The 56572-nt window shown below is 59.6% G+C and carries 53 protein-coding genes, 1 tRNA gene and 3 pseudogenes (1 of these 57 cut by a window edge); 35 read left to right on the top strand and 22 right to left on the bottom strand.

Features of this window, described 5'->3' with window-relative positions; all coding sequences use genetic code 11:
- The first annotated feature begins 106 nt into the window (after positions 1-106).
- The 4 genes from aroC to FBY10_RS12835 all read left to right on the top strand — a co-directional run bounded on the left by aroC (position 107) and on the right by FBY10_RS12835 (position 3376).
- Positions 107-1198 carry a chorismate synthase gene (gene aroC, locus FBY10_RS12850; RefSeq protein ID WP_027603936.1) on the top strand — a complete coding sequence of 364 codons (1092 nt, stop codon included), beginning with the start codon at positions 107-109 and terminating at the stop codon, positions 1196-1198.
- A 10-nt stretch (positions 1199-1208) separates the two neighbouring features.
- Positions 1209-2369 carry an MFS transporter gene (locus tag FBY10_RS12845; RefSeq protein ID WP_145336483.1) on the top strand — a complete coding sequence of 387 codons (1161 nt, stop codon included), beginning with the start codon at positions 1209-1211 and terminating at the stop codon, positions 2367-2369.
- Positions 2366-2896: an acireductone dioxygenase gene (locus FBY10_RS12840; protein WP_131700377.1), complete on the top strand. Its 531-nt coding sequence runs from the start codon at positions 2366-2368 to the stop codon at positions 2894-2896. The genes FBY10_RS12845 and FBY10_RS12840 overlap by 4 nt, the downstream gene beginning before the upstream one ends.
- Positions 2897-3106: 210 nt before the next feature.
- Complete coding sequence (locus FBY10_RS12835) at positions 3107-3376, top strand: response regulator transcription factor (protein WP_131700378.1); 270 nt, start codon at positions 3107-3109, stop codon at positions 3374-3376.
- 328 nt (positions 3377-3704) lie between these two features.
- Here FBY10_RS12835 and FBY10_RS31740 read toward each other — a convergent pair whose 3' ends face one another.
- From FBY10_RS31740 to FBY10_RS12825, 3 genes are all read right to left on the bottom strand, one after another.
- Entirely contained in the window at positions 3705-3917 is a 213-nt protein-coding gene (locus FBY10_RS31740; protein WP_256663909.1) for a hypothetical protein, read from the bottom strand.
- A 39-nt stretch (positions 3918-3956) separates the two neighbouring features.
- Positions 3957-4376: a glutathione S-transferase family protein gene (locus tag FBY10_RS31735; protein ID WP_256663448.1), complete on the bottom strand. Its 420-nt coding sequence runs from the start codon at positions 4374-4376 to the stop codon at positions 3957-3959.
- Between the two features lie 178 nt (positions 4377-4554).
- A complete protein-coding gene (locus FBY10_RS12825) occupies positions 4555-5307 on the bottom strand; it encodes an SDR family oxidoreductase (protein ID WP_145336481.1) in 753 nt (250 codons plus the stop codon).
- A 127-nt stretch (positions 5308-5434) separates the two neighbouring features.
- Here FBY10_RS12825 and FBY10_RS12820 point away from each other — a divergent pair, with 127 nt between their 5' ends.
- Entirely contained in the window at positions 5435-6343 is a 909-nt protein-coding gene (locus FBY10_RS12820; protein ID WP_145336479.1) for a LysR family transcriptional regulator, read from the top strand.
- 160 nt (positions 6344-6503) lie between these two features.
- On the opposite strand, the gene FBY10_RS12815 is transcribed toward FBY10_RS12820, so the two are convergent.
- A complete protein-coding gene (locus FBY10_RS12815) occupies positions 6504-6782 on the bottom strand; it encodes a DUF3509 domain-containing protein (protein ID WP_131700382.1) in 279 nt (92 codons plus the stop codon).
- Positions 6783-7176: 394 nt separating this feature from the next.
- Between FBY10_RS12815 and FBY10_RS12810 the strand changes: the two genes are divergently transcribed.
- From FBY10_RS12810 to FBY10_RS12790, 5 genes are all read left to right on the top strand, one after another.
- Positions 7177-9003, top strand: coding sequence for a long-chain-acyl-CoA synthetase (locus FBY10_RS12810; protein WP_145336477.1), 1827 nt, complete (start codon positions 7177-7179; stop codon positions 9001-9003).
- A gap of 97 nt (positions 9004-9100) precedes the next feature.
- Entirely contained in the window at positions 9101-9616 is a 516-nt protein-coding gene (locus FBY10_RS12805) for an ankyrin repeat domain-containing protein (RefSeq protein WP_131700384.1), read from the top strand.
- A 41-nt stretch (positions 9617-9657) separates the two neighbouring features.
- Positions 9658-10188: a hypothetical protein gene (locus FBY10_RS12800; RefSeq protein ID WP_145336475.1), complete on the top strand. Its 531-nt coding sequence runs from the start codon at positions 9658-9660 to the stop codon at positions 10186-10188.
- Positions 10189-10255: 67 nt separating this feature from the next.
- Positions 10256-10447: a PLDc N-terminal domain-containing protein gene (locus FBY10_RS12795; protein WP_003172956.1), complete on the top strand. Its 192-nt coding sequence runs from the start codon at positions 10256-10258 to the stop codon at positions 10445-10447.
- A 317-nt stretch (positions 10448-10764) separates the two neighbouring features.
- Complete coding sequence (locus FBY10_RS12790) at positions 10765-12852, top strand: LTA synthase family protein (RefSeq protein WP_131700386.1); 2088 nt, start codon at positions 10765-10767, stop codon at positions 12850-12852.
- Between the two features lie 53 nt (positions 12853-12905).
- Here FBY10_RS12790 and FBY10_RS12785 read toward each other — a convergent pair whose 3' ends face one another.
- The gene (locus tag FBY10_RS12785; protein ID WP_015885095.1) at positions 12906-13058 is read right to left on the bottom strand and encodes a DUF3309 family protein; all 153 of its coding nucleotides are present in this window, start codon (positions 13056-13058) and stop codon (positions 12906-12908) included.
- Between the two features lie 329 nt (positions 13059-13387).
- Between FBY10_RS12785 and FBY10_RS12780 the strand changes: the two genes are divergently transcribed.
- Together FBY10_RS12780 and csrA are read left to right on the top strand one after the other, a co-directional pair.
- A complete protein-coding gene (locus tag FBY10_RS12780) occupies positions 13388-14203 on the top strand; it encodes an SDR family oxidoreductase (protein WP_090406965.1) in 816 nt (271 codons plus the stop codon).
- Positions 14204-14330: 127 nt separating this feature from the next.
- Positions 14331-14525 (top strand): annotated as a pseudogene (gene csrA / locus FBY10_RS12775) (carbon storage regulator CsrA); the annotation flags it as partial.
- Positions 14526-14528: 3 nt separating this feature from the next.
- Here csrA and FBY10_RS12770 read toward each other — a convergent pair.
- From FBY10_RS12770 to FBY10_RS12755, 4 genes are all read right to left on the bottom strand, one after another.
- Positions 14529-14756, bottom strand: a complete 228-nt coding sequence (locus tag FBY10_RS12770; RefSeq protein ID WP_003236706.1) for a YheU family protein — start codon at positions 14754-14756, stop codon at positions 14529-14531.
- Between the two features lie 59 nt (positions 14757-14815).
- Positions 14816-16000, bottom strand: a complete 1185-nt coding sequence (locus tag FBY10_RS12765; protein ID WP_131700389.1) for an osmoprotectant NAGGN system M42 family peptidase — start codon at positions 15998-16000, stop codon at positions 14816-14818.
- A gap of 205 nt (positions 16001-16205) precedes the next feature.
- Positions 16206-17954 (bottom strand): N-acetylglutaminylglutamine synthetase, encoded by a 1749-nt coding sequence (ngg, locus tag FBY10_RS12760; protein WP_131700390.1) that lies wholly within the window; start codon positions 17952-17954, stop codon positions 16206-16208.
- Between the two features lie 3 nt (positions 17955-17957).
- Positions 17958-19730 carry an N-acetylglutaminylglutamine amidotransferase gene (locus FBY10_RS12755; protein WP_131700391.1) on the bottom strand — a complete coding sequence of 591 codons (1773 nt, stop codon included), beginning with the start codon at positions 19728-19730 and terminating at the stop codon, positions 17958-17960.
- Positions 19731-20039: 309 nt separating this feature from the next.
- Here FBY10_RS12755 and FBY10_RS12750 point away from each other — a divergent pair, with 309 nt between their 5' ends.
- Positions 20040-24860 (top strand): NEL-type E3 ubiquitin ligase domain-containing protein, encoded by a 4821-nt coding sequence (locus tag FBY10_RS12750; protein WP_145336473.1) that lies wholly within the window; start codon positions 20040-20042, stop codon positions 24858-24860.
- A gap of 8 nt (positions 24861-24868) precedes the next feature.
- Here the strand turns inward: FBY10_RS12750 and mnmC are convergent, their stop codons facing one another.
- Entirely contained in the window at positions 24869-26863 is a 1995-nt protein-coding gene (gene mnmC, locus FBY10_RS12745; RefSeq protein WP_145336471.1) for a bifunctional tRNA (5-methylaminomethyl-2-thiouridine)(34)-methyltransferase MnmD/FAD-dependent 5-carboxymethylaminomethyl-2-thiouridine(34) oxidoreductase MnmC, read from the bottom strand.
- A 141-nt stretch (positions 26864-27004) separates the two neighbouring features.
- On the opposite strand from mnmC, the gene pap reads away from it, so the two are divergent.
- From pap to FBY10_RS12730, 3 genes are all read left to right on the top strand, one after another.
- Positions 27005-28519 carry a polyphosphate:AMP phosphotransferase gene (gene pap / locus FBY10_RS12740; protein WP_145336469.1) on the top strand — a complete coding sequence of 505 codons (1515 nt, stop codon included), beginning with the start codon at positions 27005-27007 and terminating at the stop codon, positions 28517-28519.
- A 282-nt stretch (positions 28520-28801) separates the two neighbouring features.
- Entirely contained in the window at positions 28802-29986 is a 1185-nt protein-coding gene (locus tag FBY10_RS12735; RefSeq protein WP_145336467.1) for a thiolase family protein, read from the top strand.
- A gap of 115 nt (positions 29987-30101) precedes the next feature.
- On the top strand, positions 30102-31058 hold the full coding sequence (locus FBY10_RS12730) for a DMT family transporter (RefSeq protein ID WP_131700396.1): 957 nt from the start codon (positions 30102-30104) through the stop codon (positions 31056-31058).
- On the opposite strand, the gene FBY10_RS12725 is transcribed toward FBY10_RS12730, so the two are convergent.
- The gene (locus tag FBY10_RS12725) at positions 31055-32437 is read right to left on the bottom strand and encodes a class II fumarate hydratase (RefSeq protein ID WP_145336465.1); all 1383 of its coding nucleotides are present in this window, start codon (positions 32435-32437) and stop codon (positions 31055-31057) included. The two genes, FBY10_RS12730 and FBY10_RS12725, sit on opposite strands and share 4 nt — an antisense overlap.
- A gap of 191 nt (positions 32438-32628) precedes the next feature.
- Here FBY10_RS12725 and FBY10_RS12720 point away from each other — a divergent pair, with 191 nt between their 5' ends.
- From FBY10_RS12720 to FBY10_RS12690, 7 genes are all read left to right on the top strand, one after another.
- Positions 32629-33147, top strand: coding sequence for a DUF2059 domain-containing protein (locus tag FBY10_RS12720; RefSeq protein ID WP_003236690.1), 519 nt, complete (start codon positions 32629-32631; stop codon positions 33145-33147).
- A gap of 6 nt (positions 33148-33153) precedes the next feature.
- A complete protein-coding gene (locus tag FBY10_RS12715) occupies positions 33154-33450 on the top strand; it encodes a BolA family transcriptional regulator (RefSeq protein ID WP_131700398.1) in 297 nt (98 codons plus the stop codon).
- 118 nt (positions 33451-33568) lie between these two features.
- On the top strand, positions 33569-34510 hold the full coding sequence (locus FBY10_RS12710) for a rhodanese-related sulfurtransferase (protein WP_131700399.1): 942 nt from the start codon (positions 33569-33571) through the stop codon (positions 34508-34510).
- Between the two features lie 36 nt (positions 34511-34546).
- The gene (locus FBY10_RS12705; protein WP_178116745.1) at positions 34547-35149 is read left to right on the top strand and encodes a DsbA family protein; all 603 of its coding nucleotides are present in this window, start codon (positions 34547-34549) and stop codon (positions 35147-35149) included.
- Positions 35142-36944, top strand: a complete 1803-nt coding sequence (locus FBY10_RS12700; protein ID WP_131700401.1) for an ABC transporter ATP-binding protein — start codon at positions 35142-35144, stop codon at positions 36942-36944. Before FBY10_RS12705 ends, FBY10_RS12700 begins: the two co-directional genes overlap by 8 nt.
- A 71-nt stretch (positions 36945-37015) precedes the next feature.
- Positions 37016-39475 carry an EAL domain-containing protein gene (locus FBY10_RS12695; protein WP_131700402.1) on the top strand — a complete coding sequence of 820 codons (2460 nt, stop codon included), beginning with the start codon at positions 37016-37018 and terminating at the stop codon, positions 39473-39475.
- Between the two features lie 79 nt (positions 39476-39554).
- Positions 39555-40325: a TenA family transcriptional regulator gene (locus FBY10_RS12690; RefSeq protein WP_205885841.1), complete on the top strand. Its 771-nt coding sequence runs from the start codon at positions 39555-39557 to the stop codon at positions 40323-40325.
- 21 nt (positions 40326-40346) lie between these two features.
- On the opposite strand, the gene FBY10_RS12685 is transcribed toward FBY10_RS12690, so the two are convergent.
- Together FBY10_RS12685 and lldD are read right to left on the bottom strand one after the other, a co-directional pair.
- Positions 40347-41273 (bottom strand): GGDEF domain-containing protein, encoded by a 927-nt coding sequence (locus FBY10_RS12685; RefSeq protein WP_145336463.1) that lies wholly within the window; start codon positions 41271-41273, stop codon positions 40347-40349.
- A gap of 281 nt (positions 41274-41554) precedes the next feature.
- Positions 41555-42697 carry an FMN-dependent L-lactate dehydrogenase LldD gene (gene lldD, locus FBY10_RS12680; RefSeq protein ID WP_145336461.1) on the bottom strand — a complete coding sequence of 381 codons (1143 nt, stop codon included), beginning with the start codon at positions 42695-42697 and terminating at the stop codon, positions 41555-41557.
- Between the two features lie 100 nt (positions 42698-42797).
- Here lldD and FBY10_RS12675 point away from each other — a divergent pair, with 100 nt between their 5' ends.
- The 3 genes and pseudogenes from FBY10_RS12675 to FBY10_RS12665 form a co-directional block, all read left to right on the top strand.
- Positions 42798-43721: a LysR family transcriptional regulator gene (locus FBY10_RS12675; protein WP_145336459.1), complete on the top strand. Its 924-nt coding sequence runs from the start codon at positions 42798-42800 to the stop codon at positions 43719-43721.
- Positions 43722-43754: 33 nt separating this feature from the next.
- Positions 43755-43830, top strand: a tRNA-Asn gene (locus FBY10_RS12670).
- A 123-nt stretch (positions 43831-43953) separates the two neighbouring features.
- Positions 43954-44124 (top strand): annotated as a pseudogene (locus FBY10_RS12665) (ParA family protein); the annotation flags it as partial.
- Between the two features lie 243 nt (positions 44125-44367).
- On the opposite strand, the gene FBY10_RS12660 reads toward FBY10_RS12665, so the two are convergent.
- The 9 genes from FBY10_RS12660 to FBY10_RS12625 form a co-directional block, all read right to left on the bottom strand.
- The gene (locus FBY10_RS12660; RefSeq protein WP_145336529.1) at positions 44368-44748 is read right to left on the bottom strand and encodes a rhodanese-like domain-containing protein; all 381 of its coding nucleotides are present in this window, start codon (positions 44746-44748) and stop codon (positions 44368-44370) included.
- A gap of 137 nt (positions 44749-44885) precedes the next feature.
- Complete coding sequence (locus FBY10_RS32155) at positions 44886-45035, bottom strand: hypothetical protein (RefSeq protein WP_145336457.1); 150 nt, start codon at positions 45033-45035, stop codon at positions 44886-44888.
- A 42-nt stretch (positions 45036-45077) separates the two neighbouring features.
- On the bottom strand, positions 45078-45518 hold the full coding sequence (locus tag FBY10_RS12650) for a group II truncated hemoglobin (RefSeq protein ID WP_145336455.1): 441 nt from the start codon (positions 45516-45518) through the stop codon (positions 45078-45080).
- Positions 45519-45529: 11 nt separating this feature from the next.
- Positions 45530-45817, bottom strand: coding sequence for a cyd operon YbgE family protein (locus FBY10_RS12645; protein WP_145336453.1), 288 nt, complete (start codon positions 45815-45817; stop codon positions 45530-45532).
- On the bottom strand, positions 45814-45936 hold the full coding sequence (cydX, locus tag FBY10_RS12640) for a cytochrome bd-I oxidase subunit CydX (RefSeq protein WP_081044185.1): 123 nt from the start codon (positions 45934-45936) through the stop codon (positions 45814-45816). The genes FBY10_RS12645 and cydX overlap by 4 nt, the downstream gene beginning before the upstream one ends.
- Before the next feature lie 22 nt (positions 45937-45958).
- Positions 45959-47095 carry a cytochrome d ubiquinol oxidase subunit II gene (cydB, locus tag FBY10_RS12635; protein WP_145336451.1) on the bottom strand — a complete coding sequence of 379 codons (1137 nt, stop codon included), beginning with the start codon at positions 47093-47095 and terminating at the stop codon, positions 45959-45961.
- Entirely contained in the window at positions 47088-48659 is a 1572-nt protein-coding gene (locus tag FBY10_RS12630) for a cytochrome ubiquinol oxidase subunit I (protein WP_145336449.1), read from the bottom strand. Before FBY10_RS12630 ends, cydB begins: the two co-directional genes overlap by 8 nt.
- The gene (gene cydP / locus FBY10_RS31485; protein ID WP_167656415.1) at positions 48656-48832 is read right to left on the bottom strand and encodes a cytochrome oxidase putative small subunit CydP; all 177 of its coding nucleotides are present in this window, start codon (positions 48830-48832) and stop codon (positions 48656-48658) included. The genes FBY10_RS12630 and cydP overlap by 4 nt, the downstream gene beginning before the upstream one ends.
- Positions 48833-49003: 171 nt before the next feature.
- A complete protein-coding gene (locus FBY10_RS12625; RefSeq protein WP_145336447.1) occupies positions 49004-50329 on the bottom strand; it encodes a sigma-54-dependent Fis family transcriptional regulator in 1326 nt (441 codons plus the stop codon).
- A gap of 235 nt (positions 50330-50564) precedes the next feature.
- On the opposite strand from FBY10_RS12625, the gene FBY10_RS12620 reads away from it, so the two are divergent.
- The 9 genes and pseudogenes from FBY10_RS12620 to FBY10_RS12575 all read left to right on the top strand — a co-directional run.
- Positions 50565-51443, top strand: coding sequence for an MBL fold metallo-hydrolase (locus tag FBY10_RS12620; protein WP_145336445.1), 879 nt, complete (start codon positions 50565-50567; stop codon positions 51441-51443).
- 52 nt (positions 51444-51495) lie between these two features.
- The gene (locus FBY10_RS12615) at positions 51496-53166 is read left to right on the top strand and encodes a bifunctional protein tyrosine phosphatase family protein/NAD(P)/FAD-dependent oxidoreductase (protein ID WP_145336443.1); all 1671 of its coding nucleotides are present in this window, start codon (positions 51496-51498) and stop codon (positions 53164-53166) included.
- A gap of 28 nt (positions 53167-53194) precedes the next feature.
- Positions 53195-53998, top strand: a complete 804-nt coding sequence (locus FBY10_RS12610; RefSeq protein WP_145336441.1) for a sulfite exporter TauE/SafE family protein — start codon at positions 53195-53197, stop codon at positions 53996-53998.
- Between the two features lie 187 nt (positions 53999-54185).
- Positions 54186-54341: a hypothetical protein gene (locus tag FBY10_RS31480; RefSeq protein WP_178116744.1), complete on the top strand. Its 156-nt coding sequence runs from the start codon at positions 54186-54188 to the stop codon at positions 54339-54341.
- A gap of 99 nt (positions 54342-54440) precedes the next feature.
- On the top strand, positions 54441-54629 hold the full coding sequence (locus FBY10_RS12595) for a DUF2892 domain-containing protein (RefSeq protein WP_145336439.1): 189 nt from the start codon (positions 54441-54443) through the stop codon (positions 54627-54629).
- Between the two features lie 136 nt (positions 54630-54765).
- Positions 54766-55408: pseudogene (locus FBY10_RS12590) on the top strand (MBL fold metallo-hydrolase); the annotation flags it as partial.
- A gap of 197 nt (positions 55409-55605) precedes the next feature.
- Positions 55606-55767, top strand: coding sequence for a cysteine peptidase family C39 domain-containing protein (locus tag FBY10_RS12585; protein WP_218571036.1), 162 nt, complete (start codon positions 55606-55608; stop codon positions 55765-55767).
- Positions 55742-56032, top strand: a complete 291-nt coding sequence (locus tag FBY10_RS31475) for a hypothetical protein (protein WP_178116743.1) — start codon at positions 55742-55744, stop codon at positions 56030-56032. Before FBY10_RS12585 ends, FBY10_RS31475 begins: the two co-directional genes overlap by 26 nt.
- A 455-nt stretch (positions 56033-56487) precedes the next feature.
- Positions 56488-56572, top strand: partial view of a hypothetical protein gene (locus FBY10_RS12575; RefSeq protein WP_256663447.1) — the 5' portion only. It continues 443 nt past the right edge of the window; the window shows 85 of its 528 coding nt (coding positions 1-85); it begins with the start codon at positions 56488-56490; the stop codon falls past the right edge of the window.

The following is a 56572-nucleotide window of genomic DNA, read 5'->3' as shown; positions in this document are numbered from 1 at the left end:
CTACCGGTAAGGTTTCGAGGATGAACTAGTCGGTTAGCCTGCGTATACTGGCCGCCTTAAGTTATTACGGTTGACTTGATTCAACTGATTTCACGGAGCGCCCTGCATGTCCGGCAATACCTTCGGCAAGCTGTTCACTGTCACCACCGCGGGCGAAAGCCATGGCCCGGCGTTGGTCGCCATTGTCGACGGCTGCCCGCCCGGCCTCGAGCTGTCCCTGGAAGACCTGCAGCGTGACCTCGACCGCCGCAAGCCCGGCACCAGCCGCCACACCACCCAGCGCCAGGAGCCCGACGAAGTCGAGATCCTCTCCGGGGTGTTCGAAGGCCGCACCACCGGGTGCGCCATCGGCCTGCTGATTCGCAACACCGACCAGAAGTCCAAGGACTACTCGGCGATCAAGGATCTGTTCCGCCCGGCTCACGCCGACTACACCTACCACCATAAATACGGCGAACGTGACTACCGTGGCGGCGGCCGCAGCTCGGCGCGCGAAACCGCGATGCGTGTGGCTGCCGGCGCCATCGCCAAGAAATACCTGGCGACCCAGGGCATCGTCATCCGTGGCTACATGAGCCAGTTGGGCCCGATTGAAATCCCGTTCAAGACCTGGGACAGCGTGGAAGACAACGCCTTTTTCTGCCCTGACCCGGACAAAGTGCCGGAACTGGAAGCCTACATGGACCAGCTGCGCCGCGACCAGGATTCGGTCGGCGCCAAGATCACCGTGGTCGCCGAAGGCGTCAAGCCGGGCCTGGGCGAGCCGATCTTCGACCGCCTCGACGCCGAGCTGGCCCATGCGCTGATGAGCATCAATGCGGTGAAAGGTGTGGAAATCGGCGCCGGTTTCGCCTGCGTCTCCCAGCGCGGTACCGAGCACCGCGATGAACTGACCCCGGAAGGCTTCCTCAGCAACAACGCGGGCGGCATCCTCGGCGGTATTTCCTCCGGCCAGCCGATTGTTGCGCACCTGGCACTCAAGGCCACCTCGAGCATCACTACCCCCGGCCGTTCCATCGATGTGCACGGCAACCCGGTGGACGTGATCACCAAGGGCCGTCACGACCCGTGCGTGGGCATCCGTGCCACGCCGATTGCCGAAGCGATGATGGCCATCGTGTTGATGGACCACCTGTTGCGCAATCGCGGGCAAAACGCCGATGTGCGCGTGAGTACCCCGGTGCTGGGCCAACTGTGACGGCGCGGCGGTGACAGCCCTCCCATACTGGCGTCTCTCCAGCTTCTACCTGTTCTACTTCGCCCTGCTCGGGGCGACGGCGCCGTTCCTGGCGCTGTACTTCGACCACCTGGGGTTCTCCAGCGCGCGTATCGGCGAGCTGGTGGCCATCCCCATGCTGATGCGCTGCGTGGCCCCCAACCTGTGGGGCTGGCTGGGCGACTACACCGGCCGACGTCTGGCCATCGTGCGCTTCGGCGCGGTGTGCACCCTGTTGAGTTTTTCCCTGATCTTCATCAGCCACACCTACGCCTGGCTGGCCCTGGTGATGGCCCTGCATGCGTTCTTCTGGCACGCGGTGCTGCCGCAGTTCGAAGTGATCACCCTGGCCCACCTGCAAAAACAGACCTCGCGCTATAGCCAGGTACGCCTGTGGGGCTCCATCGGTTTTATCCTCACCGTGGTGATCATGGGTCGCCTGTTCGACTGGCTGAGCCTGGACATCTACCCGGTGGTGGTCGTGGTGATCATGGCTGGCATCATCGGCGCCAGCCTGTGGGTGCCGATTGCGCAGCCCGCCAGCCACGGCAATCGCCTGGCGGCTGATGGATTCCTCAAGCAATTGCGCAGCCCCGGCGTACTGGCGTTTTACGCCTGTGTGGCGCTGATGCAAATGAGCCATGGCCCGTATTACACCTTCCTGACCCTGCACCTCGAACACCTCGGCTACAGCCGTGGCGTGATCGGCACGCTGTGGGCCCTGGGGGTGGTGGCGGAAGTGCTGATGTTCCTGGGCATGAGCCGCATCCTTGCGCGTTTTTCGGTACGCCGGGTGCTGCTGGCCAGCTTCCTGCTTGCGGCGCTGCGCTGGTTGCTGCTGGGCTCGTTTGCCGAACTCCCATGGGTGCTGTTGCTGGCGCAGGTCATGCACGCTGCCACGTTCGGCAGTTTTCACGCGGCGGCGATTGCCTTTGTGCAGCGCAGCTTTGGCGATAAGCAACAAGGCCAGGGCCAGGCGCTGTACGCCGCCCTGGCCGGCACCGGCGGTGCGCTGGGTGCGCTGTATTCCGGCTACAGCTGGAACCTGCTGGGGCCGACCGTCACCTTTAGTATTGCCAGCGTCGCAGCCCTGGCCGCGGCCGTTATCATCGGTTTTCGATTGCAAGAGCAGAACCAAGGAACCCTTCAATGAGTTATGTCGCCGTCTACCCCGTTGCTTCACCGGATACCCCGAACAAGGTCCTGACCCATGTCGACGACATCGCTGCCACCCTGGCCGAGCACGGTGTGCGGTTCGAGCGCTGGCAGCCAGGCCTGATCGAGAGGGACGCCAGCGACGCTGAAATGATTGCCGCCTATCAGCCGCAGATCGATGCACTCGGCTATGGTGCGGTGGCGGTGCTCCGTGTCACGAGCGACCACCCGCAGAAAGCCGAATGGCGGGCCCGGTTCCTGGATGAGCGCCGCTACAACGAAGACGAAGTGCGTTTTTTCATCGCCGGCCAGGGTTTGTTCAACCTGCATGTTGGCGACTACGTGTATGCCGTGCGTTGTGAGAAAAATGACCTGCTGGGGGTGCCGGCCGGTATGGCGCACTGGTTTGATATGGGGGAGAACCCGCACTGTATAACGCTGCGACTCTTCAATAAGGCGCAAAGCCCAGTGCCGGAGTTGACGGGCGACGATATCGCCCGACGATTTCCGGGTCTGGATGACTAATTACGGTGTATCGAAAACTTCAACCCCCGCATGTTGGAAGTTGTTGTGGGAATAAACTCTTATTCTTGTAAGGCCCGGCTGTTTATCGCGGGGCCTGCGCCTTAGTGCCATTGGTTATGTAACTCTTTGCGGCATCAACGTTTATATCACCTGTCAATAGGAGGAATCCGAAGGTGATAGGGCGATAGCCAACAAAAGGGAGTGAAACTAATGAGAGGCCCCAGGGAATTGTTTCCAACGCCAAACTCCGTGCCCAGCGCTGTCAGAAGGCGTTTGAGTTTGTCCGGAAAGCCACTGACGCCTACGGAACTGGAAATCCTGCGTTGGGCCTCCGAAGGCAAGACCGTCTGGGAAATCAGCCAGATTCGCGCCACGTCCGAAGCGACAGTGAAATTCCACCTGCGCAATATCTACGGCAAACTTGGAGTGACCAACCGCGTGCAGGCGATGAATGAGGCGGCACGCCAAGGTTTATGCTGACCCAAGCGAGCCTTGGAGGAGGACTTTCGGCCACCGAAGCAATCGGTTTGAAGCGTCATAGTCCAGCCACAACGAAGCAGTGCTTCGGCCTATCAAGGCATTCGTGCGGCGCTCCGGCAACGCCTGGTCGATCTTGACGCGCAAAAGGGCATCCCATGCTCGGTCGAACTCTCGAATGAACATGCGCAATAACGGTAATGCCATGACCTCGACCTTGCACCTAATTGACCTCATCATCGTGTCGCCCATTCACATTCGGGGGGCTCGATGTCTAACGTCGCATTGGTGGCGCTAGGCTCGACGTCAGTCTTTTGATTGATCGCGTCGGCTAAGCGGCAGCGATCAGCGCTCCTTGTTGGCGCAGATGCGTCTGGAAACGATCGGCATAGTCTTCGACAACGGCATCCCTTACGCTGGAGCGCGCCTCAAGCGCCTCACGCCAAGCCGAAATGCGCGGAAGACCGTCGAAAATCTGGTGTGCGACAGTTGCGTCGATACTCTCGAAGTAACGGAAAAGCGGGGCATAAACCGCATCAACCATTCCAAAGGCCGAGCCATCGAAGAACGGCCCCGCGCCTATTTATGATTCCAGTTTGCCGAGCCGTTCGCGAAATGCGGTGCGCTTGGCATCTGCGGTCGCAGAGTCACGAGCGTGGAGAAACTGCCAGGCTTCAGCTTGAGTCTGCGACGCGAATTCGATCCATGCGCGATTCCGTGCGCGAGCTAACGCATCAATGGGGTACATCGGCGTGCCACCTTGGGTTTCGTCGAGGTACTCGCAGATGACCATGCTTTCGAATAGGATCGCATCTTGCGCATTGTCCTGGCGCACCTTGAGCACGGGGACCTTGCCGGTTGGCGAAACGGCCAGGAACCAGTCTGGCTTGGCTGATAAATCGACATCTATCCGATCGAATTGGATACCCTTTTCAAGAAGCACAATCGCGGCGCGCTGTACGAATGGGCATAGTGGGTGGCTTATTAGCGTAAGAGCGTTCATTGCTTTTAGTGGCCCTGGATGGTTTATCAAGCGGAAACAGCGGCAGAGGTTTCCCGCGTGCCGCTGTGTGCGCAGTCTGGATTGGACTGGTTCGTCGCTAAGTGCTGGGGCGGGCGTTCAGTACCTGATTAACTTAGCCCGGCCGATGTGGCATTCGCATAATTCTTGAGCTGCGCGCTTAGCCATTCAGCAGGCGGCCGCCGTCAAGGACGATTTCAGAGCCGACCGTCCAGCGTGACTCGTCGGATGCCAGATACAGCACTGCTTTGGCCACCTCCTCGGAGGTACCGAAGCGCCCAAGCGGAATGGTTGCCGCGATCTCTTTGTTAAGCTGCGCGCGATAAGCTTCCGGAATACCCAGCTTGTCGTAAAGCGGAGTCTCGACGGGGCCAGGGCTCACTGCGTTGACACGGATGCCACGGCCCAGCAATTCGGTCGAGAGCGTCTTCGACATGTTCAGCAGTGCGGCCTTCGTTGCGGCATACACGGACGAGCGATCTGCGCCTGCATGCGCGCTTACGGAAGTCGTCAACACTACGGAAGCAGGATTGGCGAAGACCGGCAACAGCGCCTGCATCAGGAAGTACGGCCCTTTGACGTTGATGTCGAAAGAGCGGTCGAACATCTCTTCCGTCCATTCCTCAATGGGCAGCCAGACGGATACGCCGGCATTGAGGAAGGCAACGTCGAGTTGGCCGTAGTGTTCCTTGATGACTTGTGCCAGCTCCTTTTGTGCTGCAACGCTGGCCGAGTCGGCGCGCAGCACCGGCACTTCCGGGCCTAATTCGGCCTGGGCCTTTGCAATCGAATCGGGGTTGACACCCGTTACGATCACGCGAGCACCCTCCGCCAGGAACTGCTTTGCCGTTTCCAGCCCGATGCCACTGGTGCCGCCAGTGATGAGCGTACGTTTACCTTGCAAGCGCGACATTTGAATTCTCCGGTGAATGACGACCACCGCGGTCGACATGGAGAACTATGCGCTCATGCTCCATAGCATATAAGACTGCTTATTCGCATATAATTCATGCAATTTGAACATGAATTGAGGTGGAGAAGTGGACCGATTTCTTTTGATGACATGCTTCGCGCGTGCGGTAGAAACCGGGAGCTTTTCGGCGGCAGGGCGGGATCTAGGGCTGGGGCAACCCAATGTAAGCCGTTATGTAGCGGCTCTGGAGGATCATTTGCAGACGCGTTTGCTCCACCGGTCTACGCGCAAGCTGTCGTTGACACCGGAGGGCGAACGCTACTATGCGGACATCCGGCGCATCCTGGATGCGGTGGATGAATCCGAATCGTCCTTCAGAAACAACGTCGATCCATCGGGACTCTTGCGCGTAGCCTGTCCGACAGCTCTCGCACACGCGTTTGTGCTGCCGCATGTGCCGGCCTTTTTGGAACGCTACCCTCAATTGATCTTGGATCTCCAGCTCAACGATCGATACGTAGACCTGGTCAATGAAGGCACCGAACTCGCCATTCGCATAGGACAGATGGAGGACAGCACCTTGCGCGCCCGGCCTCTTGGATGGTACGACCGGGTCTTCGTCGCCAGCAAGGACTACTTGGCTAAACGCGGCGTTCCGCAGACCCCGCAGGATCTACGCGACCACGATTGCATCATCTACACCTTACTGTCGTCCGGGGCGACCTGGCGATTCCGGGACGCGGACATTCCGATTACCGGCAGGCTCAGGGTCAACTCTCCCGACGCTGTGAGTGCGGCGGTCGTGGCGGGCCTGGGTGTGGCGCATGGACCTGCGTGGCTGTTTGAGGGCGGGCTGAACAGCGGGAGATTACAGTTCATTCTCGCCAACCATGGGGCTCCCCCTGTCCCCGTGCAGATGGTTTATGTCGCCAATAGACTGCTCCCCACGCGGGCTATCGTGTTCATGGATTTTATGGCTGAGGTGTTTTCAAAGATTCCTGCCTTGAACGGCGGCACCCCTGTGCCGACGCTATAGGACGAGACGGCACCGGCCTATGTTGAACTCGCCTAAGTGTTTGATAAACACGCTGTATCGGGGTTAGGCGCAGTCCAGCGAAGTGCCGGGCTGGAGTCATCGTCAAACAAAAAAGGCCGCGACGCTCAAGAGCGTCGCGGCCTTTTTATGACTGCGGTATTTACGCCGAATGGTAGGTCGGCAGGGCAAAGCGATTCTGACTTTGCAGCATCGAAATGTGCGGCAATTCACTGGCCTGTTCGGCCAGGTCGCGGCGAATCGCGCTGATCACCCAAGTCAATTGATCGGCAGTATGCAGCTGCTGGTAAGAGATCGAACGCTTGACCTGTTTGCCGTCACTGTTGCGCAGGGTCAACAGGATGCCACCGTCGGGACGTGGCTGGGTGGTGACGTCGTAGTTGGAGAATACTGAAGCGAATTTATCTTGGATCAGGCTCATGTCTATCAGCTCCGTTGGCTCAAGTTGGCAAGCATGGAGTGATAGGTGCAGTGATTGTGCCATCTTATGATTTATAAAATATCGTTATAAATCAATAGTTTGAAAAAGTAGAAGATTTTCGGTTTCGTGCAAATTGCATGAATGGCCATCATGCATCCTGCATTTTGCGTTACTCAATGGAGTGGGATGGACGCGCCTGTATGGATAAAGACTACTCGCGGGCAGCTAAATTCCTTTTTTGAGCGCGCACCCGACGGGATACAAAACTTTTCAAATCCCGCGTGTACAGCCGAAGAACGGCTGACGTATTTTCCTGCAATGCATTCGGCCTTCCTCTTACGGAAGTGTCGGTGTTTCGGGATCAGACGAAGAATAAGAAAAAGGACGTTCCTCCATGAGCCACCCGCACAACGACATGATCACCTGGGGCAAGCTGCTGAGAAAGGTGCCGGCCATCGTTCGCGCCCTGCCGCGCGTAGTGCGCGGCATGCGTGCCGCCAATGTCACCGACCCCGCGCAGCCTTGCGGGTTGGGCTGGCACTTTGAGCAAGCCACCCTGCGCAACCCCGACGGCAACGCGTTGCTGTACGGCGACCGTGTGCTCAGCTACACCGACGCCAACCAGTGTGCCAACCGTATTGCCCATCACCTGCAAGCCCAGGGCATCGGCAAGGGGGACGTGGTGGCGCTGTTTATCGAAAACCGCCCCGAATTGCTCTTGCACGTGTTGGCGGTGGCCAAGCTGGGGGGCATCTGCGCGATGCTCAATACCGCACAAACCCAGGCGGCGTTGGTGCACAGCCTGAACCTGGTGAGTCCGGCAGCCATTATTGTCGGCGCGGAATTGGTCGCCCCCTATGACGCGGTGCGCGATCAGGTGGCCATCCCGGCTGATCGAACCTGGTTCGTCGCCGATCAGCCGTCCAGCCTGGTGCCGCAGGGGTATATCGACCTGTTGGCTGCGAGCGGCGAGTGCCCGGTGGACAACCCGGCCAGCACCGCGCAGATCTTCTTCAACGACCCTTGCTTCTATATCTACACCTCCGGCACCACCGGCCTGCCCAAGGCCGGCATCATGAAACATGGTCGCTGGACCAAAACCGCCGTCAGCTTCGGCAGCATCGCCTTGGACATGGGCCCTTACGACGTCCTGTATTGCACGTTGCCGCTCTACCACGCCACCGGGCTCTGTGTGTGCTGGGGCTCGGCGATTGTCGGGGCATCGGGCTTCGCCATTCGCCGCAAGTTCAGCGCCAGCCAGTTCTGGGACGATGCGCGCAGATTCAAGGCGACCACCCTCGGCTACGTCGGTGAGTTGTGTCGTTACCTGCTCGACCAGCCACCCGGCGAAAACGACCGTGATAACCGCGTGACCAAGATGGTCGGCAATGGCTTGCGCCCCGGCGTGTGGGCGCAGTTCAAGGCACGCTATGGCGTGGAGCATATCTGTGAGCTGTACGCGGCCAGTGACGGCAATATCGGGTTTACCAACGTACTGAATTTCGACAACACCATCGGTTTCTGCCTCCAGCACTGGGCGCTGGTGGACTACGCCCACGACAACGGCGAGCCGTTGCGTGGCAGCGATGGTTTTATGCGTAAAGTCCCCACGGGCGGGCAAGGCCTGTTACTGGCCAGGATCGATGAAAAATCGCCCTTCGACGGCTACACCGACCCGGAAAAGAATCGCAGGGTGGTACTCACCGACGTGTTTGAAAAAGGTGACCGCTACTTCAATACCGGCGATGTGTTGCGCAGCATCGGCTTCGGTCATGCGCAGTTCGTTGATCGCCTGGGGGATACCTATCGCTGGAAAGGTGAAAACGTGTCCACCACGGAGGTAGAGAACGTCCTGCTGCAACACCCGCAGATCGCCGAAGCAGTGGCCTATGGCGTTGAGATCGAAAACACCAATGGCCGCGCGGGCATGGTCGCCATCACCCCGAGTGAGTCCCTGGCCTCACTGGACATGCGCGAGCTGCTGCAATTCGCCCACGGCCAGTTGCCGCACTATGCGGTGCCGCTCTTCCTGCGGATCAAGGTCAAGATGGAAACCACTGGTACCTTTAAGTACCAGAAGGTGAAGCTCAAGGAAGAAGCCTTTGATCCGGACAAGGCCGGCAACGACCCGGTGTATGCCTGGCTGCCGGGTTCGGACTGTTATGTGCCGGTTACCGGGCAACTGTTGGCGCAGATCCAGGGCGGCCAGTTCCGCTATTGATTCTGTCTATGGCCGCTTTTGCTAAAAAGGGCATGACAGTGGGGAACTCCCTCGCGACACTGGCGGCCTATAAAGCACCAGACAAGGAGCCCCCCACATGTCAGACCAAGCCAAACAGATGACCGAAGACGAAGCCGCCGAATTTGCCGAGCAGGTCTTCGACGTGGCCCGCAAAGGCGACGCCGCTATGCTCGCCGCGCTGCTGGCCAAAGGCTTGCCGGCCAACTTTCGCAACCACAACGGCGACACCTTGTTGATGCTCTCGGCCTACCACGGCCATGCCGAAGCGGTAAAAGTGCTGCTGGAATTCAAGGCCGACCCGCTGATCGCCAATGACAAGAACCAGCTGCCCATCGCCGGCGCGGCATTCAAGGGTAATTTGCCGGTGGTCAAGGCGCTGATTGAAGGGGGCACGCCGATCGAGGCCGCCTCGTCCGACGGTCGTACCGCGCTGATGATGGCCGCCATGTTCAACCGCGTCGAGATGGTCGACTACCTGCTCAGCCAGGGCGCCAACCCCAAGGCCACCGATGCCCAAGGCGCGACTGCGCTGGCGGCGGCGCAGACCATGGGGGCGAAGGACACGGCGGCGCAGCTGGAGAAACTGGTGTAGGCTGTGCGCCCTCAAAAACCAGCCCGCTACAGGATCACCCCATGAAAACCACCCTCGTCGAACTTATCAGCAAAATCAGCGCCGGGGTCATGGGCGAGGACGAGGTGGCACGCATCGCCGAAGAGGCCGCCCAAGCCTACGCCGACCCGGCGGCTTTCCTGGCGGCCAACCCGGATATCAACTACGACGACAGCTTTCCGATCCCGCTGGGGGAGTGGGTGGTGGTCGGCAGCCTGCCGGACACCGTGCTGTTCCAGGCCGATACCTATGGCGACCTGTTTGCGCAGATCGTCGCATCGTTCGGCCCGGGTGTGGCGTTCAACCTCAAGCCCAAGCAACTGGCCAAGACTGAAGACCTCACCGCGTTGAACCGTATCCAGATCCAGATGAGTGCCCTGAGCTCGGAAGACGGCGGTTATGTGCTGCTCAATTTCAGCCAGCCACTGGATGACGAGATCCAGGCCGTCCTGGTGTTCGGCAATGACCTGCAGCGCGTGCTGGCGTTGTGCGCCGAAGTCGGCATCAAGGCCGAGCCGTCCCTGGAAGCGCTGAAAGTCGCCGTGCACGTCTGAAATAAAACGGAACCCCGACCAGGGCTGGCTATCCTACAAGGGCATGCCCTCACTTAGGAGCGACACCATGGGTTCCACTTTTAATGGCTTGATCGGGCTGATCATCCTGGCGCTGGATATCTGGGCGATCATCAACGTGTTCAAAAGCGGCGCGAGTACCGGCGCCAAGGTCTTGTGGATCCTGTTGATCCTGCTCTTGCCGGTACTGGGCCTGATCATCTGGGCCATTGCAGGGCCGCGCGGTAACGTGCGGATCTGACCTCTCACTCACTTGGAGAGTGAGCAGTAAGTGTGGGAGGGAGCAGTCGAATCGTCGCACCGCCCCTCCCCTCCCACATTGGTCTTCAGCGCCCTCCAGAGATTTGTGTATCGATATATTCGCTGCACAAAATTTTCACATCTTATCCAAGACAATCCGCCGGCTGTATCTCCCTGCCAAGGCCCTGCCTCAGGTGCTTTTAAAGGCGGCGTAGCAGTGCTCGCTCAGTAATTAATAGCCTTGATGCCATTGATCGGGCACCATTCGCGCCACCGTAAAACTTCGTCACTTAAACTTCCAATGGGTCCTGAAACGACATGGCAAACCCGGACGCCCTGAGTCAGCAGCGAGCTTCTAATCGCCTGCTGCAACCGACCGTCAAATCCCATCTGGCGTACACGCTGCTCTGCGCACTGGTCATGATGGTGATGCTCTCCCTGCTGCGCCTGGCGCTGCTGGTCTACAACCGCGAGATGATCCTCGACACGCCGGCCTCGACTTTCCTTGAAGCGTTCGCCAACGGCCTGCGTTTTGACATCCGCCTGGTGGTCTACCTGCTGATCCCGCTGCTGCTGGCCCTGTTCAGCGTACGGGCCATGGCCGCGCGTGGGTTTTTCCGCTTCTGGCTGACCATTGCGTCCAGCATCGCCCTGTTCCTGGGCTTGATGGAGATGGACTTCTATCGCGAGTTCCACCAGCGCCTCAACGGCCTGGTCTTCCAGTACGTGAAGGAAGACCCGAAAACCGTGATGAGCATGCTCTGGTACGGTTTCCCGGTGGTGCGCTACCTGCTGGCCTGGGCCGTGGGCACGTTGATCCTGAGCATGGCGTTCAAGGGCGCTGATCGCGCCACGCGCCCACGTGGCCCGTTCAGTGGCGGCAGCATTGGTACGCGGCAAGTGGCGCCGTGGTACAGCCGCATCGCGGTGTTCGTGGTGTGCCTGCTGATTGCCGTGGTTGCCGCCCGTGGCACCCTGCGCCAGGGCCCGCCGCTGCGTTGGGGTGATGTCTACACCACCGATTCGAACTTCGCCAACCAGTTGGGCCTTAATGGCACCTTGTCGCTGATCGCGGCGGCCAAGGCCCGGTTCGGTGAAGACCGCTCCAATATCTGGAAGGCGACCCTCGACCAACCGCTGGCGACCCAGACCGTGCGTGACATGCTGGTGCTGCCGCAAGAGAAACTGGTCGATACCGACATCGCCGCCGTGCGCCGTGACTACACGCCACCGGCCGAGAAGACCCTGCCGATCAAGAACGTGGTCGTGATCCTGATGGAAAGCTTCGCCGGTCACTCGGTAGGCGCCCTGGGTCGTCCGGGCAACATCACGCCATCCTTCGACAAACTGTCCAAAGAAGGCCTGCTGTTCGATCGTTTCTTCTCCAACGGCACCCACACCCACCAGGGTATGTTCGCCACCATGGCCTGCTTCCCGAACCTGCCGGGCTTTGAATACCTGATGCAGACCCCGGAAGGCAGCCACAAGCTGTCAGGCCTGCCGCAGTTGCTCAGCGCCCGTGATTTCAACGACGTGTATGTCTACAACGGCGACTTTGCCTGGGACAACCAGTCGGGCTTCTTCAGCAACCAGGGCATGACCAACTTCATCGGCCGCAACGACTTCGTCGACCCGGTGTTCTCCGACCCGACGTGGGGCGTGTCCGACCAGGACATGTTCAACCGTGGCCTGGAAGAGTTGAAGGCCCGTGAAGGCGGCAAGCCGTTCTACGCACTCCTGCAAACCCTGTCCAACCACACGCCGTACGCGTTGCCAACGCCATTGCCGGTGGAGAAAGTCACTGACCGTGGCAGCCTCAACGAGCATTTGACGGCCATGCGTTACTCCGACTGGGCCCTGGGCCAGTTCTTTGAAAAGGCCCGCAAGGAGCCGTACTTCAAGGAAACCCTGTTCGTGATCGTGGGCGACCACGGCTTCGGCAACGAACAGCAGATCACCGAGATGGACCTGGGCCGCTTCAACGTACCGATGCTGATGATTGCACCGGGCATACAGGAGAAGTTCGGCGAGCGTGACCACACCGTGGGCACCCAGATCGACATCGTGCCGACCATCATGGGCCGCCTGGGTGGCGACACTCTGCACCAATGCTGGGGCCGCGACCTGCTGAACCTGCCGGAAGGCGACAAGGGCTTTGGCGTGATCAAGCCATCGGGCAGCGACCAGACCGTGGCCTTGGTCACCGCAAACCGCATTCTGGTACTGCCCAAGGAAATGCCACCGAAGCTGTGGGAATACGAACTGGGCGCAAACCCGACCGGGAAAGTGATTGCCGAGTCGCCGGACGAGGCTGCCTTGAAGCAGAAACTTGAGTCGTTCCTGCAAACGGCGACCAAGAGCCTGCTGGATAACACTGCCGGCGTGGTTAACGGCAAGCCGGACTAACTAACCGGCAATAAAAAAGAGGCCTTAACAGGCCTCTTTTTTTTATCCGGATTTTATATCCGGCCGAGTAACAACAACACCAGCAGGACAACCAGCACGACACCGAGGATACCCGACGGGCCATAACCCCAGTTACGCGAGTGCGGGAATACCGGCAGGCCACCGACCAGCAGGAGGATCAAGATAATGATCAGAATGAGGCTCATGGTTTTTTTCCTTGTTGTCTTTCTGCAAAGACCGGTTGTTTAACGATAGGCCTGCAGAGTTAATTACAGACGCCTTAACAACTCCGACTCTGGCGCTTCGTAGAAAATTCCATGTTTTTTTAAAGCATTTCGATCAGTCGCTTATTTCTTTTAATTCACGCGCATTCACCGCTTATTAGTTGAAAAACATTGAACTTAGGCTGAGGGCAGGCATCCGACCCGGCCCGCAGTTTGCCTGGGGCATTCATCAATCTGATGGTGCGTGGGTGCAGGAAAAACCTTCGCTACACTGCCGATCACTTCTTCTGTGAACCACAAGGCTACTTCCTATGCAAAATCGCATGATGATCACTGGCGCCGGGTCCGGCCTGGGTCGTGAAATCGCTCTGCGCTGGGCCCGTGAGGGTTGGCAGTTGGCCTTGTCGGATGTCAGCGAGCCAGGCCTGCAGGAAACCCTGAAATTAGTGCGCGAAGCCGGTGGTGATGGGTTTATCCAGCGCTGCGACGTGCGCGACTACAGCCAGCTCACCGCGTTTGCCCAGGCCTGCGAAGTGAAGTTGGGCGGCATTGATGTGATCGTCAACAACGCCGGTGTGGCCTCGGGTGGTTTCTTTGCCGAGCTGTCCCTGGAGGACTGGGACTGGCAGATCGCAATCAACCTGATGGGCGTGGTCAAGGGCTGCAAGGCGTTCCTGCCACTGCTGGAAAAGAGCAAGGGCCGCATCATCAACATCGCCTCGATGGCAGCCCTGATGCAGGGGCCGGCCATGAGCAACTACAACGTGGCCAAGGCGGGTGTGGTGGCGCTGTCGGAGAGTTTGCTGGTGGAGCTCAAGCAGCAGGAAGTCGGCGTGCACGTGGTGTGCCCGTCGTTCTTCCAGACCAACCTGTTGGATTCGTTTCGTGGGCCCACACCCGCGATGAAGGCACAGGTAGGCAAGCTGTTGGAGAGTTCGCCGATCTCGGCGGCGGACATTGCCGACTACATCTACCAGCGTGTAGCGCAGGGCGAATTCATGATCCTGCCCCATGAGCAAGGGCGGATGGCGTGGGCATTGAAGCAGAAGAACCCGCAGTTGCTCTATGACGAAATGACCACCATGGCCGACAAGATGAGGGCCAAGGCTCAGGCTGTTAAGGGTTAATCAGGCGGTAGTCTGTCAGGCAATTTACCTGCTTAAGTAGGTATTGCCTGATTTTGCCGCGAGGCATTGCTGCGGCCAGACCCGGCGCGCATGGTCGGGGTCCTGTTATTGGATAAGGACAACCGCCATGCTGGTCTTAAGCCGCGCCGTGGGCGAAATCATCGCCATCGGCGATGACATCACCGTGCATATTCTTGAGTTGAACGGTAACCACGTGAAATTCGGTATTGCCGCACCCGTCGGGGTGCATGTGCACCGCGCCGAGGTCTACCAAAAGATCCGTGAACATCAAACCCCGCAACCCCAGCCCGCCACCCCCCCTGAGTCAGTCGAACAGATGCTTGGGCACATCGTGCTTGAGCATCAACTGGCACTGCTCGCTGTCCGGGTCGAACACGATCAGCGCCTGGCCCTTGGTCAGCGCCTGGCGTACGCGCAGTACGCGGGTTTCCAGGGGAGTGTCGTCGCCATTGTCGGTGCCGTCGCGGGTCACGAAGTCTTCGATAAGGCGGGTCAGGGTGTCGACTTCAAGTGCGTCGTAGGGAATCAGCATACAAGCCTCAGGTGATGGATCCCGGCGATGCTACTGCGCCGGGACCGCAGTTGCCAGCGTCAGGACTTCTGACCGACCAGGCTGTCCACCGACGGTACACGCGTGTCGCTCTCCATCTGCGTTTCGTGCTCGATCTGATGACTGAAGCGATCCAGTGAGCCCTGGGCCGGTTGTGCGTCACTGGCAAACACCGGCGGGCTGAGGATATACGCGCCCAGCAGACGGCTCAGGGCGGCCAGGCTGTCGATATGGGTGCGCTCATAACCGTGGGTCGCATCGCAACCGAACGCCAGTAAGGCGGTGCGGATGTCATGACCTGCAGTCACCGCCGAGTGGGCATCGCTGAAATAATAGCGGAACAGGTCGCGGCGCACGGGCAAGTCGTTATCCGAGGCCAGGCGCAGCAAGTGGCGGGAGAGGTGATAGTCATACGGCCCGCCGGAATCCTGCATGGCCACGCTGACCGAGTGCTCGCTGGAGTGCTGGCCGGGGGCGACGGGGGCGATATCGATGCCGACAAACTCACTCACATCCCAAGGCAGGGCCGCCGCAGCGCCGCTGCCGGTTTCTTCGGTGATGGTGAACAGCGGGTGGCAGTCGATCAGCAAGGGTTCGCCGCTGTCGACGATGGCCTTGAGCGCAGCCAACAGCGCGGCGACGCCGGCTTTATCGTCCAGGTGGCGTGCACTGATATGCCCGCTCTCGGTGAACTCGGGCAACGGGTCGAACGCCACGTAGTCGCCGATGCCGATCCCCAGGGAATCGCAATCGGCGCGGGTGGCGCAATAGGCGTCCAGGCGCAATTCCACGTGGTCCCAGCTCACCGGCATTTCATCCACGGCGGTGTTGAACGCGTGCCCGGAGGCCATCAATGGCAACACGCTGCCACGGATCACGCCGTTGTCGGTGAACAGGCTGACGCGACTGCCTTCGGCAAAGCGGCTCGACCAGCAGCCCACCGGCGCAAGGGTCAGGCGGCCATTGTCCTTGATCGCGCGCACGGCGGCGCCGATGGTGTCGAGGTGCGCGGACACGGCGCGGTCGGGGCTGTTTTTCTGGCCCTTGAGGGTGGCGCGAATGGTCCCGCGCCGGGTCATTTCAAACGGGATGCCCAGCTCTTCCAGGCGCTCGGCGACGTAGCGCACGATGGTGTCGGTGAACCCGGTGGGGCTGGGAATGGCGAGCATTTCCAGCAGCACTTTTTGCAGGTAGTTGAGATCCGGTTCGGGAATGGTTCGGCTCATAAAGACTCCTGATGGAATAAGGGAAATTCTGTGGCCAGTGGGGCTTGTTGTGACCAGTGGGGCTTGTTGTGGCGAGCGGGCTTGCCCCGTGTTGGGCTGCGAAGCAGCCCTCAATCCGGGCGCCGCGCTCTTTCAGTCAACCCTCATTGGCAGCCTTTGGGGCTGCTTCGCAGCCCAACGCGGGGCAAGCCCGCTCGCCACAGGGTTATTGAGCCGTCGGCTGGCTATGGGGGAATAACAGGTCCACAAACTTCTCCGCCGTCGGCTGCGGGTCATGATTGGCCAGGCCGGCCCGTTCGTTGGCTTCGATAAACACGTACTCGGGCTGATCGGCAGCGGGCACCATCAGGTCCAGGCCGACCATGGGGATGTCCAGGGCGCGGGCGGCGCGCACGGCGGCGTCTACCAGCGTGGGGTGGAGGATCGCCGTGACGTCTTCCAGGCAACCGCCGGTGTGCAGGTTGGCGGTACGGCGCACGGCGAGCGTTTTGCCACGGGGCAGGATGCTGCTGTAGTCGTAGCCGGCGGCGTGCAGGGTGCGTTCGGTTTCGGCATCTACGGGGATTTTGCTTTCGCCGTCAGTGGCCGCCTGACGGCGTCGGCTCTGGGCTTCGATCAGCGCACCAATGGAATGCTGGCCGTCACCGGTCACTTCGGCGGGGCGGCGAATCGCGGCGGCGACTACCTCAAAGCCAATCACCAAAATGCGCAGGTCCAGGCCTTCGTGGAAACTTTCCAGCAACACGCGGCTGTCGAACTGGCGCGCGGCTTCGATTGCCTGCTGCACCTCTTCAATGCTCTGCAGATCCACCGCCACGCCCTGGCCTTGCTCGCCATCCAGCGGCTTGACCACGATGCGCTGGTGTTCGTCGAGGAACTCCAGGTTGTCATCGGCGCTGCCTGCCAGTTGTTGCGCAGGCAGTTTCAAACCCGCCGCTTTCAACACCTTGTGGGTGAGGCTCTTGTCCTGGCACAGGGTCATGCTGATGGCGCTGGTCAGGTCGCTCAGCGACTCCCGACAACGCACGCGGCGCCCACCATGGCTGAGGGTAAACAGGCCGGCATCGGCGTCGTCCACCTGCACATCAATGCCGCGTCGATGCGCTTCTTCGACAATGATCCGCGCATACGGGTTGAACCCCGCCTGCGGGCCGGGACCGAGGAACAGCGGCTGGTTGATACCGTTCTTGCGCTTGATCGCAAAGGTGGTCAGCGCACGGAAGCCGAGCTTGGCGTAGAGGTTCTTGGCCTGTCGGTTATCGTGCAGCACCGACAGGTCCAGATAACTCAAGCCACGGCTCATGAAGTGCTCCACCAGATGGCGCACCAACACTTCGCCCACACCGGGGCGTGTGCACTGCGGGTCGACCGCCAGGCACCACAGGCTGCACCCGTTTTCCGGGTCGTGGAAGGCTTTCTGGTGATTGAGGCCCATCACGCTGCCGATCACCGCGCCACTGTCTTCGTCTTCTGCGAGCCAATACACCGGGCCACCTTCATGGCGCGGCGTGAGGCGCTCGGCATCGACCGGCAACATGCCGCGGCCCTGATACAACTGGTTGACCGCCCGCCAATCGGCCTCGGTCTGCACCCGGCGAATGCGGAAGCCGCGAAATACCCGGGTCGACGGGCGATAGTCGCTGAACCACAGGCGCAGGGTGTCGGACGGGTCGAGGAACAACTGCTGCGGATCGATCCCGAGGATCTGCTGGGGCGCGGCCACGTACAGCGCGATGTCGCGCTCGCCGGGCTGCTCGTTGAGCAGTTCCTGGGCCAGGCTGGCCGGGTCGGGGAAGGTGTGGCCGATCAACAGCCGGCCCCAACCGCAATGCACCGCGATCGGCTCGGCGGCCAGCGGGCTGCCATCTTCGGCCAGGCGCGCTTGCAGGCGCTCGTAGGTCGGCGCCTGGCCTTTCAACAAGCGTTGGCTGTAAGCCGCTGCATGGGGTTTCATCAATCAGATTCCTTGTTCGCTGAGCCACAGGTTCAGCGCTGCCAGTTGCCACAGCTTCGAGCCGCGCAGCGGGGTCAATTGGCCCTGCGGGTCGGTGAGCAGGCGGTCGAGCATGGCCGGGTTGAACAGGCCGCGATCCTGGCTCGGATCCAGCAGCAGTTCGCGCACCCAGTTCAGGGTGTCGCCCTGTAAATGCTTGAGGCCCGGCACCGGGAAGTAGCCTTTCTTACGGTCGATGACTTCGCTTGGGATGACCCGGCGTGCGGCTTCTTTCAACACTTGCTTGCCACCGTCGGGCAATTTGAATTTGCCGGGCACGCGGGCTGACAATTCCACCAGGCGGTAGTCGAGGAACGGTGTGCGGGCTTCCAGGCCCCAGGCCATGGTCATGTTGTCGACACGTTTGACCGGGTCATCCACCAACATCACCGTGCTGTCCAGGCGCAGGGCCTTGTCCACGGCGGCGTCCGCGCCGGGCATCGCAAAATGCTCGCGCACGAAGTCACCGGCCGCGTCGTTGGCGGTCAGCCATTTGGGCGCGACGGTGGCGGCGTAGTCGTCGTAGCTGCGGTCGAAGAACGCTTCTCGGTAGGCCGCATACGGATCGCTGGCGCCGTCGACCTGCGGGTACCAGTGGTAACCGGCGAACAGCTCGTCGGCGCCCTGGCCGCTCTGCACCACCTTGCAATGCTTGGCCACTTCCCGCGACAGCAGGTAGAAGGCGATGCAGTCATGGCTGACCATCGGCTCGCTCATGGCGCGGAACGCCGCCGGCAGTTGTTCGATGATCTCGCTTTCGGCAATGCGCAGTTGGTGGTGACGGGTGCCGTAGTGCTTGGCGATCAGGTCCGAATACTGGAACTCGTCGCCACGCTCGCCACCGGCGTCTTCAAAACCGATGGAGAAGGTCGACAGGTCCTGCACGCCGACTTCACGCAGCAGGCCGACGAGCATGCTCGAGTCGACGCCGCCGGAGAGCAGCACACCGACATCCACGGCAGCCCGTTGACGGATCGCCACGGCTTCGCGGGTGCTGTCGAGCACGCGGTCGGTCCAGTCTTCGAGGGTGAGATTGCGCTCGTCCTCATGGGGGCCGTAGGGCAGGGTCCACCAGGTTTTCTGCTCGGTGTTGCCTTCGGCATCGATGCGCATCCAAGTGGCCGGCGGCAGTTTTTCAATACCCGCCAGCAGGGTGCGCGGTGCTGGCACCACAGCATGGAAGTTGAGGTAATGATTCAGCGCCACCGGGTCGAGGATCGGGTTGATGTCACCGCCCTTGAGCAGCGCCGGCAGGGCCGAAGCAAAACGCAGGCGCTGGCCGGTGCGCGACAGGTACAACGGCTTCACGCCGAGACGGTCACGGGCGATGAACAGGCGCTGGGCATCGCGCTCCCAGATGGCAAAGGCAAACATGCCGTTGAGTTTGGGCAGCAGCGCTTCCCCCCAGGCGTGGTAACCCTTGAGCAGCACTTCGGTGTCGCCGCCGGAATAGAAGGCGTAACCCAGGGCTTCAAGCTCCTGGCGCAATTCCGGGAAGTTGTAGATCGCGCCGTTGAATGCCAGGGACAGGCCCAGTTGGGCGTCGACCATCGGTTGGGCGGAGCCGTCCGACAGGTCCATGATTTTCAGGCGTCGATGGCCCAGGGCAATCGGCCCTTGGGCATGGAAGCCCCACGCGTCAGGGCCGCGTGGGGCCAAATGATGGGTGATTCGCTCCACGGCTGCGAGGTCCGCAGGTTGAAGATCGAAACGTAACTCGCCAGCTAATCCGCACATAGGTTCCTTACCGGTTTTTCCGTTGGGGAGGGATAGAAAGACCCGCGCCAAAATGGCGGGTACCTAGGGACTGACCCGAGGCTATACGCGGAGTTTTAGATCAATAAGTTATATGGCAAACCGCCGCCCCCCATTCGGCACCCCTCTGCGGCCTGTGCGACGTGGGTGAAAGGGGCGGTAATTAAGTCGAGGTGAGATGCAAAAAATCGACGGTCAGGAGGACTGATCTGTAGCTATTTGAACCCTTTTGCGGCAGCGCAGCGCTTATCGTCTGGCGTCATTGTTCAACGCGATAAAGGAGCATTGCGAATGAAGCAAACAGCTGATTTGACCCAGGCGCTTAAGCCCGTGGCCCAGGACCAATTGATGGCAGCGCTGCTGGATATCACCGGCGACCTGGATAAAGCGCAGGTCTTGCATGACACGCTGCCGGCCTGGTTGGTCAAGGCCGATTCCCATGTACTGCAGGCCATCGAGCAGGCGTATGCCGACAGCGAGCGCCCGCGTGAAACCCTGCACCGGTTGCTGAACCGTCTGCAACCGCTGGATAAATTCTGTGCCGAACGGCTCAAGGCATTTCTGGACGGCAAGGGGCATGGGGGCCTGGACATCGAAAACGACACCCTGGAAATCCCCCGGCGCTCGTTCAGTGGTGTCAGCCGGGACCTGGGCGGCCAGGTGGTCGAGACCGTCCACTTGGAGAAGCACAGCCTGCTGCAAGCGGCCATGCAGAATTTCTCCCAGGCGACTGCCGAGCCTGGCGGCTCGCCGACCACTGCCGTGGTGCGCATCGGGCCCAGGCGCCGAATTGCGCAAACCCTCACCGCCCAGACCTTTATCGGCTACTGCCGCGAACTGAACCTGGGAGAGGCCTATCAGACCCATGTGCGCGAGGTGTTCAACCTGGTGGCGCCCGACCAGGACTTCAACCCTTCGGTGGCGCAGGTCGGCCAATCCCGTTGCGTGGACATGCAGATCGACCTGCATCTGGCCCATGCCAAGGGCGATATCGATGCGCCGACCCGTGCGTTGCTGCTGGGCCTGGTCAAGGCGGATATGCCCGCCAGGGACATCCGGCAACTGTGGTTCAACCACCAGCCGCTGGCCTGGCAAGGCCTGAACATCGACGGTGCCTGCCTGTGGGGTGTATTGGTGTTTTCCAGTGCATCGGCCGAAGGGTTCTCCAGCGGCCCGATCGTGGTGTATATGCCCAACGAGCCCGTGCGGCCGTGGTACCGCTATGAATCACTGGAGCATTTCAAGCTCTACCTCACCCTCAAGCTTCACGTCAGTACCTATCGTGACTTCTTCAAGGGTTACCTGGACGAGTCCGAGCGTTTCGGTTTTTTCGAGCGTTTTGACCAAGAGGCAATCGTCGTGCGGGTGGCGCCGCTCCCGGTAACGGGCAAGCTGTCGACGTTCTTTTTCAATGCCTGCGTCGGCAAGACCCAGCTGGATGCGCGGGTATTGGCGGTTCCCAATGCCCAAGCCGATGACGACGCGCGTCGCAAGCGTATCCAGGATTACCTGGATGTCGGCTTGACGGTGCTCAACGTCGCAGGGTTCGTGGTGCCGGTGGTGGGCCAACTGATGACCGGCGTGGCTGTTGGGCAGTTGCTTGGCGAGGTGTTCGAGGGGGTGGATGACTGGCTGCACCATGACAAGCTTGGCGCCCTCAGGCACCTGACGAACATCGCGGAAAACCTTGCCGCCATGGCGTTGTTCGCGGCGGGCACGAAAGTGGTGGGCCGGCTGTGGCGAACCACGCCTCCGGCCGCTGGATTCTACGACAGCATGAAAGCCGTGCGGCTGCCCGACAAGTCCGCGCGCTTATGGCGCAGTCGTACCGAGCCGTATCGTCATACCGTCTCGCTTGAAGGCGCTGTGGCCAGTCCCCGTGGGGTCTACCAACTCAATGGCCAGTCCTACGTGAATGTCGACGGCGCGCTGTATTCGATTGTCTTTGACTCCCGCACCGGGCGCTGGCGGGCCCGGCATTCGCAGCGGGATTCGGCCTATCGACCGCCCTTGACCCACAACTACCAGGGCGGCTGGCAGTTCTCGTTCGAGCGACCGGATGAATGGCACAGCCCTGACTATATCCTGGGGCGGTTGGACCCCAGTCTCACCACCCTCCCGGCCGGGCATCTGCAGGATATCGCCGCCATCACCGGCTCGACCTTGCCGCGCTTGCAGCAACTGGCGATGCAGAACCTGCCGTTGCCGGAGCGGCTGCGCGATTGTGCGCTGCGGTTCAATCAGAACCAGGGGGTTCGCGACCTGATCTGGCAAATGGAGCATCAAGCCCCGCTCGATGCGGCCACCACCCGTGTGCAGATGCTGGCCCTGCCACTGATGGACGGGTGGCCCCGCGGGCGTTTTTTCGAACTGCTCGACGACGAGGGCTACCTGCTTGAGCGCCATCCAGACACCGCGCCGTTCGACTACGAGGACTTGAGCATCCACCTCACCACGCAACAACTCAGGAACGGGCAGATCCTGCCCACCTTGCTGGCCGCGCTCGACTCCGAAGAAACCGCGCAATTGCTCGGCGGCACCTTCCACGCCGACGAGGCGCAAGCCGCACTGACGGGGCGTCTCACTGCTTCACTCAAGGACACGCATCAGGCGGTCTATGAGCGGCTGCGCATGGATGCCGACTTCTTCGATCAGACCGATCACGGCCAGCTCAAGCAGCGCTTGCCGCAATTGCCGATCCGGGTGGCCTGGGAGGTCCTGACCCAGGCCTCCACGGCGGAGCGCTGGCACTTGCGCCATACCGGGCGTGTGCCGCTGCGGGTCGGCCAATGGGCCCGGGAAGCCCTGGAAGCGCTGGAGGAAGACGACGCCCTGGCCGGCCTGTACTTGCCGGAGCTGGCCACCGATGCGACACGGCGCGTGGCCACCGGGTTGCTGCACCGGGTTCCGGGCTGGCCCGAGGATCTGTTTTTGCAGGTACGCCGCGACAGCGTGCAGGGCACAGTCCTGGGCCAAGTGGGCAACCCAGATGCTGGTATGAGCCGCATCGTGGTGCAGTCGGCCAAGGGCTTTCGCGCCCACGATGGGCAAGGTGTGGCGTTGGGCGCGCTGGCCGGCGGGCCGGAAGGTTTCTATGAGGCGTTGCTCAACAGTTTGTCTGCCGCCCAACTCGATGCGCTGCGCCTGACCGCGAGCGGCAGGGCCAGCCAGTTGCGGCATGCACTGATTGGCAAGACGCAGGACGAACGCAATCGCATCGGTCGCTATTTGTGGCCGGAGCGCGCAGTGCCCGAGGACCCCGCCTTGTCGTGTGTACAAGGTGCGCCGCCTGCGCAGCCTCCACAGCCTGCAGGCCTGGTACGCAAGGCACGCAAACTCTTCCCGTTATTCGATGACCGGCGCCTGTCGACCTTCCTGCAGGACTTGGGTAGCGACCACCTGTCCCGGGCCAGGGCCGTACGCGCCCTTGAACAGCAATATGACGCACTGCAGCGGACGCTGAGGCTGTGGGCCAGGGACAAACCGGCGCCGCCATACTCTGACATCGCGCTGCGAGACCACCGCATGGCTCGCCACCAAGCCGCACGGGCCATCGAGCGCTGCTGGCAATATGTGTCGCTGGCGCCGGATGAACTCCATCAGAAAGTGCCGAGCCTGTCCCTGGACGGCATGACCATCGGGGCGTTGCCGACCTTGCCGGCGCACGTGCAGTTCGAGCATGTCCGGCAATTGTCATTGAAACGCATGGGACTCAACGATGACGTTGCGTATTTCCTCAAGCACTTCAAGGGACTGCGCAGCCTGGAGTTGAACGGTAATCGGCTGACGCGGCTGCCGGAAGTGCTCCAGCACATGCCGTTGCTCAGGCAACTGTACATGGCCGATAACCAACTGCAACTGACCGAGTACACCCGCACCAAACTCGCAGACCTCAAAGGGCTGGCCGTGCTCGACCTGAGCAACAATCCCCTGGTAGACCCGCCCATCGCCAACAAGATGTTCGAGTTGCGCAACCTGGTGTTGCGCAACTGCCGGCTGACCAGCCTGCCCACTGGCTTTACCCGCGTTCCGTACCTGGAGCAACTCGACCTGCGCGACAATGACATCGCCAGTTTGCCGGCATGGTTGTTCAATGCGCCGCGCGAGCAAACCGAAGTCCTCAACTTGCGGCATAACCCTTTGGACGCCAGCACTCGTCAGGCCTTGAACCGTTATCGGGACACCATCGGCGTGGGCATGGGCTTCGTGGAGGATGACATTACGCGACTCAACGAGCAGACCGCGCGTCAGCTGTGGCTGGGCGATGAGCGCGCGACACACTTCGCCGAAAAGGCCGAGACCTGGCTGGGGCTCAAGGATGAGCCCGGCTCCGATGGCCTGTTCACATTGCTGGCCGGCCTGGGCGGTACCGCCGACACCACCCACGTGCGCGAGGACATGAACCGCCGCGTCTGGCGTGTGCTGGAGGCGGCCGCCGCCGATACCCGACTGCGTACCGAGGTCTTCGAGCGGGCGGCCACGCCATTGAACTGTGATGACGCCGCTGCCGTGAGCTTCAGTGACCTGGAGGTGCTGGTTGAAATCCACGAGGCCTCGCAGCGGGTGGAGGGCGGCAGGGTCACGGCCAAGCCGCTACTCAGGTTGGCCAGGGGGCTGTTTCGTCTCGACCGCCTGGAATCCATGGCCAGCCGGCACAGCGTCGAGCATCCGATGCTCGATCCGCTGGAGGTCAGCCTGGCTTATCGCACCGGGCTGGTGGAGCGCTTTCATTTGCCCGGGCAGCCCCGGCATATGCGCTTCGCCAGCCTGGCTGGGGTGACCGAGCACATGCTGGAAGTTGCCGAAGCGCAGGTGAAGGCGGCCGAGCTTTCCCCGCAACTGGTGAACTATCTGGTGAAGCTGCCATTCTGGAGCAGTTACCTGAGGCGCGCCCATGGCGGTTCGTTCGACACCTTGACCCAGCCCTTTGGCGAGCGCATGGAAGCCGTTTGGGCGCAGAGGGAAACCTTGGGTGACGCTGACTATCACACCCAGATGGGCGTGATCCAGCGCGCGCGGCAAAGTGCCGAGCTCGTCGAGCTCAAACGCCTGACCCAGGAAGCGTTGAGGTTCGATGCGCAGGGCACCTGCGAACTGCCGCCGATGGGTTGAAGCGCCGCCTACGGGGCCGTTTTTGCAACGTTGCTGCGAACCAACGCGCGCACCGCAAAGCGATTCGGGTGGCAGGCCTCGGCGACGCTGCGGGGCAGAGGCAGCGGTTCGTTATCCAGCCACGCCGCCAGCAACTCGCCGGACAGCGGCGCGGTGATCAGGCCTCGCGAGCCGTGGCCGCTGTTGACGTACAGGCCGTCCAGCCACGGGCAGGTGGCCTGTGGCGTGTGGCGGGCATCTTTGCGTAGCGCGTCGTAGGCCTGGGCGAACGCCAGGGTGTCGGCCAGCGGCCCGACAATCGGCAAGTAGTCCGGGCTGGTGCAGCGAAATGCGGCGCGGCCTTCCAGCGTGTCTGCGGCAAGGTCGGCGGCGTGCAGGCGCTGTGCCAGGTCCGGGGAAATCTCTTGCAGTAGCTCAAGGTTTCCAGCGTGTTCGGCGGCGGTGGGGGTGAGGTCATCGTTGTTGAAATCAAAGCTGGCCCCCAGTGTGTGCTCGCCCAGCCGAGCCGGCGCCACATAGCCTTCGGCACACACCACGGTGGCCAGGGCCTGGCTGTCGGCGGTCTGGGGCAAGCGGGTGATCTGCCCGCGGATGCGCTTGAGGGGGAGCTCGGCGCTGGCGGCAAAGCGCTTGACCTCGGCCGCGCCGGCCAGCACCACCACGGGGGCGCTGGCCAGCAGGCGATCACCGTCCCAGGCCTGCCATTGAGCGCCGACTTTGCGCAGTTCCAGCACATCATGGTGGGCGTGCACCTCGATGCCTGGCTGGCTTGCCTGCCACTGGCACAGGGCGGGCGGATGCACCCAGCCGCCCTCGGGGAAAAACAACCCACCATGCTCCAGGCCCACCCCGGCGCGAATCTGGGCCTGGTCGCGGTCCAGCAACTGCAGCAACGCTGGAGCGAACGCCTCGGCCAGTTTCGCCTGGCGTTCGGCCTCCTTGGCATTGAACCCCAGTTGCAGCACGCCACACCCGTCCCAATCCACGCCGCGTTGCAGGTGCTCGAGCAGGCGCCGGGTATGCCCGAACCCGCTCACAATCATCTGCGACAAGGCCGTGCCATGGGCGGACAGCTTGAGGTACAAAACGCCCTGCGGGTTGCCCGAGGCTTCCTGGGCCAGGCCGTCATGGCGCTCCAGCAGGCTGACTTGCCAACCCCGCGCCGCCAGGCTGGCCGCGCTGGCGCAGCCGGCCAGGCCGCCGCCGATCACCAAGGCGTGGCGCTCGCCGTTGTGTGCGGGCGGGCGCGCGAACCAGGGCTTGGCGGCGGCCGGTGCCGGGGTCTCGGCCGGCCAGCCGAGAAACTCCCCGCGCAGGATTTCCCACTTGTGGCCGATGCCCGGCGTGCGCTTCATCTTGAAGCCGGCGGCATTGATCAGGCGCCGTACCCAGCCGGTGCTGGTGAAGGTGCTGATGGTCGAGCCCGGCGCTGCCAGGCGTGCCAATTCAGCGAACAGTTCGGCGGTCCACATCTCGGGGTTTTTCGCCGGGGCGAAACCGTCGAGAAACCACGCGTCGATCTGCGCATCCAGTTGCGGCAGTTGCTCCAGGGCATCGCCGATCAGCAGCGTGAGGGTGACGCGGCCGTTATCCAGCACCAGGCGCTGGAAGCCTTGGTGGATGGCGATGTATTGCGCTAGCAGTTGCTCGGCGAACGGCGCCAGCTCCGGCCAGAGGGCGAGGGCGCGTTGCAGGTCGACGGGGCTCAGCGGGTACTTTTCCACGCTGACAAAATGCAGGCGCGCGCCGGCCACTGCGTGTTGCTCGAACAACTGCCAGGCGCAGAGAAAATTCAGGCCGGTGCCGAAGCCGGTTTCGCCAATCACCAGACGCCCGACCGCCGGTAGTGCGGCGAAGCGTTCCTGCAAACGGTTCTGTTGGAGGAACACGTAGCGGGTTTCTTCCAGGCCCGATTGGTCAGAGAAGTACACGTCATCGAACACCCGCGAGTGCGGGCGACCTTGGTCATCCCAGTCGAGCTGGGCGTGGGTTACGGGATTCATGGGCGGCTCGGTAAAGGCAAGGCGGCCATTCTAGCCGATCAACAGGCGCGTCATTGATCCATGGCAAGCGGCAGTGGAATTTCCTGGCACGCCGCGCTGCCCAATCCGCTAGTCTTGCTGAATTCTGGAACGGAGCCGCCCATGTTCGAATCTGCCGAAATCGGTCACGCCATCGACAAAGACACCTACGACGCCGAAGTGCCGGCCCTGCGCGAAGCCTTGCTGGAGGTGCAGTACGAACTGCAACAGCAAAAGCGCTTCCCGGTGATCATCCTGATCAATGGCGTCGAAGGCGCCGGTAAAGGTGAGACGGTCAAACTGCTGAATGAATGGATGGACCCGCGCCTGATCGAGGTGCGTACCTTCGACCAGCAGACCGACGAAGAACTGGCGCGCCCACCGGCCTGGCGCTATTGGCGCCAACTGCCTGCCAAAGGCCGCATGGGTATCTTTTTCGGCAACTGGTACAGCCAGATGCTGCAGGGCCGGGTCCACGGCGAGATCAAGGACGCGCGGCTCGACCAGGCCATCGCCGGTGCCGAGCGCCTGGAGAAGATGTTCTGCGATGAAGGCGCGCTGATCTTCAAGTTCTGGTTCCACCTGTCCAAGAAGCAAATGAAGGCCCGGCTCAAGGCCCTGGCCGACGACCCGCTGCACAGCTGGCGCATCAGCCCGCTGGACTGGCAGCAGTCCGAGACCTACGACAAGTTCGTGCATTTCGGCGAGCGCATCCTGCGCCGTACCAGCCGCGATTACGCACCCTGGCATGTGATCGAAGGCGTCGACGCCAACTACCGCAGCCTCACGGTGGGCAAGATCCTGCTCGAAGGCCTGCAGAATGCCCTGAAGCTGCCCAAGGGCAAGGCCAGCGGCATGAACCCGGCACCGTTGCCGTCGTCCGTGGACCAAATGAGCTTGCTCAACAGCCTCGACATGACCCTGAGCCTGGACAAGGACGACTACGAAGAACAACTGATTACCGAGCAGGCGCGCTTCTCTGGCCTGATGCGCGACAAGCGCATGCGCAAGCACGCGCTGGTGACGGTCTTTGAAGGAAACGATGCGGCCGGCAAGGGCGGGGCGATCCGGCGGGTGGCGGCCGCGCTCGACCCGCGCCAGTACCACATCGTGCCGATTGCCGCGCCGACCGAGGATGAGCGCGCCCAGCCGTACCTGTGGCGGTTCTGGCAGAAGATCCCGGCGCGGGGCAAGTTCACCGTGTTCGACCGCTCGTGGTACGGCCGCGTACTGGTGGAGCGCATCGAGGGCTTCTGCACGCCGGCCGACTGGATGCGCGCCTATGGCGAGATCAATGACTTTGAAGAGCAATTGCGTGACGCGGGTGTGATCGTGGTCAAGTTCTGGCTGGCCATCGACAAGCAGACCCAACTTGAACGTTTCCAGGCCCGTGAGGAAATTCCCTTCAAGCGCTTCAAGATCACCGAAGACGACTGGCGCAACCGCGACAAATGGGACGACTACCGCGCCGCTGTGGGCGATATGGTCGACCGCACCAGCACCGAGGTCTCGCCGTGGACGCTGGTGGAAGCCAATGACAAGCGCTGGGCGCGGGTCAAGGTGTTGCGCACCATCAACCTGGCCTTGGAGGAAGCCTTCGCCAAGGCTGACAAGCACGACAAGAAGAAAAAGAAATAACCACTTGCCTGGTGTTGTCCAGGATGCAGGCCTCTGTGGCGAGCGGGCTTGCCCCGCGTTGGGCTGCGAAGCGGCCCCAAAACCAGCCAATAAGGTCTGCCTGAAAGAACGCGGCGCCTGGGGCAGGGCCGCTTCGCGCCCCAACGCAGGGCAAGCCTGCTCGCCACAGGTTTATGTTCGTCACCATGTTTTTGTATACGCCGGGTGAATGATCGTCGCGGTGGGGCAGGCCTGGATCTATCCTCGATCCATCTCCCCACAACGACAAGATCGAGGTAGCCCATGCGTGAAGTAGTGATCGTCGACAGCGTGCGAACCGGCCTGGCCAAATCCTTTCGCGGCAAGTTCAACCAGACTCGCCCGGATGACATGGCGGCCCATTGCGTCAACGCGCTGTTGACCCGCAACGGCATCGACCCGGCCAGTGTCGAGGATTGCATCGTCGGTGCCGGTTCCAACGAAGGCGCCCAGGGCTACAACATCGGGCGCAATGTGGCGGTCCTTTCACAATTGGGCACTGGCACCGCGGGCATGACCCTCAACCGGTTCTGCTCGTCGGGTTTGCAGGCGATTGCGATTGCGGCCAACCAGATCGCGTCGGGCTGCAGCGAGATCATCGTTGCCGGCGGCGTCGAGTCCATCAGCCTGACCATGAAAAGCGTCAACACCGATAACCTGATCAACCCATTGCTCAAGGAACAGGTGCCGGGCATCTACTTCCCCATGGGCCAGACCGCCGAAATCGTCGCCCGCCGCTATAACGTCAGCCGCGAAGAGCAGGACCTTTATGCCCTGCAAAGCCAGCAGCGCGCGGCTCAGGCTCAGGCGGATGGCTTGTTTGATGATGAAATCGTGCCGATGGCGGTCAAGTACAAGGTCGAGGACAAGCACACTGGCGCCGTACAAATCCTCGACGGCGTCGTTGATCGCGATGACTGCAATCGCCCGGACACCACGTTGGCCAGCCTGTCTGGATTGAAGCCGGTGTTTGCCGAGGACGGCTCGGTGACGGCGGGTAACTCGTCGCAGCTCTCCGACGGCGCCTCCATGACGCTGGTGATGAGCCTGGAGAAAGCCCTGGCGCTGGGGCTCAAGCCCAAGGCGTTCTTCCGCGGTTTCACCGTGGCCGGTTGCGAGCCGGATGAGATGGGCATCGGCCCGGTGTTCTCGGTGCCCAAGCTGCTCAAGGTGCGGGGCTTGCAGGTGGCGGACATCGACCTGTGGGAACTCAACGAGGCATTTGCTTCGCAGTGCCTGTATGCGCGCAATCGCCTGGAAATCGACAACGCCAGGTACAACGTCAACGGCGGCTCGATTTCCATCGGCCACCCGTTTGGCATGACCGGCTCGCGCCAGGTAGGGCATCTGGTGCGTGAGCTGCAGCGGCGTAATTTGCGTTATGGCATCGTCACCATGTGCGTGGGCGGCGGCATGGGCGCCACGGGGCTGTTCGAAGCCGTGCGCTAAGTTAAATGTGGGAGGGGACGTGCCCCCTCCCATAGGTAAGCAGCGCCATATCCCAATTCGTCCACTTGCCCCTAGAATGGCCGCTCCTCCACCTCTGGCATTTTCTGGGGCGCTCATGCACATCTCTTCCGGCCGCTGGGTCTACGGTTTTTTCCTGACCCTGCTGACCGCGCTGCTCTGGGGCATTCTGCCGATCAAACTCAAGCAAGTCTTGCAGGTGATGGACCCGATCACCGTCACCTGGTTTCGCATGGTGGTCGCCGGCAGTTGCCTGTTCGTGTACCTCGCCGCGACCAAGCGCCTGCCCAGTCGTAAAGTGCTCGGCCCCAAGGGCGGCTGGCTGGTGGCGATGGCGGTGTGCGGCCTTGTGGGCAACTACGTGTTGTACCTGGTGGGCCTGAAAGTGCTCAGCCCCGGTACTGCGCAACTGGTGGTGCAGATGGGGCCGATCTTCCTGATGATTGCCAGCGTGTTTGTGTTCAAGGAACGTTTCAGCGTCGGGCAGAGCGTGGGCCTGGTGGTGCTGATCGTCGGCTTCGGTCTGTTCTTCAACCAACGCCTGGAGGAGTTGCTGACGTCCCTCGGCGCTTATACCGCCGGTGTGCTGACGATCCTGCTCGCCACTTCGATCTGGGTGTTCTATGCCCTGGGCCAGAAGCAGTTGCTGACCGTCTGGAATTCGCTGCAGGTGATGATGGTGATCTATCTGTCTTGCGCCGTGCTGCTGACGCCGTGGGCGCATCCGCTGGAGGCTTTGGACCTGAGTCCGCTGCAAGGCTGGCTATTGCTGGCGTGCTGCATGAACACACTGGTGGCCTACGGCGCATTTGCCGAAGCACTGGCCCACTGGGAAGCCTCGCGGGTGAGTGCAACCCTGGCACTGACGCCGTTGGTGACCTTTGTCGCGGTGGCGTTGGCGGCGTGGTTGTGGCCCCACTATGTACAGGCCGAAGAGATCAATGCCTTGGGCTATTTCGGCGCGTTGGTGGTGGTCGTGGGGTCGGCGGCGGTCGCGCTGGCGCCGTCGTTGCTCGCCGGGCTCAAGGCCCGGCGTCTACGAATGGCGTCTTAGGCGCCCAGCATGTTTTCCGGGCGTACCCACTGGTCGAACTCTGCGTCGGTGAGGTAGCCCAGGTCCAGCGCTGCTTCCCGAAGGGTCAAACCTTCGGCGTAGGCCTTCTTGGCGATCTCTGCCGACTTGTCATAGCCGATGTGCGGGTTGAGCGCCGTGACCAGCATCAGCCCGCGCTCCAGGTGCTCGGCCATTTTCCCGGCGTCGGGTTCGAGGCCGGCGATGCAGTGCTCCTGGAAGTTATTGCAGCCATCGGCCAGCAGGCGGATCGATTCCAGCAGGTTGTGGATGATCACCGGCTTGTACACGTTCAACTGCAAATGCCCTTGGCTCGCCGCGATGCCGATGGTCACGTCATTGCCCAGTACCTGGCAGGCCAGCATCGACAGCGCTTCGCACTGGGTCGGGTTGACCTTGCCGGGCATGATCGAGCTGCCCGGCTCGTTGGCCGGCAGTTTTACCTCCGCAAGGCCGGCCCGCGGGCCGGAGCCCAGCAGACGCAGGTCGTTGGCGATTTTCATCAGGGCCACGGCCAGGGTTTTCAGGGCGCCGTGCAAGGTCACTATCGGTTCATGGCCGGCCAGCGCGGCGAATTTGTTCGGCGCGGTGACGAAGGGCAGGCCCGATAAGGCTGCCAATTCCGAGGCAATCGCCTCGCTGAAGCCATGGGGCGCATTGAGCCCGGTGCCCACCGCCGTACCGCCCTGGGCCAGCTCGCACACCTGGGGCAGGGCGCTGCGGATCGCGCGTTCGGCGTAATCGAGTTGGGCGATAAACGCCGAGATTTCCTGGCCGAAGGTGATCGGCGTGGCGTCCATCATGTGGGTGCGGCCCGTCTTCACCAGCTTTGCATGGCGTGCCGACAATTCCGCGAGTCCGCCGGACAGCGTATTGATCGCCGGCAACAACTGCTGGTGCACCGCTTGCACCGCCGCAATGCTCATGGCCGTAGGGAAGCAGTCGTTGGAGCTTTGGGAGCGGTTCACATGATCGTTGGGGTGCACCGGGCTTTTGCCGCCACGGGGCTTGCCCGACAGCTCGTTGGCACGGCCGGCAATGACCTCGTTGGCGTTCATGTTGCTCTGGGTGCCGCTGCCGGTTTGCCAGACGACCAGGGGGAACTGGTCATCATGTTGGCCATCGAGCACTTCGTCGGCGGCCTGTTCGATCAGGCGGGCGATGTCGGCGGGCAGGTCGCCGTTGCGGTCGTTGACCCGGGCGGCGGCCTTCTTGATCAGGGCCAGCGCGTGCAGTACCGCCAGGGGCATGCGCTGCTCGCCGATGGCGAAATTCACCAGCGAACGTTGGGTCTGGGCGCCCCAGTAAGCGTCATCCGGGACTTCCACTTCTCCCAGGCTGTCGGTTTCGATACGGCTCATCGGGCACACTCCTTCAGGTTCGTTTGCGCAGTTTAGGCCCTGATCAGCCTGGGGGGTTCCCTAAAAGACTTTTCATCGGATTCATTCACGGCAATCCGCGCCCGGTAAGGCTCGGGGTTGAGCCGCAGCGTTTTTTAGGCGCAGAATGGGCGCCCTTGGGGTCTTACCTCGCCTGCTAGAAAGGAAACTCGATGACTCGTCTTCGTGCCATCTGTACCGCGGTTGCTCTGGTTTGCGCCAGCGGCCAGGTTTTTGCCGATACCGCCAGCCACAACGCCAGTGCCGAAGCCTTCCTTACCCTGGCCCATGCCGACAAGCTGGGTACCCCGGTGTACATGCAAGTGCAGCAAATGTTCGCCCAGCGTTTCGAACAGACCAAGGCGCCTGCCGCCAAGCAGTCCGTACTGGACAGCTACCAGGCCAAGGCCAACGCCGCCCTGGACCAGGCCATCGGCTGGCCGAAGCTGAAACCGGACATGGTCAAGCTCTACACCACCAACTTCAGTGAATCCGAGCTCAAGGACCTGGTTGCTTTCTACCAGTCGCCACTGGGCAAGAAAGTCCTGGAGAAAATGCCGCAGCTGACCCAGCAATCGGCCCAGATGACCCAGGCCAAGCTGGAAAGTGCTGTGCCGGTGGTGAACAAACTGTTGGAAGACATGACCAACGAGCTGACGCCAAAAGCCGCTGCACCGGCCAAGAAGAAGTAAGCAGGAATGACCATGCAACAGCGTATCGAAACGGCGCTCGCCGCCCTGGACCCGGACCACTTGAGCGTGCTGGATGAAAGCCATATGCACAGCCGTGGGCTGCAGACCCACTTCAAGGCCGTGCTGGTCAGCCAGCAGTTCGAGGGGCTTAATCGCGTCAAGCGCCACCAGAAGGTCTACGCCACCCTGGGTGACCTGATGAGCGAATTTCATGCGCTGGCGCTGCATACCTACACGCCCGATGAATGGGCCAAAATCGACGCAGCCCCGGCCTCGCCGACCTGCGCCGGCGGGCATAGCTGATACGCGGGTGTTTCTAAAACCCTGCATTTGCTAGAATCCGCAACGCGCCGCTTAGCCGGCGCGTTTTTTTTGCATCCGGTTCACCCCTTACGAGGGTAGCCACCTGGAGAGAACACCCATGACTCAACCGATTGTCGTGGCGGCACTGTATAAGTTCGTCACCCTCGAAGATTACGTCGCCCTGCGCGAGCCATTGCTGCAGGCAATGGTCGACAACGGCATCAAAGGCACCTTGCTGATCGCCGAAGAAGGCATCAACGGCACCGTTTCCGGCAGCCGCGAAGGCATTGATGGCCTGATGGCCTGGCTGAAGAATGACCCGCGCATGGACGACATCGACCACAAAGAGTCGTACTGCGATGAGCAGCCGTTCTACCGCACCAAGGTCAAGCTCAAGAAAGAGATCGTGACCCTGGGCGTCGAAGGCGTCGACCCGAACAAGAAAGTCGGCACCTATGTCGACCCGCAGGACTGGAATGCGCTGATCAGCGACCCCGAAGTGCTGTTGATCGACACCCGCAACGACTACGAAGTGTCGATTGGCACCTTTGAAGGCGCAATCGACCCGAAAACCACCAGTTTTCGCGAATTTCCCGACTATATCAAAGCCAACTTCGACCCGGCCAAGCACAAGAAGGTCGCCATGTTCTGCACCGGTGGCATTCGTTGCGAGAAGGCGTCGAGCTACATGCTCAGCGAAGGTTTCGATGAGGTCTACCACCTCAAGGGCGGGATCCTGAAGTACCTCGAAGAGGTGCCGCAGGCAGAAACCAAATGGCAGGGCGACTGCTTTGTGTTCGACAATCGCGTCACTGTGCGCCACGACCTGAGCGAAGGCGACTACGATCAATGTCATGCCTGCCGCACACCGGTGAGCGTCGAAGACCGCGCATCCGAACACTATGTAGCTGGCATCAGCTGCCCCCATTGCTGGGATAAGCTGCCAGAGAAAACCCGCCGCAGCGCGATCGACCGGCAAAAGCAGATTGAGCTGGCCAAGGCCCGCAATATGCCGCACCCGATTGGCTTCAACTATAAGCAAACCCCTTCCGAGGCCTGACCCATGTCCGCGCGCCTGCTCTATGTAATGGATCCGATGTGTTCCTGGTGCTGGGGGTTTGCCCCGGTGGCGCAGGCGCTGGTTGAGCAGGCCCAGGCGGCCGGCGTGGACGTGCACCTGGTGGTGGGCGGCCTTCGCACCGGCAGCGGCGCGGCACTGGAACCGACCACGCGGCGCTATATCCTCGAGCACTGGCAGGCGGTCACCGACGCCACCGGCCAGCCGTTCAAGCGCGACGGCGCGTTGCCCGACGGTTTTGTCTACGACACCGAGCCTGCGTGCCGTGCCATTGTCACCGCGCGCAGCCTGGCGCCGGATTGTGCGTGGAAACTGCTGGGCCTGATCCAGCGCGCGTTTTATGTCGAGGGCCGCGACGTAACCCTCGCCAGCGTGCTGGTGGAGTTGGCGGAGGAGGCGGGCATCCCGCGCATCGAGTTTGCCGGCGAATTCGACCGTGCCGAGCAGCATGCCGCGACGGCCGCTGACTTCACCTGGGTCCAGGACCTGGGTATCGCTGGCTTTCCGACCTTGCTCGCCGAGCGTAACGGCCAGTTGGCGTTGCTGACTAACGGCTATCAGCCGCTGTCCGAGCTGTCACCGTTGTTGGGTCGATGGCTGGAGCGAGCAACCTGTGCATGACCAATCACCACGCACCGACCGACTGACCTGGGCGGAAATTCGCCGCCTGGCCCTGCGTCACAAGAAATCCCTGTGGATCGCCAATGGCGTCGCCGTGCTGGCGACGCTATGCAGCGTGCCGATCCCCTTGCTGTTGCCGTTGCTGGTGGACGAAGTGCTGCTGGGCCATGGCGATGCCGCGCTCAAGGTGATGAACCACGCATTGCCCCTGGTCTGGCAGAAAGCCGCCGGTTATATCGGCCTGATGCTGCTGATCACCCTGGCCCTGCGGTGTGGCGCACTGCTGTTTAACGTGGTGCAGGCGCGACTGTTTGCGCGTTTGGCCAAGGACATTGTGTATCGCATCCGCGTGCGTTTGATCGAGCGACTCAAGCGCATCTCCCTCGGCGAATACGAAAGCCTGGGCAGCGGTACGGTCACCACGCACCTGGTCACCGACCTGGACACGCTGGACAAATTCGTCGGCGAAACCCTCAGCCGCTTCCTGGTGGCCATGCTGACCCTGGTGGGCACCTCGGCGATCCTGGTGTGGATGCATTGGCAACTTGCGTTGCTGATCCTGCTGTTCAACCCGTTGGTGATCTACGCCACGGTGCAGTTGGGCAAGCGCGTCAAGCATCTGAAGAAGCTGGAGAACGACAGTACCTCGCGCTTTACCCAGGCCCTGACCGAAACCCTGGATGCCATCCAGGAAGTGCGCGCCGGCAACCGCCAGGGCTTTTTCCTCGGGCGCCTCGGCCAGCGAGCCCAGGAAGTGCGTGACTACGCCATTCATTCGCAATGGAAAACCGACGCTTCCAGTCGCGCCAGCGGGCTGTTGTTCCAGTTTGGTATCGACATCTTCCGTGCGGCGGCGATGCTCACCGTGCTGTTTTCCGACCTGTCCATCGGCCAGATGCTCGCGGTGTTCAGTTACCTGTGGTTCATGATCGGCCCGGTGGAGCAACTGCTGAACCTGCAATACGCCTACTACGCGGCGGGCGGGGCGCTGACACGGATCAACGAGCTGCTGGCGCGCGCCGATGAGCCGCAGTACGCCGGCGGTGCAGACCCGTTCACCGGGCGCGAAACCGTGGGCATCGAAGTGCGCGGCCTGGACTTCGGCTACGGCGAAGACCTGGTACTCGACCAGTTGAACCTGGTCATCGCGCCCGGTGAGAAGGTGGCGATTGTCGGCGCCAGCGGCGGTGGCAAAAGCACCCTGGTGCAACTGTTGCTCGGGCTCTACACACCGCAGGCGGGCAGTATCCGTTTTGGCGGTGCCACCCAGCAGGAGATTGGCCTGGAGACCATTCGCGAGCACGTCGCGGTGGTGCTGCAACACCCGGCGCTGTTCAACGACACCGTGCGCGCCAACCTGACCATGGGCCGTGAGCGCAGTGACCAGGCTTGCTGGCAGGCGCTGGAAATCGCCCAGCTGGAGGCTACAGTCAAGGCATTGCCCCAGGGCTTGGACAGTGTGGTGGGGCGTTCCGGCGTGCGCTTTTCCGGCGGCCAGCGTCAGCGCCTGGCGATTGCGCGCATGGTCCTGGCCGAACCCAAGGTGGTGATACTCGACGAGGCCACGTCCGCTCTGGACGCCGCCACCGAATACAACCTGCACCAGGCGCTGGCACGGTTCCTCAGTGGGCGTACTACACTGATCATCGCCCACCGTCTGTCGGCGGTAAAACAAGCTGATCGAGTGTTAGTGTTTGACGGCGGTCATATTGCCGAGGATGGCGATCATCAGCAATTGATCGCCGATGGCGGTCTTTACGCCAAACTCTATGGGCACTTGCAGCAAGTACGTTGATTTAGCCTAGGCTGTGCTATCGGAAGTGGGTGTTTGCGTGCGTATTCAGCAGTGCATGTGCAAGGGACTTCATGAAGCAAAAGCGGACTTTCGGAACGCCTCGGTTACTGGGCATTGTCTGGCCCTTTATTGCCGTCGTGCTGTTCCAGGCATTGTTGGGTTGCGTCAGCCTCTACGTGCTTTCAGCGGTGCGTGGCTATGTGGCCGGCGAGAGCCTGTGGTCCAAGGGCCAGAAAGACGCCATCTATTACCTGACGCTGTACGCCGATAATCGCGACGCAGGCACATACCTCAAATACCAGCAGGCCATTGCGGTGCCCCAGGGCGGCCATGAACTGCGCATCGCCCTGGACAGTCCCAGCCCTGACCTGGCTGCCGCGCGCCTGGGTATCCTCAAGGGCGGCAACCACCCGGACGATGTTTCCAGCGTGATCTGGCTGTACCTGAATTTTCGGCATTTCAGCTACCTGGAAAAAGCCATTGAACTGTGGACCGTGGGCGATGGCTACCTGGTTCAGTTGGACGACCTGGCTCGCGAGATGCACCAAGCGATCAATGCCGACCATGTCAATCCCAACGATGTTCGGCAGTGGAAAGCCCGCATCACTGCCATCAACGAGGGTGTGACCCCAGCCGCCAAAGCCTTCAGCGACGCCTTGGGTGAAGGCTCGCGCATGATCCTGCGGTTGCTGCTGATCACCAACCTGGCGACGGCCCTGGGCCTGATTGTGCTGGCGCTGTTGCGTACCCATAAGCTGCTGACCCAGCGTCATGCGTTCGCCAATGCGCTGCAGGCCGAGAAGGAGCGCGCACAGATCACCCTGGAGTCGATTGGCGATGGGGTGATCACCACCGATGTCGACGGGACCATTACCTATATGAACCCGGCAGCCGAGGCCATGACCCACTGGAATTCGGCCCAGGCCCAAGGCCTGCCCCTGGCGGCACTGTTCAACCTGCTGGATGACGATGCACAGCCGGATGGCTTCACCCTGATCGAACACATCGTCAAGGGCCGGTTCAGGGGCGGCAGCGAGCATTCGAAAACCATCCAGCGCCTGGACGGCAGCACGGTCTCCGTCACCCTGGTGGGGGCGCCGATCCTCAGCGGCGGCAAGGTCAGCGGTGCAGTGCTGGTACTGCATGACATGACCCAGGAGCGTCAGTACATCGCCAACCTGTCGTGGCAGGCCACGCACGACGCTTTGACCGGCCTGGCCAACCGTCGCGAGTTCGAGTACCGCCTGGAACAGGTGCTGCACAGGGCAGGGCAGCACCAGGGCGGGCGACATGCATTGATGTTTCTCGACCTCGACCAGTTCAAGCTGGTCAACGACACCTGCGGCCATGCGGCGGGCGACGAGTTGCTACGGCATATCTGCGCGCTGCTGCAATCGGACCTGCGCGAAGGCGACACCCTGGCGCGCCTGGGGGGCGACGAGTTCGGCATCCTGCTGGAGAACTGTCCGGCGGCGGTGGCGGAAAAAGTCGCCGAGAGCCTGCGCCATACCGTTCAAAACCTGCATTTCGTGTGGAAGGGGCGGCCGTTCATGACCACCGTGAGTATCGGCCTGGTGCACATATCGAGCACGCCGACCACCCTGGAAACCTCCCTGCGTGCCGCCGACATGGCGTGCTACATGGCCAAGGAAAAAGGCCGCAATCGCGTGCAGGTGTACCACGCCGATGACTCCGAACTGTCCCTGCGCTTTGGCGAGATGGCCTGGGTGCAACGCCTGCACATGGCATTGGAGGAGAACCGGTTTTGCCTGTATGCCCAGGAAATTGCGCCCCTGGGGTTGACCGACGGCGGCAATGGGCACATTGAAATCCTGCTGCGCCTGCACGACGAGGCGGGTCGGATCATTCTGCCCGACAGCTTCATCCCGGCTGCCGAGCGTTATGGTTTGATGACCTCCCTGGACCGTTGGGTGGTGGAGAACGTATTCAAGATCATTGCCCGCTGCATGCACGAGCACCCGGGCCGGCCTATGGCGATGTGTGCGATCAATCTGTCAGGCATTACGATTGGCGACGATGATTTTCTCGGCTTTTTACGTGAGAAATTCGAGGCTTACAGCATTCCGCCAGAAATGATTTGTTTTGAAATAACTGAAACAAGCGCTATTGCGAATCTGGGCAGTGCCATTCGCTTTATTAATGAACTCAAAGCCTTAGGTTGCTTCTTTTCCCTCGATGACTTCTGCGCCGGAATGTCCTCATTCGCGTATCTGAAACATTTACCTGTAGACTTCCTGAAGATCGATGGAAGTTTCGTAAAGGATATGCTGGACGACCCGATTAACCGCGCGATGGTCGAAGTGATCAACCACATCGGCCACGTCATGGGGAAGCGCACAATTGCCGAATTTGTTGAAACACTGCAGATCGAGCAGGCTTTGCTCGACATCGGTGTGGATTACGCTCAGGGCTACCTGATTGAACGACCGCAATTGTTTACCTTTGATAGCTTGCGTCGACCTGTGCGACCGCAGCCTCTGTTATTCAGGGCGCCCGGCACATTCCGCTGAAACATTTGCCGGTCTGTAAATCACACTTAAAAAGGAGCCTTAAATAGTGATCGACACATTCAGCAGAACCGGTCCGCTTATGGAAGCCTCAAGTTACCCCGCCTGGGCTCAGCAATTGATCCAGGACTGCAGCGAGAGCAAGCGCCGGGTTGTCGAACACGAACTGTACCAACGCATGCGTGACAACACGCTCAGCGCCAAAACCATGCGTCACTACCTGATCGGTGGCTGGCCCGTGGTGGAACAGTTTGCCTTGTACATGGCACAGAACCTCACCAAGACCAAGTTTGCCCGCCATCCAGGGGAAGACATGGCGCGACGTTGGCTGATGCGCAATATCCGTGTGGAGCTGAACCACGCGGACTATTGGGTCCATTGGGCGCGTGCCCACGGCGTCAGCCTCGAAGAGTTGCAGGCCCAGAACGTGCCGCCGGAGCTGCATGCGCTGAGCCATTGGTGTTGGCACACCAGCTCGGCCGATTCGTTGATTGTGGCTGTTGCCGCGACCAACTATGCGATCGAGGGCGCGACGGGAGAGTGGTCGGCAGTGGTGTGCTCCACCGGCGTGTATGCGGCGGCCTTTCCCGAGGAAGACCGCAAGCGTGCGATGAAGTGGCTGAAGATGCACGCCCAGTACGACGACGCCCATCCTTGGGAAGCCCTGGAAATCATCTGCACCCTGGCCGGGATGAACCCGACCAAGGAACTGCAGGCAGAGTTGCGCCAAGCCGTGTGCAAGAGCTACGACTACATGTACCTGTTCCTGGAACGTTGCATGCGCCTGGAGAAAGAAAAACCTGCGAGCGCTGCTGTGCGTGAGCGCCCGTTGCGTGTCGCCAGCGAAGCGTGATGTAACGGGGATGGCGGGGTTTTACCCCGCCATTGCCAGGCGATTACGGCCTTCGCGCTTGGCCACGTACAAGGCGCTGTCGGCGCGGCGCAACAGGCTGTCGGCCGACTCAGCGGCCAGCAGGGTCGAACAACCGAGGCTCACCGTCAATTCGATCCGTGTTCCATCCGCCCAATAATCCTGGGCCTTTGCCGCCTGGCGCAGGCGTTCACCGACCATGGCCGCCGCATCCCGGCCGGTGTTGGGCAGTAGGATCAGAAACTCTTCCCCGCCAAACCGAAACACCATGTCCACGTTACGCAACTGGCTCTTGATTGCCCCGGCGACCGTGCGCAATACGTTATCGCCGGCCGCATGGCCGTGGGTATCGTTGATGATCTTGAAGTGGTCGATGTCCAGCATCAGCAAGGACAGCGGGTTCAGGTGCCGACGCGCCATGTCGATTTCCCGTTGCAGGGTCTGGTCCATGGCAATGCGGTTGCCCGTTTCGGTCAACGGGTCGCGCAGGGCGCTGCGGGTGGCGGCGCGGTAGAGCAGGGCGTTGCGCATCGGGTAGAGCAGGGTCGACAGCAGTGATTCGAGCTGGCCGAGTTCCTCTTCCAGCAGGCGCTGGTTGCGGCGAAAGATCAGCTCGCCGAGGTGCTCGCCTTCGTGGCTCAGGCTGTAGCTCACCGAATGGTGGCCGCGGTGGCCGAACTCCAGGCGCAGGTCGCTGGTTTCGTGGCGATATTGCAGGGCATCCAGAGGTACCAGGCGCTGGATCTCACGGAAAAACACCGCGAGGAGGCGCTGCGGTTCCAGGCTGGTCTGCAATTGCATCCCCAGTTGCTGGCGAAGTTGTGCGACGGTTGTCGGGCGGCGAGGTACGAGTGATGGCTGACCAAAGCCCAGGCGTTGCAATTTGGCACTGTCGAAGTCAACTGCGTTGGTCTGGGTTGGTGTTTTCATAAGCAAACGGCCTCTAAGCACTTAGCTGTCTTACAGGCTGGATGAGAGTGGCGAATGCCAGGCGTCTTACTGTTCCTTCAGTTCCGTAAAACATTGGAAACAGTTTAGACCGCTTTACCAAGGGTTATAACCCCTGGGCACTGCCACACGTCTTGTCATCGCTTGACCTGCTTGGAAGGTGTTAGAGCGAGATTCGTGCCATTTCGTTTAAATAAATAAAAGTCCTTACAAATCAAAGAGCGTTTTTAAAGTAAAAAACGGTCGTTAAGCAATGACGTCAGCTATTTGACTGATTGCACCAGCGTGCTGGAGTCAATCTGGTCAATGGATGTGACGCCGGTTAACGTCATGGCCACGCGCATTTCCTTGGCGAAGATGTCCAGCAGGTTCTCTACCCCGCGCTGACCATCGGCGGCCAGTGCATAGGCGGTGGCGCGTCCGAGCAGGCACGCCTTGGCGCCCAGGGCGAGCATGCGCACCACGTCCAGCCCGGAACGAATGCCGGAGTCCACCAGCACCGTCAGGTCATCGCCCACGACATCGGCAATCGGTGGCAAGGCCTTGGCAGTGGACAGCACACCGTCCAGCTGACGGCCGCCATGGTTGGAGACCACGATGCCATCGGCGCCGAAACTCACCGCGTCCTTGGCGTCCTGGGGGTCGAGGATGCCCTTGATGATCATCGGGCCTTTCCAGAATTCGCGGATCCACTCCAGGTCTTTCCAACTGATGGAGGGGTCGAAGTTATTGGCCAGCCAGCCGATGTAATCTTCCAGGTGGGTGGGTTTGCCGAGGTACTTGGAGATATTGCCCAGGTCATGGGGGCGGCCCATGAGCCCTACGTCGAATGCCCATTGTGGCTTGGTGACGGCCTGCAACATGCGCCGCTGCGCCGCGAACGGCCCGGACATGCCCGAGTGGGCATCGCGGTAGCGCGCCCCGGGCGTGGGCATGTCCACGGTGAACACCAGGGTGGTGACCCCAGCTGCCTGGGCCCGCTCTAGGGCATTGCGCATAAAGCCCCGGTCCTTGAGCACATACAGCTGGAACCAGATTGACTGCGGGCTCTGCGCCGCCACTTCTTCAATCGAACACACCGACACCGTCGACAGACAGAAGGGGATGCCCTTGTTCGCCGCCGCCTTCGCCGCCTGTACTTCGCCGCGCCGCGCATACATGCCGGTCAGGCCGACAGGGCTGAGGATGACCGGCATGTCCAGGGCCTGGCCGAACAGCGTGGTCTTGAGGCTGAGGTTATCGACATTGCGCAGCACGCGTTGGCGCAGGCTGATCTCGGCCAGGTCCGAACTGTTCGCGCGCATCGTGTGCTCGGCGTAGGCACCGCCGTCGATGTAGTCGAACAGGAAGCGCGGCAGCTTGCGTTTGGCCGCTGCGCGGTAGTCGGAGGCGGACGAGATAATCATTAAGCGTGTCTCCACAAGGCTGGGCGGGTCAGGATAGGCAAATATCTGTCATGATAAAAACAACTTTTATCGCTAGTAGTCAGTCGCTGAAGGAATACCTATGAACTTGAGAACGTTGCGCACGTTCGTCGAAGTGGTACGCCAGGGCGGATTCTCCCAGGCCGCCGAGGTAGTGGCCTTGACCCAATCCTCGGTGAGCAAGGCGGTCAAGACTCTGGAAGAGGAACTCGGCATGCCGCTGCTCGACCGCCTGGGCCATCGCAACGAACTCACCGCCGCCGGTGAGATCGCCTACCGCCGCGCCCTGGTGCTGCTCGCCGAACACCATGATCTGGTCGCGGAGATCAACGACCTGCGCGGCCTCAAGCGCGGTGTGTTGCGCATAGGCCTGCCACCGGTGGGGTGTGGGGTGCTGTTTGCTACGATGTTTGCCACCTATCGCAGTCGTTACCCGGACATCGACATCGAACTCACCGAATACGGCAGCAAAAGACTGCGCGAGTGCCTGGAGGTGGGGGAGGTCGACCTCGCTGCATTGCTGCTGCCGGTCGATGCAGGCTTCGATTATCAGCCCGTGCGCAACGAACCGCTGATGGCCGTACTGCCCAGGAGCCACCCCTTGGCTCAACGTCAACGCATTGACTTCGCCGACCTGGCGGATTCGCCGTTCATCCTGTTCGAAGCCGGCTTCGCCCTGAACGCCAAGATTCTGGCCGCCTGCGAGCGCAAAGGCGTGATACCCCGCGTGGCGGCGCGCAGCGGACAGATCGACTTCATCGTCGACCTGGTCGCGGCCGGCCTCGGCGTCGCTTTCCTGCCGCGCATGTTGGCGCACAAGCACCAACACGCGGGCATCGCCCTGATCCCTCTCGACGAACCCCACACCGACTGGCACATCGCCCTGGCCTGGCGCGCCAGCGCCCACTTGCCACCCGCCGTGCGCGCCTGGCTGGAACTGGCCAAGGAGCAGCAGCTTTCAACCGGTCATCCGGATTCATCGTCCAGGATCTCAGGGAAGGCTTGACTTCTCCTTTTTAATCAGTAACATACGGCGCATTCCGCGATAGCTCAGTTGGTAGAGCAAATGACTGTTAATCATTGGGTCCCTGGTTCGAGTCCAGGTCGTGGAGCCAGATAGGGAAAAGCCTGCAGCGATGCAGGCTTTTTTTTTGCCTTGGATTTTTCCGGGGGGATCAAAGCGCACAGCGTGACCTGCATGAAAGCATCTCAAATCCTACGATTCCGAGGTCAATATCATGAAAGTCACTGCGGTCGTTTCAACCAAAGGCGGACCGGGTAAAACCACGGTTGGCGTCAATCTGGGCGCGTTCTGCGCCGATGCAGGGATCCGTACCCTGCTCATTGATCTGGATAATCAGCCGTCGCTGTCGTCGTTTTATGCGCTATCGCATGAGGCGCCCGGTGGAACCTGAATCGCCCCGGATTCCCTAGACACCTTGCAAGCTGATTTGTCAGAAATTGTGAAAAATACTGATCATGACGCACGTGGCATCACGTAGATGCGCGGGTACAAATTCAGCCTCTGTACTTATTAAAATACAGATAAAGCCTGGCTCTATATTCGAGAGATACACTACTTATCTAGACCAGACTTATCACGCTACCCCCTCTTGCCCTCAATAGCACCCAATCTATTTGGAACTATAGGATTAATCAAAGGTGGGCAGATACGGACCTACAATCGGCTTTCCTGCACTAACCCAGGCATCAAATCCGCCGCTGATCGACCTCACATGCAGGTAGCCCATATTTTTCATTGATGCGGCCGCCAGTGCGGCACGGCCACTTGTCTTGCAATAGAGCACAACTTTAAGCTCTCGAGAATTTAGGGCGCTGTCGTTAGTAAGTTTAAATTCCAGCATGCCGCGCGACGCATGTATCGCACCTGAAATGTAACCAGCAGCATACTCATCCGCTTCACGCACATCGATAAGTACATCTGCATCCTGGATAGCTTGGTCTGCGTCTTTGATGGCGACCTCTTCGATCAGTGCTTTCGCCTCAGTTACTAGGTCATGGGCATTCTTTATCATGATATTTTAAAGATCCAATTAAGAGAGGTGATTATTCTGCTGGGTGAGACAGCATTGGAAAACCATCTGGGCATAGATACGCGCCAGATGATTACTCCGTTTATTTCAAGAAAACCCCGAAGAAGTTACAGCGACTAGGTCGAGTAGTACCAATCGCTCGTATCGTAACCTTCGGCGGCACGATTTTCGGCGGCCTCGGCAGTCTTCGGTGGCGGTACGATGACCGGTAAGCCAGGGCACCAGGTTTCGGGCGTAGCAATACTATTATCATCCGGTGTTTGCATGGCCGTTAACAACCGTACGGACACTGAAAATAAGCGCGACGCTCAGACGCGTGTCGCAATACCTGTATTTTGCCCATCAGTATTAATCATATGATCGGCCATTTCGGAAAACATACGTTGCAGCTTGCTATTTAGCGCTATGTCATTCACCTGCTCATCAATTGCCTGACGCATGCACAGCATCCATTCGTCGCGTTCAACAGTACCGACTGCAAAGGGGGCATGCCGCATGCGCAGACGCGGGTGGCCTCGCTCCAGTTGGAACAACGGTGGGCCGCCAAACCAGCCACTGAGGAACTTAAATAGACTGTCAGCACTGTCGGCGAGACTCGATGGATGCATCAGGCGCACCACTCGCGCTTCAGATAGCGTATCCATCAGCTCGTAAAAGCGGTTGACGAGTTTACGGACGCCTGATTCACCCCCTAACTGGAGATAAATACTAGCGCTGTCTTTATATGGGACACTCAAGAGTTCACTCATGTCGTCGGTCCTCAATGTAGAAACTTTACCCAGCCAGCAAGCGCAAGTGCCGCAAAGCAGGTCCAGCCTGAAAAAAGCCAACGCCAGACGAGCATCCGCGGGACAAAACCCACACCTCTCACGAAGGCCACACTCATGGCCGCAAACAACGCAGTAGCCAGCACATGGTCAGCTTTCCCATCGGGGGCCGCCATCATGGGGGGATAGAGCGTACAGGCGAGCATGATCGCAACAGCGATAACCAGACTCAGCACATTGATCCGTGAGGAGGGTGGAGCGTTAGCGACACGCCGCATCATGTCCGCGTCTCCTCATTGTCGCTCAAGGCTCGGCCACCTTCGTTCTCGCCCCACATCGCATTCAATATAGCCAGTAGCAATGCAAAACCGACTCCCAGCATCCAGGCGAAATACCACATAGTCTTTACTCCTTTGCTGGCACTAGTAGGCTGAATGTTCGTTGGCTTTGATGTGTGCAACGGTGACCTTGCCCCGCATAACGCGATACGCCCACGAGGTGTAAATCACGATAAGTGGCATGAAGATCAACGTGGCCCAGAACATGATGGCTAGGCTTAAATGACTGGAGACGCTGTCCCACACGGTAAGGCTTGCCGCAGGTACTGTTGATGACGGCATGATGAATGGAAACATCGACACACCCGCCGTGCTGATGACTGCGATCACCGCAAGCGATGAGGCAACAAACGCCGAAAGTGTGCGACGCATCATCAGCAACATGGCGGCACCTGCTGCGCCAACCAATCCCAGTACGGGCAACAGCCACAACAACGGATAATGACCATAGTTAGCCATCCAGGCGCCCGCTTCGCGCACCACGGACTTGTTAAGAATATCGGGCAGTCCGGCGGTATCAACCAACGATGTAATGCGATAACCGTCGATCCATTGCAGCCAGATGCCGGCCGCTGTAAACGAGCACGCCAATACGATTGCCGCCCCCACCGCACCTTTGATTGCCCTGGCCTGGATAACACCTTCAGTGCGATGTGCCAGATAAGCGCCGCCCTGCAAGGTGATCATTGCACTACTCACCACGCCGGTCAGAAGCGCAAAGGGATTTAGCAGTTGCCAGAAACTGCCGGTATAAGTCGACACTAGAAGATCGTTGAAGTGGAACGGCACACCTTGCAACAAGTTGCCGAACGCGATCCCGAACACCAGGGGCGGCACGGCCCCACCCACAAAAAGCCCCCAATCCCAGGTGCTGCGCCAAGTGGAATTGTGAATCTTGCTGCGATAGTCAAAACCTACCGGGCGAAAGAACAGCGCCCATAGGACCAGAATCATCGCCCAATAGAATCCGCTGAATGCGGTGGCGTACACCACAGGCCACGCCGCGAACAATGCGCCGCCCGCAGTGATGAACCAAACCTGATTGCCATCCCAGTGCGGACCAACGGTGTTGATAACAACGCGTCGCTCCAGGTCGTTGCGGCCAACAAAGGGCAGTAGCGTGCCAACCCCCATATCGTGACCGTCCATGATGGCGAAGCCGATCAGCAGCACGCCGACCAGCGCCCACCAGATAATTTTCAGGGTGAAGTAATCAAGCATGGTGGAGTTCCTTCAAATGGGCGTCGTGAACATAACGGCCGGTACCGAGGCTGCCAGGACCTTGACGGGCAAACTTGACCATCAGGAACATTTCAACCACCAGCAGCACGGTGTAGAAAACGATGAATCCCGCCAGCGAGCCATAGAGGTTGTTGACGCTGAGGGTGGAAACACTCATGTGGGTCGGTAGGACGCCGTAGATGGTCCATGGCTGACGGCCGTATTCAGCGACGAACCAGCCCAACTCGCAGGCAATCCATGGCGCAGGCAGCATGCAAAGTGCCCAACGCAGTAACCAGCGGTTTCGCGTGCAGGTCGACTTCAGGGTGCTCCAGAAGGCAAGCCCGAAGAGCATAAGCATGGCAAAGCCAAGGCCGACCATGATCCGGAACGCCCAGAACATAGGTGTCACGCGCGGTACGGTATCGTTTACAGCTTTTTCGATAATGGCCGGCGTAGCCTGGTTAACGTCTTCGACATACTTTTTAAGCAGCAGGCCAAAGCCCAGATCGGCTTTGTATTCTTCGAATGTCTGGAAGGCCACCGAATCGCTGCGGTTGGCCCTTAGGGCCTCAAGCGCATTGACGGCGGTAATGCCGCGTAGAATTCGAGCGCGGTTTTTTTCCTTAATGTCATGTATGCCTGGAATTTGCTTGCTGACTGACCGGGTGCCAATCAAGCCCATTACCCATGGCACTTCAACTTCCCAGTTATTTTTAGACTCGGCTTCGTTGATGCTGGCCACCAGTGTCAGGCCCGCTGGCGCAGGCTTTGTTTCCCACATCGCCTCCATGGCTGCCAGCTTGGTTTGCTGCGCTTCACCCACCGTGTAACCCGACTCATCACCCAGCACGATCACGCTGAGCACTGATGCCAGACCGAAGGCGGCCGCCACCCGGAAGCTGCGCTTGGCAAACTCGACATCACGATTCTTGAGTAAATACCAACTGGAAATCGACAGCACAAACATCGAGCCGGTGACGTAACCGGCGGAGACGGTGTGCACAAACTTGGCCTGCGCAACCGGGTTGAAAACGACCGCCCAAAAATCAACCATCTCCATGCGCATGGTGATGTAACTGAACTCTGAACCCACCGGGTTCTGCATCCATCCATTGGCGATCAAAATCCACAATGCTGAAAGGTTTGTACCGATCGCCATCAGTAGTGTGACCAGCAAGTGATGCTCTCTCTTCAGACGATCCCAACCAAAGAAAAACAGGCCGATCATGGTCGATTCGAGGAAGAACGCCATCAAGCCTTCGATGGCCAGTGGGGCACCGAAGATGTCGCCGACGTAGTGCGAGTAATATGCCCAGTTGGTACCGAACTGAAATTCCAGGGTGATACCCGTAGTCACCCCGAGGGCGAAGTTGATGCCGAACAGCTTGCCCCAGAAGCGCGTCATGTCTTTCCAGATGACATTCCCGGTCATCACATAGACGCTTTCCATGATGACCAGCAGCCACACCATGCCAACCGTGAGCGGTACAAAAAGAAAGTGGTAAAGCGCAGTGGCTGCAAACTGCAGCCGAGACAGATCCACCAGTTGTTCTGAAATCACTTGTTTGCCCCTTGAGTCGAGGTGGGTACACCGAACCTGTCGCCGATGGCGTTCGAGTCGACGCTGACGTGCGAATCCCGGATGAACAGCCACCACAGCACTGTCAGCACCAGTAACTTGATCAGTACTGCTGTGAGCAGATGGCGCCGCAGTCGTTTGTCGGAAATGTTCATGACTATGCAGTTAGCACACGGCGTGCCAAGGGAGGATTTGTTATTTTTATCGTTTAATAACAGTAACTTATTAGTGAATCCGCCAAGGCAGTGGATGCCATGGCAGGTTAATACGCTGCCAATCTGCCAGAGTGGCAGTCATTGGCAGTCGTGGGGTGTGAGCGCTAGCGACTAGGCCAACCCTTGTTCTTTCAGTCGTCTGTACAACGTACGCTCGCTAATCCCCATTTGCTTGGCCAGCTCGCGGCGGGAACCTTTAAACGTCGCGAGTGCGTGTACCAGCGTGCTGCCGTCTAAAGGAGGAGACGTCGAAGGCTGAGGAGGTATCACGACGCTGGGCTGGGGTAAATGTATGGAGCGGATCACTCCATCGTCAGCGAATAGACTGGCTCTTTCTAGAACATTGCGTAACTCACGGATATTGCCGGGCCAGGAAAGCCGCTGCAATTGTGTCAGAGCATCCGCATCTATCGTCAGCCGGCGCTTGCCTATACCGGCACGTTGTAAAAACGAATTCACGAGCAAACCAATGTCTTCAACTCGGTTACGCAAGGGGGGTAACAGAATTGGAAAAGCGCTGATGCGGTAGTACAGGTCCTGCCTGAACTCACCTCTCTCCATCATTTTTTCCAGTGGTTTGTGGGTCGCAGCAATTAACCTGAAGTTGGCGTGAAGGGTCTCGACACTGCCGACACGGCGATAGGTGCCCGATTCGATCAGGCGCAACAGTTTCACCTGCATTGCCAGTGGAACATCGCCAATCTCATCAAGGAACAACGTGCCGCCCTGGGCCGTTTCGACCAAACCAGGTTTGCGCGTGGTCGCACCGGTGAATGCTCCTTTTTCATGGCCGAACAGCTCGCTCTCAAACAACGTTTCGGTCAATCCTGAGCAATCTACGACTACAAAGGGTCCAGTGGCCCGCTCGCTGGTTTCATGTACCGCGCGAGCGAACAACTCTTTGCCCGTACCTGACTCGCCTAACAGCAGTACCGGCAGCATTGATGGTGCGACCCGCTGCAGCTCAGACAGGGCGAGGTTAAACGCTGGTGAACAGCCCACCAGCCCTTCGTTGCTGGGGCGCGCTGAGGCGCTTCGGACCAGTGTGAGACGCTCCACATACGCAGTAATTACTCCGTGCTCGTCTAGGATCGGCCGCAATTCGACGTCGACATGCTCAGGCCCCCGAGGCGTGTGGTGAATGTGCAAAACACGATCCGGCCCGCGCAATTCCTGCGCCTTTTTCATCGGACAATTCTCACCCGCCTGATCACATGGGACGTCGTAATGGTGTGAGATTTGATAGCACTTATGACCGATAAAGGATTTGTCAGCGCTGCCAAACTGGCGCTGATAGGCAGTGTTGGCAGCGAGGATGTTGTACTCCGGATCGAGCACGATCATCGGCTGGGGTTCGTGCTCAAGAAACGAAACAAGCGACTGCACTTGATCCGGGTGTGGGAGTGAGTTGTCCGGGGCGGGCAGGATGGTCTTCATGGTGGCTCCTGAGAATCCACCATCCTGTTGTGGCACTGCCAGCTCTGTCAACAGGCACTGCCAATGGCAGCGAATTTCAGAGTTTTAAAAAAACAAATTTCCTAGTAAAAATATGAAAGTTATTAAAATCAATAAGATAACCACTATTTTTCGCACGGCGCGGCCTTGGCAGGTTTATTGCTATGTCAGTCCTTAGTGTGAGCGGCTCGAGAGAAGCCCCCTAAGGAGACAGGTCATGAGCGTAAAACTTCACGTCGAAGGATTCTTCGATTCTGCTACCAATACCGTCAGCTACCTCGTGCTGGATGAAGCGACCAACCACTGCGCCTTAGTGGACAGCGTACTTGACTATGACCCTAAATCCGGCCACACCGCCACAACGTCTGCCGACAAGTTGATTGCGAGGGTGAACGAACTCAATGCGAAGGTCGACTGGATTCTTGAGACTCACGTCCACGCAGACCACCTGACGGCAGCGCCATACCTGAAGGAAAAGCTCGGTGGAAAAATAGGGATCGGCAGCCAGATTTCGACGGTGCAAGAGGTGTTCGGCACTCTGTTCAATACAGGTCGTGACATGGCCCGCGATGGAAGCCAGTTCGATCACCTGTTCGTTAATGACGAACTGTTCGCCATTGGCACGCTGCAATGCCACGCGCTCCATACACCGGGCCACACACCAGCCTGTATGACTTATGTGATCAGCAATGGGGCCGAAACGGCTGCATTCGTCGGCGATACCTTGTTTATGCCGGACTACGGTACCGCACGCTGTGATTTTCCCGGTGGCGATGCGCGTACGTTGTTCCAGTCAATCAACAAGGTACTGAGTCTGCCGGCCAATACCTTGCTGTACATGTGCCACGACTACCAGCCAGATGGCCGCGAGGTGCAGTTCGTCAGTACCGTTGCAGACCAACGCGCGCACAACGTTCATGTGCGTAATGGGATCAGTGAGGAGGAGTTTGTGGCGATGCGTACAAAGCGTGATGCATCGATGGACATGCCAACGCTGATCCTGCCATCGGTGCAGGTCAACATGCGAGCCGGGCACTTGCCTGAGCCTGAAGCGAACGGGACGCGCTACCTGAAAATCCCACTCGACGTCGCCTGACGTTGCCTCCCCTAAAAAACCTATAAGAAAAATATCCATAACGGAGACCTTTATGGACATTCGCTGCCTTGCGCCTGGACTGTCGGTATCAGAACAGATTTTTCCCAACCAATTAGCTGAACTAAAAGAAGCCGGTTTTCGCGCCATAGTGTGTAACCGTCCCGATGGCGAAGGCGGCGATCAGCCCTTATTTGCCGAAATAAAACGTACGGCCCAAGCGATCGGTATTGAGGCGCACTACCTTCCCGCTGAATCAGGAAAAGTAACCGACGAGCAAGGTATTGCCTTCGGCAAGCTGCTTGAAACGCTTCCAAAACCGGTGTTGGCCTATTGCCGTTCCGGCATGCGCTCGACAACGATGTGGGCACTGTCACAAGCGGGCCAACACCCCCTGCCACATATCGTCGAGACAGCTAAAAAAGCCGGGTTTGATATGAAAGGCGTCATTCGCCGGATTGCGAATCAGGGGCGCACACCGGTCGAAGTGGCTGAGGCGCAGCATACCGTGGTCATCATCGGGGGCGGTGCGGCGGGTATCGCGACCGCATCCAGTTTACTGGCGCGAGATCCTCGACTCGACGTTGCCATAATCGACCCGGCAGATGTGCACTACTACCAGCCAGGCTGGACACTTGTCGGCAGTGGTGTCTTCGATGCGCCCCAAACTGCCCACACGATGGGTACGACCATCCCCCGAGGAGTGCACTGGATCAAGTCGGCGGTCGCCGCTTTCGAACCCGAGAGAAATGCCGTCATTCTTGATGGATGCAGAGTCGTCAAATACGAGCAACTGATCGTGTGCCCTGGCCTGAAGCTCAATTGGCATGCAATCGAGGGTTTGTCGGACACCCTGGGCCGCAATGGCGTGACGTCAAACTACCTGTATCAACTTGCCCCTTATACGTGGGAGCTGGTGCAGCAACTTCACGGCGGGCGAGCCATTTTCACGCAACCACCCATGCCGATCAAATGTGCCGGGGCGCCGCAAAAAGCAATGTACCTCTCTGCCGATCATTGGAAACGTACCGGTGTATTGGACAACGTCGAGATCGAGTTTTGCAGCGCCGGCGCGGTGTTGTTCGGAGTTCCCGACTATGTGCCCGCACTGATGGAATACATCACTGCTTATGGTATCGACCTGAATTTCGGCAACACGCTCACCAGCGTGGATGGTCCCGCGCGGACTGCAACATTCAAGTGCGTTAGTCCGGATGGCAGCGCCCATCTTGTTACGCGCGACTTCGATCTCCTTCATGTTGTGCCACCGCAGATTGCGCCGGATTTTGTCCGAGTCAGCCCTCTTGTTGATGCGACCGGCTGGATCGATGTCGACCCTGCCACTCTGCGTCATAAAACCTGGGTAAATATTCACGCGCTGGGAGACGCCGCCAACTCCAGCAATGCCAAAACCGCAGCGGCTGCACGCAAGCAGGCTCCCGTTGTTGCCCATAATGTGTTGGCTGCAATGGGTAAAGCAAAAGGCAGTGCCCATTACGACGGTTACGGCTCCTGCCCGCTGACGGTTGAACGCGGCAAGATCGTACTGGCGGAGTTCACCTATGGCGGCAAGGTCGCCCCCAGTTTCCCATCCTGGCTGATTGACGGTACCCGGCCATCGAGGCTGGCATGGCTGCTCAAGGAGCGAATTCTTCCACCGCTGTACTGGAAGGGAATGCTCAAGGGTCGTGAATGGATGGCCAAACCTGAGATGGCTGACGTATGAAACCAGACCTGAAAGCAAGGAGACTGAGATGATCATCGTCTTACTGCTCGGGCTTACTGTTGGAGTCATTCTGGCGCTGACCGGCGCTGGCGGAGGAATACTGGCGGTTCCATTGCTGGTGTTTGGGGCGGGGTTGAGCATGGCCGAGGCTGGGCCGATCGGTTTACTGGCTGTCGGTTTAGCCGCGACCCTGGGTGCCGTGATGGGACTCAAAAACGGTACCGTCCGTTATAAAGCCGCGCTCTTAGTTGCAGGCGCGGGGATCGTCTGTTCTCCACTTGGTCTTTGGCTGGCGCAGCGCACGCCTAACCGTCCATTGACGATCATGTTCGCCTTCGTGCTGATGTACGTTGCGTTTCGGGTCTATCAACGATCGCTCGCGCCGTCCACGGAGTCCAAGCCCCCCGTCACCTCCAAACCACCACCTTGTCTATTGGACGTCGACCGAGGAAAGCTTAACTGGACTGGTCCGTGTGCATGGGCACTCGCCGTCTCTGGAATTGTCGCCGGCGGGCTTTCTGGCTTGCTCGGCGTGGGCGGTGGCTTTGTGATGGTGCCGGCCCTCCAGCGCTACACCAATTTGACCGCTCAGTCAGTGCTTGCAACGTCTCTGGCCGTTATTGCGCTGGTTTCAATTTCCGGCGTTGCTGCAAGTTCGGCAGCTGGGCACTTACAGTGGGCTGTTGCCATTCCATTTTCCATTGGAGCATTAGTTGGCATGATCTGCGGGCGCTTGGCCGCTGCCAAACTGTCGGGGCCAAACTTACAAAAAGGGTTTGCCCTCGTATCTGCGGGGGTTGCAGTGGCGTTGCTGGTAAAAGCTATTCAGTAGATCAAGTGGGCGGGGCACTTGCCCGCCTGTTAAGGGCTGTCCTGAAAAGCCTTCAGCTAATCCATGACTGCCAGATCCGGCGGCAATGGTTCTTCTGATGGTATTTATCTCGGTCGCCGCACTGACCCATTTTCTGGGCCGCTACTGCGGAACTGGATTGAACCTACCGTCAAGAAGGATAGGACTCATGAACGACAGCACTCGTGTGAATTTGCGTTTGGAGCAACAGCAAAACTATCGCTGCACGCTGCACTTCGAAGAAGGTGCGCCGACTCTGACCGTGGATGAGCCACCACCACTGGGGGAGGCTGTTGCCCCAGCCCCGCAGTGGCAACTCTGCTGACAGGACGCTGGCAAGTGATCGTATTCATGTTGGCCATGGTGGCCAGCATGTTCTTTACTGCGCTGGAGACCCAGCGCAGCCATTGATCGGGAGATCGCCATGAAAGCGAACATTGGAACCATTGACCGTAGCCTGCGCATTGTCGTCGGTCTGATTCTCATTGGCCTGAGTTTGTCCGGTGTGATCGGCGTGTGGGGTTGGATAGGTTTAGTGCCGCTGGCCACTGGCATTTTCCGTTTCTGCCCTGTCTATACGTTGCTAGGCATCAAAACCTGTAACCGTTGCTGAGCGACAACCGTTGCACACTAACGGGCGCCTGAAGGTGCCCGTGGTGGTTTAGGTACGAAGCACTGATCACGGTTCCTTACCAGAGCCCGTTGGTAGATCAGCACTCCACTTCGTATATCGAAAAGAGAATTCCATCATGAAACCACATGTAGAAGCTTTTTTTGACACCGCTACGTATACCTACAGCTATGTTGTCAGTGACCCGACTACAGGGCACTGCGCCATTATCGACTCTGTGCTCGATTACGATCCCACATCAGGTCACACCTCTTGCAAAAGCGCGGAACTTTTAATTACCTGCGTGCGTGAGCAAACCCTTACGGTGGAGTGGTTATTAGAAACCCATGTATATGCCGACCATCTTTCCGCAGCGCAGTACCTAAAGCGCCAGTGGGGTGGCCAACTGGCCATCGGCGATCAGATCACAGTGGTTCAGAATACTTTTGGTAAGTTGTTCAACGTTGGGAGCGAGTTTGCCACTGATGGTCGTCAATTCGACCGGCTGTTTAAAGACGGTGGGCGCTTTTTTGGTCGGAGGAATTGAGGCGTACGCCATCCGCACACCAAGACACACGCCGGCCTGAATGACGTATCTAATCGGTGACGCTGGTTTTGTCGGCGATATGCTGTTCATGTCTGATTACGGCACTGCCCGATGCGACTTTCCCGGTGGCGATGCGCGAAAGCTTTTCCAGTCCATTCAAAAGTTGTTCGAGTTGCCCGACGATACCCGTTTGTTTATGTGCCACGACTACAAGGCCCCGGGTCGAGATGACTACGGTGCCGGGGGCAGTCCAGTTCAAGTGCCGGTACAGGTTCCGACCGCGCCGGTTGAAGGGGTAGGCATCACTGGCCGCACGCGTCGAAGAACAGGTCAATCAAATAGTCGCATCACGATTGAGTGGTTTTCTGCCATTAAAACTGCTGGCCAAGCCAAAGGTGCGAACCCAATAAAACTGGCTCTTGGAGTGCAATGATGTGGGATTCTGGAAATAAAGTAGGGCACTGGGTCGTGGTTGATGGAGTGGATGACGTTGGCAGGGTGTTGATTAAAGATCCTTTTAATGGTACGCAGTACAAAATGGGCGTTGAAGAGTTTAAGGATGTGTGGAATGGTCATTCCGTCTATAAACAGTAAGGTTTTTGTTCAGTCAATTGTTTACTCAGATATTACCTCTGAGATAATTTATGTCTTTTCGAATGATGGAGTTGAAAGTGAGTATTCTGGAAGGCTGCATAATAATTTAGGTATAAAAGGAATAGAGTATAGTGACGAACTGGAGACTTTCTTGATGTTACTTATGTCAATAGATTCGCGCGTATCAAAGAAGTTGCATGCCCTATCTTGGGGTTATGTTGAAGGAAAAATTTTAAATTTTCCAGTGGTTTTGATTTCGCCGTAATTAGTTGGTGCAAAAGCGATGGGAGAATTAGCTAGTTCTGGTGGGAAACCCACCGTTGTTTATTTGCAGAAATCGGGGGCAGGCCACGTTTTTATAAAGGCCAGAAAAATTGCTCTTTAAAAAATGAGAATAGTGGTCTGACCCCTATTTTCCTCTATTGATTTAGATTATACCAAGGGGCTCAGGCAAACGAATGTGACGGTCACGGGAACGCGTGGTGGTGTTCAGTATCCGTTGCAAGGGCAAACTTCCGATTCTTATGCGAATCTTGGAAATGGGCATGTTGTTGTCTACGGTCCTGAGGGGCGTGCACTATATGATGTGTCTAGCTCTCGGATTAAGGTGGTCGAATGGAACCAAGCTCCGAATGGAACATATTTCCCCAAGAAGGGAAGCGACACAAAATTTTTTGAGGGGAATGTTCCTCAGTCGGTTCTTTATAGCTTGGGGTTGAAATGATGAAGGTTTATCAGGGTAATATTTCTAAAGAGTCGTTGAGTCTGTTTGTTTCAGATATTGGCTCCGGAGAGTTTTTTTCAT

It is taken from the genome of Pseudomonas sp. SJZ103 (assembly GCF_007828335.1).
In the GTDB taxonomy this organism is placed as follows: Bacteria; Pseudomonadota; Gammaproteobacteria; order Pseudomonadales; family Pseudomonadaceae; genus Aquipseudomonas.
This window is presented reverse-complemented; position numbering and strand designations above follow the sequence as displayed.

Bases quoted from the DNA above. Each gene is read 5' to 3' on its own strand.
- aroC (WP_027603936.1), top strand. From the start codon at position 107: ATGTCCGGCAATACCTTCGGCAAGCTGTTCACTGTCACCACCGCGGGC.
- FBY10_RS12840 (WP_131700377.1), top strand. From the start codon at position 2,366: ATGAGTTATGTCGCCGTCTACCCCGTTGCTTCACCGGATACCCCGAAC.
- FBY10_RS12835 (WP_131700378.1), top strand. From the start codon at position 3,107: ATGAGAGGCCCCAGGGAATTGTTTCCAACGCCAAACTCCGTGCCCAGC.
- FBY10_RS31740 (WP_256663909.1), bottom strand. From the start codon at position 3,917: ATGGTTGATGCGGTTTATGCCCCGCTTTTCCGTTACTTCGAGAGTATC.
- FBY10_RS31735 (WP_256663448.1), bottom strand. From the start codon at position 4,376: ATGAACGCTCTTACGCTAATAAGCCACCCACTATGCCCATTCGTACAG.
- FBY10_RS12825 (WP_145336481.1), bottom strand. From the start codon at position 5,307: ATGTCGCGCTTGCAAGGTAAACGTACGCTCATCACTGGCGGCACCAGT.
- FBY10_RS12815 (WP_131700382.1), bottom strand. From the start codon at position 6,782: ATGAGCCTGATCCAAGATAAATTCGCTTCAGTATTCTCCAACTACGAC.
- FBY10_RS12810 (WP_145336477.1), top strand. From the start codon at position 7,177: ATGAGCCACCCGCACAACGACATGATCACCTGGGGCAAGCTGCTGAGA.
- FBY10_RS12805 (WP_131700384.1), top strand. From the start codon at position 9,101: ATGTCAGACCAAGCCAAACAGATGACCGAAGACGAAGCCGCCGAATTT.
- FBY10_RS12800 (WP_145336475.1), top strand. From the start codon at position 9,658: ATGAAAACCACCCTCGTCGAACTTATCAGCAAAATCAGCGCCGGGGTC.
- FBY10_RS12795 (WP_003172956.1), top strand. From the start codon at position 10,256: ATGGGTTCCACTTTTAATGGCTTGATCGGGCTGATCATCCTGGCGCTG.
- FBY10_RS12790 (WP_131700386.1), top strand. From the start codon at position 10,765: ATGGCAAACCCGGACGCCCTGAGTCAGCAGCGAGCTTCTAATCGCCTG.
- FBY10_RS12785 (WP_015885095.1), bottom strand. From the start codon at position 13,058: ATGAGCCTCATTCTGATCATTATCTTGATCCTCCTGCTGGTCGGTGGC.
- FBY10_RS12780 (WP_090406965.1), top strand. From the start codon at position 13,388: ATGCAAAATCGCATGATGATCACTGGCGCCGGGTCCGGCCTGGGTCGT.
- FBY10_RS12770 (WP_003236706.1), bottom strand. From the start codon at position 14,756: ATGCTGATTCCCTACGACGCACTTGAAGTCGACACCCTGACCCGCCTT.
- FBY10_RS12765 (WP_131700389.1), bottom strand. From the start codon at position 16,000: ATGAGCCGAACCATTCCCGAACCGGATCTCAACTACCTGCAAAAAGTG.
- ngg (WP_131700390.1), bottom strand. From the start codon at position 17,954: ATGAAACCCCATGCAGCGGCTTACAGCCAACGCTTGTTGAAAGGCCAG.
- FBY10_RS12755 (WP_131700391.1), bottom strand. From the start codon at position 19,730: ATGTGCGGATTAGCTGGCGAGTTACGTTTCGATCTTCAACCTGCGGAC.
- FBY10_RS12750 (WP_145336473.1), top strand. From the start codon at position 20,040: ATGAAGCAAACAGCTGATTTGACCCAGGCGCTTAAGCCCGTGGCCCAG.
- mnmC (WP_145336471.1), bottom strand. From the start codon at position 26,863: ATGAATCCCGTAACCCACGCCCAGCTCGACTGGGATGACCAAGGTCGC.
- pap (WP_145336469.1), top strand. From the start codon at position 27,005: ATGTTCGAATCTGCCGAAATCGGTCACGCCATCGACAAAGACACCTAC.
- FBY10_RS12735 (WP_145336467.1), top strand. From the start codon at position 28,802: ATGCGTGAAGTAGTGATCGTCGACAGCGTGCGAACCGGCCTGGCCAAA.
- FBY10_RS12730 (WP_131700396.1), top strand. From the start codon at position 30,102: ATGCACATCTCTTCCGGCCGCTGGGTCTACGGTTTTTTCCTGACCCTG.
- FBY10_RS12725 (WP_145336465.1), bottom strand. From the start codon at position 32,437: ATGAGCCGTATCGAAACCGACAGCCTGGGAGAAGTGGAAGTCCCGGAT.
- FBY10_RS12720 (WP_003236690.1), top strand. From the start codon at position 32,629: ATGACTCGTCTTCGTGCCATCTGTACCGCGGTTGCTCTGGTTTGCGCC.
- FBY10_RS12715 (WP_131700398.1), top strand. From the start codon at position 33,154: ATGACCATGCAACAGCGTATCGAAACGGCGCTCGCCGCCCTGGACCCG.
- FBY10_RS12710 (WP_131700399.1), top strand. From the start codon at position 33,569: ATGACTCAACCGATTGTCGTGGCGGCACTGTATAAGTTCGTCACCCTC.
- FBY10_RS12705 (WP_178116745.1), top strand. From the start codon at position 34,547: ATGTGTTCCTGGTGCTGGGGGTTTGCCCCGGTGGCGCAGGCGCTGGTT.
- FBY10_RS12695 (WP_131700402.1), top strand. From the start codon at position 37,016: ATGAAGCAAAAGCGGACTTTCGGAACGCCTCGGTTACTGGGCATTGTC.
- FBY10_RS12690 (WP_205885841.1), top strand. From the start codon at position 39,555: ATGGAAGCCTCAAGTTACCCCGCCTGGGCTCAGCAATTGATCCAGGAC.
- FBY10_RS12685 (WP_145336463.1), bottom strand. From the start codon at position 41,273: ATGAAAACACCAACCCAGACCAACGCAGTTGACTTCGACAGTGCCAAA.
- lldD (WP_145336461.1), bottom strand. From the start codon at position 42,697: ATGATTATCTCGTCCGCCTCCGACTACCGCGCAGCGGCCAAACGCAAG.
- FBY10_RS12675 (WP_145336459.1), top strand. From the start codon at position 42,798: ATGAACTTGAGAACGTTGCGCACGTTCGTCGAAGTGGTACGCCAGGGC.
- FBY10_RS32155 (WP_145336457.1), bottom strand. From the start codon at position 45,035: ATGCAAACACCGGATGATAATAGTATTGCTACGCCCGAAACCTGGTGC.
- FBY10_RS12650 (WP_145336455.1), bottom strand. From the start codon at position 45,518: ATGAGTGAACTCTTGAGTGTCCCATATAAAGACAGCGCTAGTATTTAT.
- FBY10_RS12645 (WP_145336453.1), bottom strand. From the start codon at position 45,817: ATGATGCGGCGTGTCGCTAACGCTCCACCCTCCTCACGGATCAATGTG.
- cydX (WP_081044185.1), bottom strand. From the start codon at position 45,936: ATGTGGTATTTCGCCTGGATGCTGGGAGTCGGTTTTGCATTGCTACTG.
- cydB (WP_145336451.1), bottom strand. From the start codon at position 47,095: ATGCTTGATTACTTCACCCTGAAAATTATCTGGTGGGCGCTGGTCGGC.
- cydP (WP_167656415.1), bottom strand. From the start codon at position 48,832: ATGAACATTTCCGACAAACGACTGCGGCGCCATCTGCTCACAGCAGTA.
- FBY10_RS12625 (WP_145336447.1), bottom strand. From the start codon at position 50,329: ATGAAGACCATCCTGCCCGCCCCGGACAACTCACTCCCACACCCGGAT.
- FBY10_RS12620 (WP_145336445.1), top strand. From the start codon at position 50,565: ATGAGCGTAAAACTTCACGTCGAAGGATTCTTCGATTCTGCTACCAAT.
- FBY10_RS12615 (WP_145336443.1), top strand. From the start codon at position 51,496: ATGGACATTCGCTGCCTTGCGCCTGGACTGTCGGTATCAGAACAGATT.
- FBY10_RS12610 (WP_145336441.1), top strand. From the start codon at position 53,195: ATGATCATCGTCTTACTGCTCGGGCTTACTGTTGGAGTCATTCTGGCG.
- FBY10_RS31480 (WP_178116744.1), top strand. From the start codon at position 54,186: ATGAACGACAGCACTCGTGTGAATTTGCGTTTGGAGCAACAGCAAAAC.
- FBY10_RS12595 (WP_145336439.1), top strand. From the start codon at position 54,441: ATGAAAGCGAACATTGGAACCATTGACCGTAGCCTGCGCATTGTCGTC.
- FBY10_RS12585 (WP_218571036.1), top strand. From the start codon at position 55,606: ATGTGGGATTCTGGAAATAAAGTAGGGCACTGGGTCGTGGTTGATGGA.
- FBY10_RS31475 (WP_178116743.1), top strand. From the start codon at position 55,742: ATGGTCATTCCGTCTATAAACAGTAAGGTTTTTGTTCAGTCAATTGTT.